Genomic DNA, 55741 nt, shown 5'->3' on the forward strand with positions numbered 1-55741 from the left:
GAAACGCATGCAGTTCGATCACCGGCTCGCGGCGATCGGCATCGACCCGGCCCAGGTCGCGCGGATGCGCTGCCCGATCGGTGTCGAAGGCATCGTCGACAAGGCGCCCGAAGTGATCGCGATCTCGGTGGCCGCGCAGTTGCTGCAGGCCGTCGAGGCGAATGCGGCCGCGCAAGCTTCCCCTACCTACTGACCGACCAAGAACGACGCCATGACCCCGACATTCAAGGACAAGATTGCCCGCGCGCCGAAAGCGGAGCTGCACATCCATATCGAAGGCTCGCTCGAGCCCGAACTGATCTTCGCCCTCGCGCAGCGCAACGGCGTGAAGCTCGCGTACGATTCGATCGATGCGCTGCGCGCCGCGTACGCGTTCACCGACCTGCAGTCGTTCCTCGACATCTACTACGCCGGCGCGAGCGTGCTGCTCACCGAGCAGGATTTCCACGACATGACGGCCGCGTACTGCGAGCGCGCGCTCGCCGACAACGTCGTCCATACCGAGCTGTTCTTCGACCCGCAGACACACACCGAGCGCGGCGTGCCGATCGAGACGGTCGTCGCGGGCATCGAGCGCGCACTCGCCGATGCCGAGCGACGCGGGCTGTCGAGCAAGCTGATCCTGTGCTTTCTGCGCCACCTGTCCGAAGCCGACGCGCTCGCGACGTTCGAATCCGCGCTGCCGCTGTTCGAGCGCTATCGCCATCGGCTGATCGGCGTCGGCCTCGATTCGTCCGAGCTCGGCCATCCGCCGGCGAAGTTCGCGCGCGTGTTCGACAAGGCGCGCGCGCTCGGGCTGAAGCTCGTCGCGCATGCGGGCGAGGAAGGTCCGCCCGCGTACATCTACGAAGCGCTCGACGTGCTGAAGGTCGACCGGATCGACCACGGCGTGCGCAGCATCGAGGATGCGGCGCTCGTCGAGCGTCTCGCGAAAACGCGCACGGCGCTCACCGTCTGCCCGCTGTCGAACCTGAAGCTGTGCGTGTTCGACGACATGACGAAGCACACGCTGAAGGCACTGCTCGACCGCGGCGTCGCGGTGACGATCAACTCCGACGATCCGGCCTATTTCGGCGGCTACGTCAACGAAAACTACTTCGCGACGGCCGAAGGGCTGCAACTGACGGATGCCGAAGTCCGTGCGGTGATCCGCAACGGCTTCGAGGCGTCGTTCATCGAACCGGCGCAGCGCGACGCACTGTACGCGCGCCTCGACGCGTACTGGCAGGCCGCGTGACGGCCCGCATCGAGGCCTGCTAGACAGATGAAACACGGCAACGGCATCCGCTTCGCGTTTCCCCGTTCGGCCTCGCGCCGGGCCGGCCGCCTGCGTGCTCGCGAAGCGACGGCGCGGCGCGTCGTCGCCCGCATGCGCGCTCCGTCGTGGCTTGCCGTACCGTTCGCCGCCGCACCGGTTGCGCGCGCAACGGCCGCGAGGTGCGCGGGCAACCACGCGCTGGCGGCTTCGGCCGCCACGTTCGCCCGCGCCATCGCCGCCGGTCGTGGCGCACGCAGCATGCTGCCGCTCGCGCAGCACCGCGCCGCCCCGTGTGGTGTCGACCGTTTTCTTCTGTTCGCCTTACCTTGATGCAGGACCCTTCGTCATGACGCAAACCGCTTTCCGTTCCCAACTGCTTACCTTCAACGGCGACCCGGCGCAATCGAGCCAGGCCGCGAACTACGAGACCGACGGGCTCCTGATCGTCGACGACGGCAAGGTCGTCGCGGCCGGCCCGTATGCGCCGCTCGCGGCGACGCTCGCGCGCGATGCGGCGGTCCACGACCTGCGCGACAAGCTGATCGTGCCCGGCTTCATCGACACGCACATCCACTATCCGCAGACGGACATGATCGCGTCGCCGGCCCCGGGCCTGTTGCCGTGGCTCGACAAGTACACGTTCCCGACCGAGCGCCGGTTCGGCGACCCCGAGCATGCGCGCGAAGTCGCCGACTTCTTCGTCGACGAACTGCTCGCGTGCGGCACCACGAGCGCGCTCGTCTACTGCTCGGTGCACAAGCAGTCGGCCGACGCACTGTTCGCGGCGAGCGACGCGCGCGACCTGCGGATGATCGCGGGGAAGGTGCTGATGGATCGCAACTGCCCCGAATTCCTGCGCGACACCGCGCAGTCGGGCTACGACGACAGCGCCGAGCTGATCGGCCGCTGGCATGGCAAGGGCCGCCAGATGTACGCGCTCACGCCGCGCTTCGCGCCGACGTCGACCGAGGCGCAGCTCGAGGCGTGCGGCGAACTCGCGCGCCGCCATCCGGACGTATTCGTGCAAAGCCACGTCGCGGAAAACGTCGACGAGGTGAAATGGGCGGCCGAGCTGTTCCCCGGCCACCGCAGCTATCTCGACATTTACGACCGCTACGGGCTGCTGCGTCCGCGCGCGGTGTACGGCCATTGCATCCACCTCGACGACGAGGATCGCCGCCGGATGGCCGAGACGCGCACCGTCGTCGCGCACTGCCCGACGTCGAACTTCTTCCTCGGCAGCGGCCTGTTCGATTTCGACAAGGCCGGCGAATACGACGTGCCCGTCACGCTCGCGACCGACGTCGGCGGCGGTACGTCGTTCTCGATGCTGCAGACGATGAACGAGGCGCACAAGGTCGCGCGGCTGTCGGGCCACCACCTGAGCGCCACGCGGATGTTCTGGCTCGCGACGGCCGGCGCCGCGCGGGCGCTCGACCTCGCCGACACGGTCGGCACGCTCGCGCCGCGCACCGAGGCCGACTTCGTCGTGCTCGATCCGCAGGCGACGCCGCTGCTCGCGCGCCGCACGAAGCGCGCGGATTCGCTCGAGGAGCTGCTGTTCGCGTTCGCGCTGCTCGGCGACGACCGCGCGGTGTACCGTACCTATGCGGCCGGCAAACTCGTGCACGAGCGCGGCGCCGCGCGCGGCCCGGCCGCCGCGTAGCGACCCGCGCCGCGCTCCGGCAGGCGCGGCCGCTTCGCCGCTTCGCCGTGTCGTCATGCCGGCAGTCGAATGCGGTGCGGCGCGCCGCACCGCGGCCCGGCCGCTCTCCGGCGCGCGATGCGCCGTGCTAGAATTCGCCGCTCATTGGGGAGTAGCCGCTCCGCTCGATGTCCCGCGCCCCCGGCGCGCATCGTGACGGAGGCGTCCGTCAACAGACTTGGCCGTTCGGCCATGGCGGGCGCAGCCACGTTGGCCTGGCGAGACCGATGGTTCACTGCGCGCCGCATCAGGGCCCGGCGCGCGGTGGATCGTCGCTCGCTTGCACAACATCGGCCCGTGGAACCCCATACGTGTCTCAAGCCTTCCTGATCTCCACCGGCGCCGTCGCCCTCGCTGAAATCGGCGACAAGACCCAACTGCTTTCCCTCGTTCTGGCCGCGCGCTATCGCAAGCCGGTGCCGATCATTCTCGGCGTACTCGTCGCGACGCTCGTCAACCACGGTTTCGCCGGTGCGTTCGGCGAATGGCTGGGCGTGCTCGTCACGCCGTCGATCATGCGCTGGGCGCTCGCGTTCTCGTTCATCGCGATGGGCTTGTGGATCCTGGTGCCGGACAAGCTCGACGAGGACGAAGCCCATGCGACCCGCTCGCGGCTCGGCGTGTTCGGCGCGACGCTGGTGGCGTTCTTCCTCGCGGAAATGGGCGACAAGACGCAGATCGCGACCGTCGCACTGGCCGCGCGCTTCCAGGATTACATCGGCGTCGTGGCCGGCACGACGTTCGGGATGATGCTCGCCAATGTGCCGGCGATCCTGCTCGGCGACCGCTTCGCGCACAGCCTGCCGACGAAGCTCGTGCACGGGATCGCGGCCGTGCTGTTCGTCGTGCTCGGCGCGCTGGCGCTGTTCGGCATCGGAATCTGAAAGGAATCGGGCCGGCGCGGCCGGGCGGCCGCGCCGACGCGGATGCCGCGCTACTTTGCGCCGGCCGCGCCCGAGGCCGGCGCCGCCGGCACCGCGCGCTCGTTGGCGGCCGGCGCCGCCGGCCCGCCACGCTTGTCGACCGGCAGCCGGACCGTGCGGACCGCACCGTTCGACAACGGGAAATCGGCGAGCGCGCTGCGCGCGAGGAACGGCATCGCGTACAGCAGCGTGCCGTTGTCCCCGGTCGTGCGCGCGGTCACGTTGTAGACCTCCTTGCCCGTCGCGCGCTCGGTGATACGGATGCCGAGCACGTAGTCGAAGACCTGGTACGTCTGCGCGACGTAGCCGGCCGGCATCGGCCCCCAGGGCCCCCACGGGCCCCAGGGGCTCCACGGGCCGCCTCGCCAGTACGGCCCCGGCCCCATGAACCACGGGTCATAGTAGACCGGCTGCGGCACCGTCACGAGATCGCTGCCGACCGAATAGGTCAGCCCGACGAGATAGCGTGCCTGCGACTGCGGCACCTGCCGGAACGCATACGCGGACAACTCGTTCGCGACGATCGGCTCGTAGGTCGACCGCTCGATGCTGTTCTTCTGCGCGTCCGTGCGCGTGAACGCATAGGTGCGGGTCGCGTCGCTGCCGCTCCAGTCGGAGAAGGCCGTGACCCGGGTGGTCACGTAGCTGGTGCAGCCGGTCAGCAGCGCAACGCACAGCACCGCCGCCCAGCCCGCACCGCGAAAAATCCATTCGCGTTTCATGTTGATCCTCGTCGATCCGTCACCCGTTCGTCGCACCGCGCGAACGACAACGGGATGTCGATAATACGCGGACTGCCGGAAGCGGTAAAAAGTTCGCCCGACACGCCGCCGCAAGCCTTTGTACAATGACCCGGTTCGCCTGGCCCGCGCGACGGGCCCGTCCCCCACTCCACCGATCTCGACGACCATGTCCGACAACGCCTCCTCCACCGTGATCCGCCGCGCCGACTACACGCCGCCGGCCTTCCTCATCGATTCCGTCGCACTCGAATTCGATCTCGCCCCGGCCCGCACGATCGTCAGGAATACGATGCGCGTGCGCCGCAATCCGGATGCCGCGCCCGCGCCGCACCTGGAGCTGATGGGCGAGGCGCTCGAATTCCTCGGCGCGCGGCTGGATGGCGCGCCGCACGGCGCGGTGCGCGCGCACGAACACGGGCTGACGGTCGAGAACGTGCCCGACGCCTTCGAGCTGACGCTCGAAAGCGCGTGCGCGCCCGACCAGAATACGACGCTGTCCGGCCTCTACGTGTCGAGCGGCAACTTCTTCACGCAGTGCGAAGCCGAGGGCTTTCGCCGCATCACCTACTTCCTCGACCGCCCCGACGTGATGGCGTCGTACACCGTCACGGTGCGCGCCGACAAGGCCGCATACCCGGTGCTGCTGTCGAACGGCAACCTCGTCGATTCGGGCGACCTGCCCGACGGCCGCCACTTCGCGAAGTGGGAAGACCCGTTCCGTAAGCCGAGCTACCTGTTCGCGCTCGTCGCCGGCAAGCTCGTCGCGATCGAGGAGAAGATCACGACCGGCTCCGGCAAGGAAAAGCTGCTCCAGGTGTGGGTCGAGCCGGCCGACCTCGACAAGACGCGTCACGCGATGGATTCGCTGATCCACTCGATCCGCTGGGACGAGAAGCGCTTCGGCCTCGAGCTCGATCTCGACCGCTTCATGATCGTCGCGGTCGGCGACTTCAACATGGGCGCGATGGAGAACAAGGGGCTCAACATCTTCAACACGAAGTACGTGCTCGCGAACCCCGAGACCGCCACCGACACCGATTTCGCGAACATCGAGTCGGTGGTCGGCCACGAGTACTTCCACAACTGGACCGGCAACCGCGTGACCTGCCGCGACTGGTTCCAGTTGAGCCTGAAGGAAGGGCTGACGGTGTTCCGCGACCAGGAATTCTCGGCCGACATGGCGGCCGGCGACGACGTCGAATCGGCGGCTCGCGCGGTCAAGCGCATCGAGGACGTGCGCGTGCTGCGCCAGTTGCAGTTCGCCGAGGACGCGGGCCCGATGGCGCACCCGGTGCGCCCGGAGAGCTACGTCGAGATCAACAACTTCTACACGATGACCGTCTACGAGAAGGGCTCGGAAGTCGTGCGGATGTACCAGACGCTGTTCGGCCGCGACGGCTTCCGCAAGGGGATGGATCTCTACTTCAAGCGCCACGACGGCCACGCGGTGACCTGCGACGACTTCCGCCACGCGATGGCCGACGCGAACGGGCGCGACCTCGCGCAGTTCGAGCGCTGGTACAGCCAGGCCGGCACGCCGCGCGTGTCGGTGCGCACCGCGTACGACGCGGCCGCGCGCCGCTATACGGTCACCCTCGCGCAAGGCTACGGCGACGCGTCGCCGGCCGCGCGCGAAACGCAGCAGGGGCCGCTGCTGATCCCGTTCGCGATCGGCCTGATCGGCCGCGACGGCCGCGACCTGCCGCTGCGTCTGGACGGCGAGGCCGCCGCATCGGGCACGACGCGCGTGCTCGAGTTCACCGACACCGAGCAGACCTTCACGTTCGTCGACGTGCCGGAAGCGCCGCTGCCGTCGCTGCTGCGCAACTTCTCCGCGCCGGTGATCGTCGAGTACGACTACAGCGACGACGATCTCGCGTTCCTGCTCGCGCACGACAGCGATCCGTTCAACCGCTGGGAAGCCGGCCAGCGCCTCGCGACACGCGCGCTGCTCACGCTCGCCGCGCGTGCCGCGGCCGACGCGCCGCTCGCGCTCGGCGAGAACTTCGTCGCCGCGTTCCGCCGCGTGCTGACCGACGAAAGCCTGTCGCCGGCGTTCCGCGAACTCGCGCTCACGCTGCCGTCGGAAACCTACCTCGCCGACCAGATGGCCGAGGCCGACCCGGCCGCCGTGCATCGCGCGCGCCAGTTCGTGCGCCGCCAGCTCGCAACCGCGCTGCGCGCCGACTGGCTCGCCGCATACGAGCAGCACCAGACGCCGGGCGCCTATGAGCCGACGCCGGAAGCGTCGGGCCGCCGCGCGCTGAAGAACCTCGCGCTCGCGTATCTCGCCGAGCTCGACGATCCGGCCGATGCCGTACGCCTCGCCACGGCCCAGTACGACGCGGCGAACAACATGACCGATCGCGCGGCCGCGCTCGGCGCGCTGCTGTCGGCGTCCGCCGCAGGGGCGAACGGGCCGGCCGAGCATGCGCTCGACGACTTCTACCGTCGCTTCGAAAAGGAAGCGCTCGTGATCGACAAGTGGTTCGCGATGCAGGCGGCCCAACGCGGTACGCCCGCGCAGCCGACGCTCGCGAAGGTGCGCAAGCTGCTCGCGCACCCCGCGTTCAACCTGAAGAACCCGAACCGCGCGCGCTCGCTGATCTTCAGCTTCTGCGCGGCGAACCCCGCGCAATTCCACGCGGCCGACGGGTCGGGCTACGCGTTCTGGGCGGAACAGGTGCTCGCGCTCGACGCGATCAACCCGCAGGTCGCGGCGCGCCTCGCGCGCTCGCTCGAACTGTGGCGCCGCTTCACGCCGGCGCTGCGCGACCGGATGCGCGAAGCGCTCGAGCAGGTCGCCGCCGGCGCGAAATCGCGCGACGTGCGCGAGATCGTCGAGAAGGCGCTCGCGTAAGTCACGCGATCGCCCGCTGTCGCGTCCGCGCGATCGGGCCGGTGCCGCCTCACGCGGCACCGGCTTTTTCATTGCGCGGGCGCGGCTGAAACCGCTCGCGATCGCGGGGTCGGACCGCCCGACCGGCCGCGGCTGCGATGAACGCCCCCGCCCGCCGGCGTCGTCCGATACCGGGCCGATTCGGCGGCCCGCCCATGTAACCGGACGAAAAAAGCCGGCGGCACCGCAGGCGCGACGGGTAAAATTGCGGCCATTCAAGGATTCTTTCGCCTTTCGGAGTCTGTCATGTCCATTGCCCGCCGCACCACGCTGTCGAAGTTCCTGATCGAACAGCAACGTGAGACCAACAACCTCCCCGCCGACCTGCGCCTGTTGATCGAAGTCGTCGCCCGCGCGTGCAAGGCGATCAGCTACAACGTGTCGAAGGGCGCGCTCGGCGAAGCACTCGGCACCGCCGGCAGCGAGAACGTCCAGGGCGAGGTGCAGAAAAAGCTCGACATCCTGTCGAACGAAATCCTGCTCGACGCGAACGAATGGGGCGGCAACCTCGCCGCGATGGCGTCGGAGGAAATGGAAACGTTCTTCCCGATCCCGGCGAACTACCCGCGCGGCGAATACCTGCTCGTGTTCGACCCGCTCGACGGTTCGTCGAACATCGACGTGAACGTGTCGATCGGCACGATCTTCTCGGTGCTGCGCTGCCCGGACGGCAAGCAGGCGACCGAGGAATCGTTCCTGCAGCCCGGCACGCAGCAGGTCGCGGCCGGCTATGCCGTGTACGGCCCGCAGACGGTGTTCGTGCTGACGACCGGCAACGGCGTGAACTGCTTCACGCTCGACCGCGAAGTCGGCTCGTGGGTGCTCACGCAGAGCAACATGCAGATCCCGGCCGACACGCGCGAATACGCGATCAACGCATCGAACGCCCGCCACTGGTACGACCCGGTCAAGCGTTACGTCGACGAGCTGAACGCCGGCAAGGACGGCCCGCGCGGCGACAACTTCAACATGCGCTGGATCGCGTCGATGGTCGCCGACGTGCACCGGATCCTGAACCGCGGCGGCATCTTCATGTACCCGGCCGACAAGCGCACGCCCGATCGTCCGGGCAAGCTGCGCCTGATGTACGAAGCGAACCCGATGGCGTTCATCGTCGAACAGGCGGGCGGCGCCGCGACGACCGGCACGCAGCGCATCATGGAAGTGCAGCCGACCGGCCTGCACCAGCGCGTGCCCGTATTCCTCGGCTCGAAGAACGAAGTCGAGCGCGTGACCGGCTATCACGACGAAGCAAAATAATTGCACTGCAGCACTGGACGGAGGCGCGAGACATCAGTACAATCGCGCCTTCGCGATGTGGCCCTAACGGGTCGCATCGCGGTGAAGTGAAAGCGGAAAGTCCGCCGGATCGAGGGTTTCGCGAAGCAGTAGCAGCAAGCTGAAAAAATCTCGCAAAACCTATTGCCAAGATCGCGGATTTGACCATATAATTTCATTTCTCTGCTGCCGGTGTAGCTCAGTTGGTAGAGCAGCGCATTCGTAATGCGAAGGTCGTAGGTTCGACTCCTATCTCCGGCACCAAGACATAAAGGTCTGACAAGCATCGCTTGTCAGACCTTTTCTCTTTTCCGGCGCCGAAATCGTGAGGCCGGTCGACGACGCCCTGCCGATCGCGCAGCGCGCGATCCTCGCGGCGGCCGTTATCTGCGCCACCTCGCCGACACCTCCCGCACGACTTCCCCACACTCGGCGGCAGCCGGCCGATCGTATCGATCACCCATCGCGGTGCGCAGCGGCTCGGCCCGCGGCGGCCATGGCTCCGACGGCCGGCTGTCCGACCTGTACGGCGCAAGCAACAGCATCGTCCATCACGTGCCCGGCCGCCGGCACGCCTCGCACATTGACGCCATGGCCGCCGCGCTCGATCGCGCTCCATCCACCTACTTCGACCAATGCCAGTCAGTCAGGATACCGAATGATGACGGACGCCGAATGCGACGCCCTCTACGCCGCCGCGCGGGCCACACGATGCCCCGGATCGGTGAAGCCGATACGTCGCTCTTGCTCGCCCTTGCTAGTCCGTTTCGCACTGGCGATCGAGGCGATCGGCGATGCCGCCACCGTTGCGCGGCTGACAGCCGACACTGCCGACGGACGGCCCGAGGCACCCATGCACGCCACGATGCGCCCGATCGACGAATTTTCGGCCGTGCCTCATTCCTGCAGACCGGCTTGGCCGTGCGCCATGCGCGGTGCGCGCACGAATCGAGCCGTACGCAGACAAATCGCCCTGGAAAATCTCCTTAAGGGTGCATAACATTACTTAACGATTCCGACCCGCCTATCGCGTTACATTGCGTGGGCGGTGCGGCGGCCGCAGCCGCTTTCAACCAGCTTGCGGCGCGCGACCGCCCGTGCCCGGTCATTTCGACTCAACCCAAGGAGAGCACCACCATGACTCATGGCTTGATTATGTGGCTCATCATCGGCGCGATCGCCGGCTGGCTGGCCGGCTTGCTCGTGAAGGGCGGCGGCTTCGGGCTGATCGTCGACATCATCGTCGGGATCGTCGGCGCGGTGATCGGCGGCTGGCTTGCCGGACTGCTCGGCATCAGCATCGGCAGCGGCTTCATCGGCTCGGTGATCGTCGCGGTCATCGGCGCGGTGATCCTGCTGTTCGTGATCCGCCTATTCAGGCGAGCGGCCTGACGTTTTCTCTCCACGCGCCTTCGGGCGCGTTTTCGCATCGGGCCGGCGCGCGGCGCGTTCGCCGCGCGCCACCGGCTCCGTCAACGCTTCGCGTGCCGCAAGCCGCCGTCGAGCACGTCGGCCGTCAGCAATCCGCTGCAAGCTTCACGCACACCATAGCACCCGATCCACAGGGTGCGCAGCATCTCCCCTCTCCATTGCGCATCGAGCGCCACCCGCAGCCGCTGGGGTATCGGCTCCGCGTTCGCATACTGCACGCCCTGCGAATCGGCGGCTTTCGGTCCTCCGGACGCCTCGTGCGCGCCGGCGGACGACGGCGTCGCGAGCCGCGGCGCGCAGCCTGCCGCGAACGGTTTCACAGCGACCACTTCAGTTCTCCATAGAACGTGCGGCCCGGATACGGGTGGAACACGTAGTAGCGGCGGTCCGTCAGGTTGTCGATGCCCGCCGACGCGCTCCAGTGACGATCGAAGCGGTAGCGCGCCTTCAGATCGACGACCGTAAACGAGCTCGTGCCGCCGTAGACGTCCGGATTCACGTCGCTGTTGTCGAGCGTGTTGAACTGACGGCCCGAGTAGCGCACGCCGACGCTCGCCAGCCAGTGCTCGTCGAAGCGATACGACGCGAGCAGGTTCGCGCGCATGCGCGGAATCCGCGGAAAGCGCGAACCGACGTAGGCCGAGTTCGCGGCATCGGCGAGAATCTGCGCGTTGCTCGCCGATACGTTCGCGTCGATGTTCAGCCCGCGCAGCCCGACGTTCTCGCCGCTGAACGCGAGTTCGACGCCGCGTACGCGCACGCGGTCGACGTTCGACACGTTGGTGACGGTGGTCGCACCCGCCACCGTCGTCTGGCTGTAGATCGAATCGCGCAGGTCGCTCTGGAACACGCTGGCGCGCACGACGCCGACACCCACGTCGCGTTCGGCCGTGAAATCCCAGTCGATCGCCTTTTCCGGCCGCAGGTTCGGGTTGTTGTTGACGATCGCGTTATTCGAAATCGTGCCCTGGAACAGCTCGCCGACCGTCGGAAACCGCGTGCCGGTCGCGAACGACAGCCGGAAGCGCCAGACATCCGTCGCGTCCCATTGCAGCGCGACTTTCGGCGACAGCGCGTTCGCGCTCCGGTCCGCATAGCCGAGCGTGCCGTTCGCATTGCCGAGCGCGCCGCCATACGCGTCCCAGCGCTCGTAGCGCAGCCCGAGCGTCGCGAGCCAGCCCGGCGCGAAGCGCCACGCGTCCTGCCCGAACAGCGCCTGCGTGCGCGTATCGCCGCGATAGACGCTCGCGAGCGACGTGGTCGGCCCGGCCAGCCAGTCGGCCGTGTTGTACGTGGCGTTGCGCAGGAAGTAGTTGTCGTAGTGATAGCCGAACGTGAACGTATGGCCTTTCACTTCCGGCGCCTCGGCCTTCAGGTCGAGCGTGCGCCAGCCGGTGCCGTCGCCCTCGAACAGCGTACCCGCCCCGCCCTGCACGGTCGAGGCCGCGCGCAGCACGTCGCGCGAGACGTCGTACGCGGACACGACGCCCGACAGCCGCCAGCCGGAATCGAGCCGGCCGTTCAACCCGAGCGCGTACAGCCAGTTCTCCTGGTCGCCGCGCTGCGGCGCGAACGCGTTCGGCGCGACAGTCATGTTCTGGCCGCCGATCGACACGTTGCCGCCGTAGACCGGCTTGCCCGTCGCGTCGCGCAGGAAGGTCTCGCCGTGCTGCCGGTAATGGTTCTCCCAATGCCCGAGCGTCAACGTCGCATCGACGTGATCGGAAAACGCATAGCCCATCCGCACCGTCTCGTTGAGCTGCTCGGTCCGCTCGATCGTCTGCGCGCCGACGAGGGTCCGCCGCTTGCCGTTGGGTCCGATGTCGGTCGCCGCGCCCGCCACCGGGACGGCGGCGCCCAGCTTCGGGTTGTAGGCGGAATTGGGGCTCGCATACTGCATCGGCTGGCCGTCGTTTTCCAGCCGGTCGAGCGACAGCGCGAACCAGAATCGGCCGACGCGGTTCGCGATCCGCGCGGTCTGGTGGTTGCCGCCGAAGCTGTCCGCGAATCCGTAGCCGTCGTGGTAACGCTGCGTGAAGAACTGCGTCGACACCGACGCCTCGAGCTGTTCCGGGCGGCGCGTGGTGAGCAGCACGGTCGAGCCGATCGAGTTGCCCGGATACAGCGCGGAAAACGGGCCATAGAGCACGTCGACGCGCGCGATGTCGTCGGGCGGAATCAGCGACCAGCGCGGCGGGTACGCATAGCTCGAACCGAGCAGGTTCGACAGCAGCACGCCGTCGGCATAGACGAGCCCGCGCGCGCTCTGCAGTTCATTGAAGTCGCGGCCCGCGAATACGCTATTGCGGTCGCCGATGTAGCGCTTGCGAACCATCAGGTTCGGCGCGTACTTCAGCGCGTCCTCGGTGGTGACGTTGGTGTGCGCATCGATCTGCTCGCGGGTGATCGACGTGACGACGGCCGGCGTATCCGGATCGACGGGTTGCCGCTGCGCGGTCACGCTGACGGCGGACAGCGTCTCGCCGGCCGGCGTAGCCGATGCGGCGACACCGGCGGAGGCCGGCGCGGTGGCGGCAGGACGATCGGCGTGACCGCCGCGGGCGGCCTCGGCACGGACATCGTCGGCTGAAGCCGCGTAAGCGGCCGGCCATGCGAAAGCGGCCGCGCATGCGAGCGCGAGCTGGCCGCGCGACGGCCGCGCGGCAAGGGGAGACGACATGAGTGAGTTCCTGAAAACGTGATCGGACGCCGCCGGACACCGGGGCGCGAACCGCGCACGAACGACGCGACGCGCGGGCCGGGGCCGCGGGCGGCTCGCACGCCACCAGGGCGCGCGGACGACATCAGTCAGACCGGAACGTTTTCAGGCGGGGCGCGCGGCTGCGCGAGACGGATGCCCTTGCAGCGCACGTCGGGAACGAGCGGCGCAGCCACCCGATACGCGAACGTGCGCACGAAACCCGGCATCGCGGGCAGGCTCGCGCCCAGCGCGACGTTCGCCGCGAAGCCGGGGCAGTACACGCAATGCGGGACGCCGGCGTGGTCGAACGACGACGTGTCGCGGTCGTCGCCCGCTTGCGCGAGCACGACCTGACGGGCGCCCGCTGCACTGCACAACTCGAGCGTGAGCGTGCCGGAGCCGTTCGACGCAAGACGCGCGTAGCCGACGACGGGCGACAGTACGTTCAGTACCAGCGCCAGCCATACGAGGCCGATCCATCGCGTCGTTCGTCTCATCGCGGTCCAGGAAAAAGTGCGCGCAAGTATAGCAAGCGGCCCCACCGTTGCCGATCGCGCGGTTGCCATACCGGGCATCGCACCGCGCGTCGGAGCGCATGTGCCGTTAATACAACAGAGACAAAATCTAACGATTCGACGCTGGCATAAATCCGAGCGCGAGGTTGATAATCATTGAACCTGCTGGAGAAACGATCATGGACGAAAGACCAACTCGCATGCCACCGCCCGAGCAAGTGATGAGCCCGGATCCGGAACCCGTCGGCGTGGAATTCCTCGCCGAGTTGCCCGAGCACGTTCGGGCATTCTTCGACGAGCAGCACAAGCTGTACTCGCCGAAGTGAACGTCAGTTCGGTTCTGTAACCGCCACGTGTCGATCATCGCTATCGTGCGGTTCATCCGTGCGCCTCGCGCGCCATTCGCCTCGCACCCGGGCCGCAACAGCCTGACGGTGCCGGATCGGCTCGCCTGCTGATCCTGCTGTCGCGACGCTACGCCGCGCGACTGTCTTCGTCTATCCTTCTGGTTTTCCACGTCCGGCCCGCCCGGCTCTCCCGATCGTTCCGATGAAGCAAGCCATTCGTGCCAGCCTCGCTGTCGCCGCGCTCGGCGTCGCCCTCTTCTCCCCGCATACCGCCCGTGCAGACGGCGACGACACCGCCCTCACCAACATCGTCGCACTCGCGTCGCAGCGGCTCGCGCTCGCCGAACCGGTCGCGCGATGGAAATGGGCGAATCACAAGGACATCGAGGACCAGCCGCGCGAAGCGGCGCTGCTCACCGCGGTCGAAAAACGCGCCGTCCAGGCCGGCGTCGATCCCGCGTTTGCCCGAACCTTCTTCGAGGATCAGATCACGGCGAGCAAGGACGTGCAGAACGCACTGTTCGCGACGTGGCGCACGACGCGGCCGCCGGAAGGCACGCCGCCCGACCTCGCGACCAGCACGCGGCCGGCACTCGACCGGCTGACGCAGAAAATGCTCGCCGGTCTCGCGCAGGTCGCCCCGCTGCGCGAGGCGCCCGATTGCCAGGCGCGGCTCGCGCGCAGCATCGCGAACTGGAAGACGCTCACGCGTTACGATTCGAGGCAGACGCAGGCCCTCGATACCGCGCTGTCACACGTGTGCGCCGCCGGCGGGGCCAGCGCGATCGGCTGACGCAGGCGAGGCCACGGACCCGGGCCGCCGCGCTCAATCGACCGGCGTGAGCGCCACGAGCGGAATCATCTGCAGGCCGCGCGCGAGATGCGTCTGCAGCAGGCGATGGGTGAAGGGTTCGAACGCCCCGCCCGCCGCGTCGGCCACGAGCCGCGCGGCCGCATCGAGCGATTCCGCCGAACCGAGATAGCACCAGCCGTCGATCACGTGAAACAGGCGGCGCTCGCCGTTCGCCTCGAACGCGACGGCGCCGTCGAACGGCCAGGGCGCACCGCCCGCGCGAACGGCGTCGGCTGCGGGGCGCCGGTTGTACGACGGACGCAACCGCGCGATCCATTGCGCTTCGGCAAGCATCGCCCCGAGCTCGTTGCCGGTCTCGCGCCACTCGACGCGCCGCACCTGCTGCGCCAGCCGCATTTCCTTCGACGACCGGCGCTCGCCGGTCAGCAGCGCGCGCAGCCGCTGCCGCACGCGCACGCTGCGGCCGACATACAGCGCTTCGTCGCGCTCGCCGAACAGCGCATACGCGCCGCACCCTGCCGGCGCGGTATCCAGCCACGCCTCGGTCAGGTCGCCGCCCAGACGGAAGTGGCGCGTCGTCCGCGCGATCTGGTCGCGCAGCCGCTCGAGCGGCACGATGTCGTGCAGTTGGCGCCAGAACTGCCAGAGGAGGTCGGCATCGGCCAGCGCCCTGTGGCGCGCGGCCGGCACGAGCCCATGCCGCTCGATCAACGCATCGAGCCCGTGCCGCGATTCGCGCGGAAACAGCGCGCGCGACAGCCGTACGGTACAGAGCACATCGGGATTGAAGGCGAGCCCGGCTCGCTCGAATTCGGCGCGCAGGAAGCCGCGATCGAAGCTCGCGTTGTGCGCGACGAACAGCTTGCCGTCGAGCCGCTCGAACAGCGCCGGCGCGAGCGACGCGAACGTCGGCGCATCGCGCACCATCGCGTCCGAGATGCCCGTCAGTTGCTGGATGAACGGCGGAATCGCCTGCCCCGGATTGACGAGGCTCGTCCACGTCGACACGCCGAGCGGCCCGATTTCGACCACGCCGATTTCGGTGATGCGATGGTCGGCGGACGAGCCGCCGGTGGTTTCAAGGTCGACGAAGACTAGCGGCTGTTCGCTGGCGGGATCGGGCGGACGGGAATCGGACATGAAAAGACTGGGAAACGGTGCTTTCGTGAGTATGCACCGGCATGCGTACTCGCGGCCAGCCCGAGCCGGCATGCTCCGTCCCCGGAAAACAAAAAGCCCCCGCGATGCGGGGGCCGGACGTGATCGGCAATGCGAGGCGCGTCAGACCGCCTGGATATTCGCTGCCTGCTTGCCTTTCGGCCCGACTTTGACGTCGAACGAAACACGCTGGTTTTCCTTCAGCGTCTTGAAGCCGTCCATCCGGATTTCGGAAAAGTGCGCAAACAAATCTTCACCGCCATTGTCCGACGTAATAAACCCAAAACCTTTAGCATCGTTAAACCATTTCACGATACCGGTATCCATGTCTGCGTTCCCCACTCGATAAGATCAAAAAAGCTATTTTTATAGCCGTTACCCGAAATCCCGAAACATTGCGCCGGCATCCGCACCGGCACGCCGCCCGAGGACGGAGTGCTGACTTTATAAATTGGACAATCCGGGTGCGTCAAGAAAATTTTTGACGTGTGCTTTATCGAAAAGATGCTAATACCGCTGGAATCGGTACACCATCATCCTTGATTAATTGATTCGCATCAAAAACCTGTCAACATTACCGGGATCGGGTCCTCGATAATCATCGGGCGCGAAATTTCTACCGGGGACAAATCGACCCGGTAAAATCCTCGGGTTTTTTCCGGGTTGCGGAAATGCGGAGACATTGCGATCCTGAAGCAACGCCGAAAGGAAGGAGAGGGTCATGTGGCTGGACGGAATCAAGCGCTTCGCGAGCCGGCTCGGGCGCGTACGTCGCAAGTCCCGCGCCCTGGCCGAGTCCGCGCGCGAAGCGCCGTGCGACGCGGAATTCGATATGACGTGGCACGGCGATCACTGGCAGAACCTGCTCGCATCGCCTCTGGATGCCCGTCACTACGTGATGGAAGACTGGACCTACACGCCGCCGCCGATCGAAGCAGAAGACGCCGCGCCTGCGGGCAAGCGCAACCGCCGCTCGTACACGCGGTAGCGCGCCGGGCAGCGGGGCAAAAAAAAAGCGCGACTGGGAAGTCGCGCCGACAAAGGTTTGGAGATCTTTTCCGTCAACGAAAAAGTCTGCTTCGGAAAGCAGAGATCGCAGTATAGCGAGAGAACTACCTTTCATTATCCATGCTCCACACAAACCTCTATTGCCGATGTGTCAATAATCGCGCTATAGAAGCCCCCGCTCGCTGCTGACTGTCTGTCGCGGCCGCGCAACGCCCGTTACGTCGTTCCCATTGCTGCTTCCTTTCGCTGCACCGCCGCAGATCCTTGCGGGACAAGCGTTCGCGCGCACCCGGCGATTTTTGCGGATTCCAAAATACATTATTTCTTAAAGCGCCAGCCGCCCTCGCTCGACGCCCTTCATACACTGAAGGTGGCTTTCTGACGATCGCACGGCCGCGCCGCCGGAGCGACTACGGCGTCAGGCGAACACGGCCGGTCCGCCGCAGGTTCGATCGACATCCTGTTTGGAGACAGATCCATGAAAAAGACCTTGATCGTCGCCGCGTTGTCGGGTGTATTCGTCACCGCAGCTCATGCGCAAAGCAGCGTGACGCTGTACGGCCTGATCGACGCAGGCATCACCTACACGAACAATCAGCATGGCCACAGCGCCTGGCAGGAAACGAGCGGTTCGATCAACGGCAGCCGATGGGGCTTGCGCGGCACCGAGGATCTCGGCGGCGGCCTGAAAGCCATCTTCACGCTGGAAAACGGTTTCGGCATCAACAACGGCACGCTCAAGCAGAACGGCCGCGAATTCGGCCGGCAGGCGTTCGTGGGCCTCGCGCACACCACCTACGGCTCGCTGACGCTGGGCCGTCAATACGACAGCGTGGTGGACTATCTCGGGCCGCTATCGCTGACCGGTACCCAGTATGGCGGCACCCAGTTCGCCCACCCGTTCGACAACGACAACCTGAACAACTCGTTCCGGATCAACAACTCGGTCAAGTACCAGAGCGCCAACTACGGCGGCCTCAAGTTCGGTGCGTTGTACGGGTTCTCGAATTCGTCGGCGTTCGCGAACAACCGTGCGTATAGCGGCGGCGTGTCGTACAGCTACCTCGGCTTCAATTTCGCCGCGGCCTACCTGCAGTTGAACAGCGACGTCAACGCGCTCGCGCAGGCCGCCTCCGATCCGGGTGCGGTCACCGGCGACTGGACCTTCGCGTCGCGCGTGCAGCGTACCTGGGGCGCTGGCCTGAATTACGGGTTCGGCCCCGCGACGGTCGGCTTCGTGTTCACGCAGACGCGCCTTAGCGGCCTGCGCGCGATCAGCGCCGGCCAATCGGGCGTGACGGGCGGCATCACGGGCCTTGGCGACAGCGGCCGCTTCAGCAACTACGAAGTCAACGGCCGCTACGCGCTGACGCCGGCCCTGTCGCTCGCCGGCTCCTACACGTATACGCAGGGCCGCCTGTCCGGCGACAAGCCGACCTGGCACCAGTTCAACCTGCAAGCCGACTACGCGCTGTCGAAGCGCACCGACGTGTACCTGCAGGGCGAGTTCCAGAAGGTCAACAGCGACGGGCTCGACCTCGGCGCCAACATCAACGGGCTGGGCGCCGCATCGTCGACCAACAAGCAGATCGCGGTCACGGCCGGCTTGCGCCATCGCTTCTGAGCGACCGGCACATCCGCCGTACGCGGAAAGACGAAGCGCCCCGACGGGGCGCTTTTGCTTTGCCGCGTCGCGCCAGCCGACGCTCAGGCGTCGCCGCGCGCCGGATACCGGACGTCGAGTATGTCGATCGGCTGAGGGCCGGCCGGCGTCATCAGCGTGACGGTATCGCCGATCTTCGCCTTGATCAGCGCACGCGCGACCGGCGAAATCCAGCTGACGCAGCCGCGGTCGAGATCGACCTCGTCGATGCCGACGATCGTCACCGTGTGGTCCTCGCCGTCCGGCGTCTCGTAATCGACCGTCGCGCCGAAGAAAACCTGGTCGACGTTCTCCTGCCGGCTCGCGTCGACGACCTCGGCGAGGTCGAGCCGCTTCGTCAGGAAGCGGATGCGGCGATCGATCTCGCGAAGCCGCCGCTTGCCGTAGATGTAATCGCCGTTCTCCGACCGGTCGCCGTTCGAGGCCGCCCACGACACGAGCCGCACGACCTCGGGACGTTCGACGTCGATCAGGTTCAGCAGCTCGTCCCTCAGCCGCTTGTGGCCGGCCGGCGTGATGTAGTTCTTCGCGCCCGCCGGAATCGCGGGTTGAGCCGGGTCGAGATCGTCGTCGTCACCGTCCGACTCTTTGACAAACGCCTTGTTCATGATGCGGATTCAACGTGAATGACTGATCCTCCAAGGGTACACGAAGGGCGCCCGGCCAAGGCCATCGCACCAAATTCGCGAATAAGGCTTCCCTTTTTATACGACTCTGCTATACTTCCGCTTCTGCGTGCGGCTGTAGCTCAGTTGGATAGAGTACTTGGCTACGAACCAAGGGGTCGTGGGTTCGAATCCTGCCAGCCGCGCCACCTTTTCGAGGGCCTTCCGAACCGAAGGCCCTTTCAGTTCGAAGCAGTAGAAGTGTGTTGTTGCGTGCGGCTGTAGCTCAGTTGGATAGAGTACTTGGCTACGAACCAAGGGGTCGTGGGTTCGAATCCTGCCAGCCGCGCCACTTATTTGGGGGCCTTCCCATCGCAGAAGGTTCCGACAGTTGAAGCAGTACCGTTTTGCGTGCGGCTGTAGCTCAGTTGGATAGAGTACTTGGCTACGAACCAAGGGGTCGTGGGTTCGAATCCTGCCAGCCGCGCCACCTTAAAAGGGCTTTCCTCCGGGAAAGCCCTTTTTCTTTTTGCGCCCGCCTCCCCTCGTCCGCACCATCGCCTCGCACGCCTTCGGCAAACGTCGCGTGCAGTTTCGCCCGCCTCAACGAAAACGGCGGCCATTGGCCGCCGTCCGTGGATCACCGCACTGCCCCCCGCGAAGGGGCGCGTGAATGTCAGTAATCCTGCCGCTCGCGCTCGATGCGCATGCCGCCGTCGTGGCGCGCATGCGCCCCGTCGTCGGTCGAGCGCTCTCGCATGATCCGCATCACGTCCGGATTGGTTCTCACGCGCCGCATCACGTTCGCGAGATGCACGCGGTCGCTGACCTGGATCACGAAGCGCAGCACCGTCGATTCGTGGGTCAGATCCTCGTCCATCGCGATATGGACGATGTTCGCGTCGGCCGACGTGATGTCCGCCGCGACGCGCGCGAAGATGCCCTTCGTGTTCTTCACGAGCGCCTTCACCGCGACATCGAACAGGCGGCCCGGCTGCGGCGCCCATTCGACGTCGATCCAGCGGCCCGGATCGCGGCGATGGATGCGCTGCGCGACACGGCAATCCGTCGTATGAATCGCCATGCCCAGACCGATGCCGATGTAACCCATGATCGCGTCGCCCGGGATCGGCCGGCAGCATGCGGACAACTGCACGGACATCCCTTCGGTGCCGGTAATCACGACCGGCGGCGCATGGTGCGCGGGATGCCGCTCGGACTTCGGCAGATCGTCGTCCGCGTCGCGGCCGCTCATCAGCACCTCGATGCGCTTGGCCATCACCGCGGCGACGCGACGGCCGAGGCCGATGTCCGCGAAGATTTCCTGACGGCTCTTGTTGCCCGTCCACTGCACGAGCTTCTCCCACACTTCCGGCTCGACATCGGCCAGCGCGAGGCCATAGCCCTTCAGGCTCTGGTCGACGAGCCGCTCGCCCAGCTGCACGGACTCGTTCAGGCGCATCGTCTTCAGGTAGTGGCGGATCGCCGAGCGCGCCTTGCCGGTACGCACGAAGCCGAGCCACGCGGGATTCGGCTTCGAATACGGCGCGGTGATCACTTCGACGATGTCGCCGCTCTTCAGCTCGGTGCGCAGCGGCAGCAGCTCGTTGTTGATCTTCACGGCCACGCACTGGTTGCCGAGATCGCTGTGGATCGAATACGCGAAATCGAGCGCCGTCGCACCGCGCGGCAGCGCCATGATCTTCGACTTCGGCGTGAACACGTAGACCGCGTCGGGGAACAGGTCGATCTTCACGTGCTCGAGGAATTCGCTCGAATCGCCCGCTTCGCTCTGGATGTCGAGCAGCGACTTCAGCCACTGGTGCGCGCGCTTCTGCACGTCGCTGAGATCGGCGCTGCCGTTCTTGTACAGCCAGTGCGCGGCGACGCCCGCCTCGGCGATCTCGTGCATCTTGCGCGTGCGCACCTGGAACTCGATCGGCGCGCCGAACGGGCCGACGAGCGTCGTGTGCAGCGACTGATAGCCGTTGATCTTCGGGATCGCGATGTAATCCTTGAACTTGCCGGGCACGGGCTTGTACAACGCGTGCAGCGCGCCGATGCACGTGTAGCAGTCGAGCGGGCTGTCGACGACGACGCGAAAGCCGTACACGTCGAGCACCTGCGAGAACGACAGCTGCTTGTCGCGCATCTTGCGATAGACGCTGTAGATGGTCTTCTCGCGGCCGGTGATCTCGGCGTCGATCTTCGCGTCGGCCATCGCGCGCTGCGCGGCCTCGAGGATCTTGCTGATCACTTCGCGGCGATTGCCGCGCGCGGCCTTCACGGCCTTCTCGAGTGTCGCGTAGCGATGCGGGTTGAAGTTCGCGAAGCTCATGTCCTGCAGCTCGCGATACGTATTGTTCAACCCGAGCCGGTGCGCGATCGGCGCGTAGATGTCGAGCGTTTCGCGCGCGACGCGGCGGCGTTTTTCCATCGGCACCGCGCCGAGCGTGCGCATGTTGTGCAGGCGATCGGCGAGCTTCACGAGAATGACGCGCACGTCGCGCGCCATCGCGAGCAGCATCTTGCGGAAGTTTTCCGCCTGCGCTTCCTCGCGGCTGCGGAATTCCATCTTGTCGAGCTTCGACAGGCCGTCGACCAGTTCGGCGACCTTCGGGCCGAACCGCTCGGCCAGCTCGTTCTTGGTCACGCCCTGGTCTTCCATCACGTCGTGCAGCAACGCGGCCATCACGGCCTGCGCGTCGAGCTTCCAGCCGGCGCAGATTTCCGCGACGGCGACGGGATGGGTGATATAGGGTTCGCCGCTCTGGCGATATTGACCGAGGTGGGCTTCGTCGCTGAAGTGGAACGCCGCCTTGACCTCTTTGATTTCGTCCGGAGCGAGATACTCGGCAAGCGCGGCCGTCAGTTTCGCGATCGAAACGACGCCGTGCTTGCGCGGCTGCTCCGGGGTGGCGGTCGGCCCGAACAGATGCCGGAAGGACTGTTCGAGGACCGCGTCGATGTACTGGCGCGCAGGCGACTGGGCCGTGGCTTCGGTGGTCGGATCCGCGGAGGCGGACGATGGGGTGGTGCTCATATTCGCCTCCAGGTCGAGTCGTTGCGCGCGTGGACTACATGGCTGGAACGGGCCGGATGCGCGTTACACCGGCACCTTCTTCAGCATCTCGACGCCGACCTGGCCGGCAGCGATTTCGCGCAGCGCGACGACGGTCGGCTTGTCGCGGCTTTCGATTTTCGGCGTATGGCCTTGCGCGAGCTGCCGCGCGCGATAGGTGGCGGCGAGCGCCAGTTCGAAGCGATTCGGGATTTGCTTCAGGCAGTCTTCGACGGTAATGCGAGCCATGTTGGTGATTCCTTCTGAATATAGTCCTTATTCTACCTTATGTCCCTCGTGCCCCGCGTCATTCCGCGTGGGGCAGATGGATGCCGAGCTCGATGAACAGCTCCGTGTGTCGCGCGTACTGCGAAGCAAAACGCAGGCGCGTCGCCGCGACGATGCATTCGAGTTCCGCGAGCGCACGCTCGAAATTCTCGTTGATCACCACGTATTCCGCTTCCGACGCGTGCGCGATCTCGCTGCCGGCCGCCAGCAGGCGTCGCGTGATCACGTTCGGCTCGTCCTGGCCGCGCTTCTTCAGGCGCTCCTCGAGCGCGTCGAGCGACGGCGGCAGGATGAAGATGCCGACCGCGTTGCGGAACTGCTTCTTCACCTGCAACGCGCCTTGCCAGTCGATTTCGAGTAGCACGTCGTGGCCGTTCTGCATCTGCTCCTCGATCCAGACGCGCGACGTGCCGTAGTAGTTGCCGTGCACTTCCGCGCTCTCGAGGAATTCGTGCGCCGCGTGACGCGCGCGAAAATCCTCGACGGTCGTGAAGTGGTAGTGCTGGCCATCCTGCTCGCCGGGGCGCGGCTTGCGCGTCGTGTACGAGATCGACAGGCAGATGTCGCTGTCCTTCGACAGCAGCGCATTCACGAGCGTCGACTTGCCGGCGCCCGACGGCGCGACGACCATGAACAGGTTACCGGGATAGACGCCGCCGTGCAGCGAATGCGACGCGTGGCCGTCGCGATGGGAATCGGTCATGACAGCCTCCGCCGGGCCGCCCCCTCGGAGGGCAGCAAACATAGTGAGCGTGGGGGTCGTTTCATCTCTCTTACTCCAGGTTTTGCACTTGCTCGCGCATCTGCTCGATCAGCAGCTTCAGCGCCATCGACGCGTCGGCGAGCTCCTTCGCCGCCGCCTTCGAGCCGAGCGTGTTCGCTTCGCGATTCAGTTCCTGCATCATGAAGTCGAGACGCTTGCCGACGCGGCCGCCCTTCTCGATCACGTGACGCGTTTCGTTCAGGTGCGCGGTGAGCCGCGACAGCTCTTCCGCGATATCGATGCGGATCCCGTACATCGTCACTTCCTGACGGATGCGCTCCGCGGCTTCCTCGCGCGTGACGACCGTCGAGCCGCCTTCGGGCGCCGCGAGGCCGAGCGCTTCCTGCAGCCGCTCGACGATCTTCTGCTGGTGCTTCGCGATCAGCTCCGGCACGAGCGGCGTGATGCGCGCGACGATCGCCTCCATCTCGGTGACGTTCGACAGCAGCATCGCCGCCAGTTGCGCACCTTCGCGCGAACGCACGACGACGAGTTCGCCGATCGCTTCCTTGCCGCAGGCGAGCACCGCGTCGCGGATCGCCTCGGCCGACACGCCGCTCTCGGCGAGCACGCCGGGCCAGCGCAGGATCTCGCCCGCGCGCAGGCGGCCGACGCCCGGGAACGAATCGAGCACCGCGCGTTCGAGTTCGGCAAGCTGGCCGAGCGCCGACTGGTTCAGCGCGCCCGCGCCGATGCTCTGCTCGCCGCGCTGCAGGTTGATACGCACGTCGACCTTGCCGCGCGACAGCTTGTTCATCAGCATTTCGCGCAGCGCGGATTCGCACGCGCGCACGTCGTCCGGCATCCGGAAATTGAGATCGAGGAAGCGCGAGTTCACGGTGCGCAGTTCGACCGACACGCTGGTGCCGCCGTTGCCGGTGGCCGTCGCGAGTTCGCGCGTCGCGCTCGCGTAGCCCGTCATGCTGTAGATCATGGTTCGTCTCGCCGTCTGATGCCCTCGCGGGCGGGGGGGATATGTCGAGGCGCCCGGCGCATCGCAAAGCGCGGGGCGGCAAGCGCGCATTATCCCATTTTTGCGGGACACCCCTCCGGGCGCGCGCGGCGTTCGGCGCTAAAATCGGAGTTTCCTCTTCTTCCGCGATTTCCCCATGACGTCTTCCGTTTCCCGCCCGAGCGGCCGCCGCGCCGACGAACTGCGCAAGGTCGCCCTCACGCGCCACTACACGAAACACGCCGAAGGCTCCGTGCTGGTCGAATTCGGCGACACCAAGGTGCTGTGCACCGCAAGCGTCGCCGAGCGCGTGCCCGAATTCCTGCGCGAGCGCGGGCAAGGCTGGCTGACCGCCGAATACGGGATGCTGCCGCGCGCGACGCACACGCGCAGCGACCGTGAAGCCGCGCGCGGCAAGCAGACGGGCCGCACGCAGGAAATTCAGCGCCTGATCGGCCGCGCGCTGCGCGCGGTGTTCGATCTCGAGGCGCTCGGCCCGCGCACGATCCACATCGACTGCGACGTGATCCAGGCCGACGGCGGTACGCGCACGGCCAGCATCACCGGCGCGTTCGTCGCCGCGCACGACGCCGTGTCGACGCTGATCGCGGCCGGCAAGCTCGCGCGCTCGCCGATCACCGACCACGTCGCCGCGATCTCGGTCGGCGTGTACGAAGGCGCGCCGGTGCTCGACCTCGACTACGCGGAAGATTCGCGCTGCGACACCGACATGAACGTCGTGATGACGGGCGCGGGCGGCTTCGTCGAAGTCCAGGGCACGGCCGAAGGCGTGCCGTTCTCGCGCGCCGAGATGAATGCGCTGCTCGACCTCGCGCAAGGCGGGATCGCCGAGCTCGTGCAGTTGCAGAAAGCTGTCCTGGGCACGAACCATGCGTGACGACCGCACCCTCGCGCCGCTGTCGCGCATCGTGCTCGCGTCGAACAACGCCGGCAAGCTGCGCGAATTCACCGCGCTGTTTTCCACGGTCGGCATCGAGATCGTGCCGCAGGGCGACCTGGCCGTGCCCGAGGCGGAAGAGCCGTTCGGCACGTTCATCGAGAATGCGCTGACGAAGGCGCGCCACGCGTCGCGGCTCACCGGGCTGCCGGCGATCGCCGACGATTCCGGCCTGTGCGTGCGCGCGCTGCGCGGCGCACCAGGCGTCTATTCGGCGCGCTACGCGCAGCGCGCGGGCCGCGACAAGGGCGATGCGGCGAACAATGCGTACCTGGTCGAGCAACTGCGCGGCGTCGACGACCGGCGCGCATACTATTGCTGTGTGCTCGCGCTCGTGCGTCATGCGGACGATCCCGAGCCGCTGTTCGCCGAAGGCCGCTGGGCCGGCGAGATTGTCGATACGCCGCGCGGCGGACATGGATTCGGCTACGACCCGTATTTCTACCTGCCGTCGCTCGGCGCGACGGCAGCCGAACTCGAGCCGGCCGTCAAGAACACGCACAGCCATCGCGCGCTCGCGCTGAAGGCGCTGCTCGCGCGGCTCGCAGAGGAACCCGCATGATCGTCTTCATCACGCATCCGCAGCGGGAGGCCGCATGAGCCAGGCCGCGGAAACCGGCGCACGCGTCGTCGCGACCTTCACGTCGCCCGGCCAGGTACGCCTCACGTCGCTGCCGCCGCTCGCGCTGTATGTGCATTTCCCGTGGTGCGTGCGCAAGTGCCCGTACTGCGACTTCAACTCGCACGAATGGAAAGGCGAACGGTTTCCGGAAGCCGAGTATCTCGACGCGTTGCGCGCCGACCTCGAGCAGGCGCTGCCGCTCGTGTGGGGCCGGCAGGTGCATACCGTGTTCATCGGCGGCGGCACGCCGAGCCTGCTGTCGGCGGCCGCCCTCGACCGGATGCTGTCCGACGTGCGCGCGCTGCTGCCGCTCGACGCCGATGCCGAGATCACGCTGGAAGCGAATCCGGGCACGTTCGAAGCCGCGAAGTTCGCGCAGTTCCGCGCAAGCGGCGTGAACCGCCTGTCGGTCGGCATCCAGAGCTTCAACGAGGCGCACCTGAAGGCGCTCGGCCGGATTCACGACACCGCGCAGGCACGCGCGGCCGTCGAGATCGCCGCGAAGAACTTCGACAACTTCAACCTCGACCTGATGTTCGCGCTGCCGAACCAGACGCTCGACGAATGCCGCGCCGACATCGAGACGGCGCTGTCGTTCGCGCCGCCGCACCTGTCGCTGTATCACCTGACGCTCGAGCCGAATACGCTGTTCGCGAAATTCCCGCCCGTCGTGCCCGACGACGACGCGTCGGCCGACATGCAGGAATGGATCCATGCGCGCACGGCCGAAGCCGGCTACGGGCGCTACGAAGTATCCGCGTACGCGAAGCCGAATCATCAGTGCAAGCACAACCTGAACTACTGGCGCTTCGGCGACTATCTCGGGATCGGCGCGGGTGCCCACACGAAACTGTCGTTCCCGAACCGGATCCTGCGGCAGGCGCGCTACAAGCATCCGGCGACCTTCATCGAACAGGCGAAGGCCGGCACGGCCGTGCAGGAAGAGCGTGAGGTCGGCGCGCGCGACCTGCCGTTCGAGTTCATGCTGAACACGCTGCGGCTCGTCGAGGGTTTCCCCGTGCACAGCTTCGCGGAACGCACGGGCCTGCCGATGAGCACGATCGAGCCGGCATTGAAGGAAGCGGAACGGCGCGGACTGATCACGCGCGATTTCACGCAAATCGCGCCCACGCCGCTCGGCCAGCGTTTCCTCAACGACCTGCAGGAATTGTTCCTGCGCGACGACTGAACGCATGAACGGGGCGGCATTTCGGTTACAATGCCGCCTCGTGTGGAAGCGTGGCCGAGCGGTTTAAGGCACTGGTCTTGAAAACCAGCGACGGGAAACTGTCCGTGAGTTCGAATCTCACCGCTTCCGCCAGGAAATTCGCCGAACCCCGTCCATTCGCAGAATGACGGGGTTTTTTGTTTGTCCGCACGCATGCGCCCCGCACGGGCCGACGCGTCGCGCCGGATGCCGTTACAATCCCGCGCTCCGATTCGCGAAACGGGAACCCCACGTCATGAAGCCCTTCCTCGTCTCGTCGCTCGCCGCGCTGCTGGTTGCCGTCAGCACGCATGCGGCGGCCGACACCGCCTCCGGCGACGCGCAAGCATCGTGTGCGATCGCGTACGTGACCGGCGTCGGCGGTTCGCCGCGCGGCCTGAGCGAATACCTCGCGAGCCCGTCGCCATACAACTACCTGAAGGACAACGAGCTTCAATGCAAGGTGGGTGACGACGGACGCACGTCGAACTGCACCGGCGTGACCTATCTGCGCAACGAACAGGTCAGCGTATACGACGATTCCGATCCGGCGACGCTGACCGTCGTCGCGCGCGTGGAACTCGATCACGGCCAGAAGTATCCGGTGATCGTCGTCGTGCAGCGCAAGGACGCGCGCTGCAAGTAATGAAGTCGCGACGCGACACGTTCATCAGTCGAGACGGACGCGCATGCGCGCCGGGCAGCGGCACGCGGAGCAGCAGGACGACCGACACCGCGGCGCCCAACGCAAACGCAATCGCGCTCAGGAATCGGCACCGGATCGGCATGGTACGCGCGCCGGGGCGCATGCCGCCGCGCATCGCCGCACGCCTCCCCACCCCGCTCGCCATCACCTAGAATTCGTTCAACACGGCGACAAACGCCGCCGCGTATTCGATGCCGCACGCGCCACCCGTGCGCGCGGCACACGGAGATCGCCATGACCGACCTGTCGAGCGCGACGGACCACGTCGATTACGAAGGCTTCGAGATCCATGTCGTGCCGGCCGCGATGCCCGGCAGCGACACGCGCTATACCTACACCGGCTACGTGTGCCATCCGGGCGTGAATCCCGCGCTGCCCGGCCATGCGGTGCCGTTCCACGCGGACGGCGAGGAGAGCTTCGCGAGCCTCGACGAGGCGACCCGCGAAGGCGTGCACGTCGGCAAGAGCATCATCGACGGCACGCACCCCGACCTGTCGGTACTGTCGCTCGTGACGCACGGCTTCTGACGCGGCCGGAAAGCATCGCCGGCGATGGCGCGGAAGACCGGTCGAGGTCACCGCATCGGCTGGCCGCGCCGCGCGGCCGGACGATCGCAGCGTGCCGCGGCTTTCAACCTTGCAACATGCGCGTCCATCGCTGACGCTGTCACATGTCGCGTCACCTCGCGACGCACCGCGCGCGATGCACGTCGCTCGACGCAGCGCCCGGCCGTCATCATCAGCGATCGCGGCAACCGATCCCGCGCGCTATGCGTTTCCCCCCATATCGTCTCGCGTCGGTACGCCTATCATTTTTCTATCGTCCCTCCCGGCCATCCCGTCATGCGCCCCCTTCTCCGTCCGCGCGTCGTCCGGCTGCGTGTCGCTGCGCTAGCCGTCGTCGCCCTGCTTGCCGCGTGCACGATCACGCCGCCTTCGTCGCTACGCTCGGTCCTGACGATTCCGTCGGTCATACGCAGCGGCACGCTCGACCAGTATCGCGTCGAGGTCGCGCATCGCGTCGCCGAGCGCAATCCGTCCGGCATGCTGCACGGCACGCCGCAGGCCATGCTGCGCTCGCTCGTCGTCGTGGCCTTCACCGTCGATGGCAGCGGCCGCGTGATCAACGCGTCCGTCTATCGCAGCAACGGCGACAGCGAGGCGGAAGCGCTCGCGCTCGCGTCGCTGCGCCGCTCGGCGCCGCTGCCGGCGCCGCCGTCGCGGCTGCTCGACGGCAACGGCCGGCTCGAACTGATGGAAGGCTGGCTCTTCAACGACGACGGCCACTTCCAGCTGCAAAGCACCGCGTCCGCGCAGGCGCAGTCGATCGACTGACGCGCCGCCGCGGCCCGATTGCCGGTGCACGGCGCTGCTGGCTATAATTTTCCGCACTCGCGCGGCCATCACGCCGCGCGTGCGTTCGCGCGCCGCACCCGGCAAGCGAGCCGACCACGCCGGCACCGGGCGGCGGCGACGTACCCGTCTCCATCGTCGACCGGCGGGTGACGTCCGCGCCACGGCGCGCGTCCACGCCGCCATCGCGTCATCCGCATCGATCATTTGCCCGGCAGCGCCCGGCAGGCCGTCGCCCGCCGAACGCACGCTCAGCCGGCTGCCCCAACGACAAAACGGAGACATCCATGTCCGCATCCCCCCCGGCCGTTGCACACGCAACCGGTTCGGCCGGCGCCGTCAGCCACCGGCGCATCGTGTTCGCGAGCTTCATCGGCACCGCGATCGAGTTCTACGATTTCTACGTGTACGCAACGGCCGCCGCGCTCGTCATCGGCCCCGTGTTCTTTCCGCACGGCTCCGCAACGGCGCAGGCACTGTCCGCATTCGTCACGTTCGGCATCGCGTTCATCGCGCGCCCGATCGGCTCGTTCCTGTTCGGACACTTCGGCGACCGTATCGGCCGCAAGTCGACGCTCGTCGCCTCGCTGCTCGTGATGGGCGTGTCCACCACCGCAATCGGCTTCGTGCCCGGCTACGACGCGATCGGCACGCTCGCGCCGGTGCTGCTGTGCGTGCTGCGTTTCGGCCAGGGGATCGGCCTCGGCGGCGAATGGGGCGGCGCGGCGCTGCTCGCGACCGAGCATGCGCCGCAGGGCAAGCGCGGCTGGTTCGGGATGTTCCCGCAACTGGGGCCGTCGGTCGGGTTCCTGATGTCGAACGGGCTGTTCTTCGCGCTCGCGCTGTCGCTGTCCGACGAGCAGTTCCGCAGCTGGGGCTGGCGCATCCCGTTCCTCGTCAGCGCGGTGCTCGTCGCGCTCGGCCTGTACGTGCGGCTCAAGATCACCGAAACGCCCGCGTTCCAGGCGGCGCTCGACCGCAACGAGCGCGTGCGCGTGCCGGTCGCGACGCTCGTCACGCAGCACTGGCAGCCCACGCTGCTCGGCGCGCTCGCGATGGTCGTCTGCTACACGCTGTTCTATATCTCGACCGTGTTCTCGCTGTCGTACGGCGTGTCGGCGCTGCATATTCCGCGCCAGAGCTTCCTCGGCCTGCTGTGTTTCGCGGTCGTCTTCATGGGGCTCGCGACGCCGCTGTCCGCATGGGCGTCGGACCGCTTCGGCCGCAAGCCGGTGCTGGTCGCCGGCGCGCTCGCCGCGCTGCTGTCGGGGTTCGCGATGGCGCCGCTGCTCGGCAGCGGCTCGATGCCGCTCGTCGCGCTGTTCCTGACGATCGAACTGTTCCTGATGGGCGTAACGTTCGCGCCGATGGGCGCGCTGCTGCCGGAGTTGTTCCCGACCAACGTCCGCTATACGGGCGCGGGCGTCGCGTACAACCTCGGCGGGATCCTCGGCGCGTCGATCGCACCGTATATCGCGCAACTGCTGGCTGCGCGCGGCGGGCTGTCGTGGGTCGGCGGCTACGTGTCGGTCGCGGCGGCGATCAGCCTGATCGGCGTATTGCTGATGCGCGAAACGCGCGACGCATCGCTCGTCTGACCCTCCGGGGCGACCCGGGTTGTACGGCGGCAGGCGCGCTCTATACTCGATCCTGGGCGCGTCGTCGCGCGCCCGGATATCCCGCCCCGACAGGAGCCGCCGCCATGAATATCCGTCTCGCCAATGCCGATCTCGTCGTGATCCTCGCGCTCGCGCTGGGTGGCGCGCTGCTGCTCGCGCTACGGTTCCGGCCGAAGACCTGGCGCGGCCTCGTGTTCGAGGCGCTGCTGGCGAATCTGGCGGCCATCGCCGCCGTCGTCACGGTCGAGATGTTGCTGGCCTGACCACGGCCGCCGCGCCGCGTCAGGCGGACAGCCGCGCGCGCAACGCGCCGTAGGCCGGGCAGACCGTATCGATCGCGTCCAGCGCCTCGTCGACGGTCGGCATCGCGCCCGGCTCGCCGATCGACAGCGCATGCGGCGCGCCGCCGATCCCGCAATGGTGGCGCGACGTCGCGACGAAAATCATCACGGTCGGCCGCTGCAACGCGTGCGCCATGTGCACGAACCCCGTATCGACCCCCACCACGAGCGCGGCCCGGCCCAGCGCCGCGCCCAGTTCACGCACCGTCATCGCCGGCAACACGATCGCGCCCGGCGCACGAGCGGCGATATCCCGCGCATCGTCGTGCTCGGCCGCCGATCCCCACGGCAGCAGGACGCGCACGCCGCGCGCCATCATCTCCGTGGCAAGGGCGGCCCAGTGTTCGGCCGGCCACTTCTTGTCGGGGTTGGACGTCGCATGGAACAGCAGCATGAACGGCCCGCCGTCGGTCACGGCCGCGGGCAGGCTCGCGTCCTGCGGCGCGACGATGCCGTACGCGGCAGCCCCTTCGGGCACGTAGCCGAGCGCTTCGCCGGCACTCACGCGCATCCCGTGCCATGCGTCGCAGTCCGGCCGCGGGCCGAAACGGTGCGAATACGCGAAGCGCGCGCCCGTTTCGCCAAGATCCTGCGTCTGGTAGCCGACACGGCGCGCGGCACGCGCCAGCGACGAAATGATCGCGCTCTTGTAGACGCCGTGCAGATCGATGACCGCATCGTAACGATGCGCACGCAACGCACCGATCGATGCCGAGATCGCCTTCAGGTCGCCGACATTGCGCATTTTCTTGAAGCGGCGCAGCGGCGCGCACAGGACGGCGCTCACGCCCGGATGCCAGCGTACGACCTCCGCGCACGATTCGTCGACGGCCCAGTCGACCGTCACGCCGGGGAAGGCGCGATGCAGGTCGGCGACGACAGGCAGCGTCTGGACGACGTCGCCGAGCGACGTCACTTTCACGATGAGGATGCGTTTCACGATTGGCGGGGTTCTCGACGGGTTATCTCGGCATGCTAACGACGGTTGCTATGTACAGACATTACGCGAGCATTACATTTGCAACAAATTGCATCTCTTTTGTGGATTTTTGTCATTCCCTACCGGCTTCCGAGGTCCCGCTGGCATCCGGTTCTTTTTATAATTCCCTCTTTGCCCTCCGGCCCGAGCCAATGCCGCGCCCCGCCCTTCCCGCGCTGTTTCCCGCCCTCACCCGCCGCTCGCTGCGAATCTGGCGCCAATATGGTGTCTTCTGGCTCGGGGCGATCGTCGTCGGGCTCGCGGCCGTCCTGTACGCCCGATTGATCGACTGGGGCTACGAGTCTTTCCGCGCGATGCGCGATCACGCCGTGTGGCTGCCGCTGCTGCTGACGCCGGCGATCGCCGCGCTGTCGGCATGGATCACGCGCCGCTTCTTCCGCGGCGCCGAGGGCAGCGGCATCCCGCAGGTGATCGCGACACTGCATGCGCGGCCGAGCGCGTTCGGCGCCCGCTTGCTGACGCTGCGCATCCTGTTCGGCAAGGTACTGATCTCGTTCCTCGGCATCCTCGGCGGCTTCACGATCGGCCGCGAAGGGCCGACCGTGCAGGTCGGCGCGGCGCTGATGTTCAACCTGCGGCGCTTCTACCCGCGCTCGAACGCGCAGATCGAACGCCAGCTCGTATTGGCCGGCGCGGCGGCCGGGCTGTCGGCCGCGTTCAATACGCCGCTCGCCGGCATCGTGTTCGCGATCGAGGAACTGACCCGCAGCTTCTCCGCGCGCGCCAGCGGCGTACTGATCACCGCGATCATCCTCGCCGGCGTCGTCGCGCTCGGGCTGAACGGCAACTACACGTATTTCGGCACGATCAACGCCGGCCTCCATTTCCCGAAACTGCTGGCGGTGGCGGTGCTGGTCACCGCGATCGTGACGGGCATCGCGGGCGGCCTGTTCTGCTGGCTGCTGCTCAATACGGGGCGCTGGCTGCCCGCGCAACTGCTGGGCCTGTATCGCGAGCGGCCGATCAGGTTCGCCGCGCTGTGCGGCTTCGTGATCGCCGTCGTGGGGCTCGTATCCGGCGGCACGACGTTCGGTAGCGGCTACGCCGAGGCGCGCGGCCTGCTCGACGGCAGTCAGCAACTGTCGGTGTTCTATCCGTTCCTGAAGATGGTGTCGATGGTCGCGTCGTACCTGCCGGGCATCCCGGGCGGGATCTTCGCGCCGTCGCTGTCGATCGGTGCCGGCTTCGGCAACCTGCTGCACGCCGTGTTCAGCAACATGAGCCTGCCGATGCTGATCGCACTCGCGATGGTCGGCTATCTGGCGGCCGTCACGCAGTCGCCGATCACGTCGTTCGTGATCGTGATGGAAATGATCAACGGGCATGCGCTCGTGATTTCGCTGATGGCGACCGCGCTGGTATCGAGCCGGGTCTCGCGCTTTTTCGCGCCGCCGCTCTATGAAACACTTGCGCAGCGCTATCTCGCGCCTCCCGTCGCGGCCGCTGCAGCGACGGCAGCCACCGCGAGCAACGTTGCCGAACCCCAGGATGAAAACGCGGCGCCCGCCGACCCGCTCGATACGCTGCGCGACGAAGGCGGCGACGAGCCTGCCGCCGCCGCGGCGGCGACCGACCGCGCCGCGCCGACACCGGCGTCGGACGATACCGGGCCGCCGGCTGCGACCGGCGCAGACGCCCCGGCCCAACCCGGCCCGCGCGACACTCAATAGATCACGACGGGCGCCGGCCGGTAGTAGACCGGCCGCGCCGGCACGACGATGCACCCGGCCAGCGTGATCGCGACGAGCGCGATGGCGATTGCGGTTCTTTTCATCGCACGCCTGCCTCAAGCCCAGTGGCCACGCGTCCAGAACCAGTTCGGCCCGCGCTGATCCCAGTGGCCCGGCACCCAGTGCATGCCGACGCGTTCGGTTTCCCAGTGACCGCCGATCCACACGTAGCGGCCATGATCCCAGCGCCAGTGCCCGCGCTCCCACACGTAGCCCACGCGCGTGGCCGGTACGACCTCGTAGCGCACGGGCGGCGGCGCATTCGGCGCGACGACGACGACTTCCTCGGTACGCACGGCGACCGGCTCGGCGATGACCATGCGCCCCTGCGGCGCGATCACGGGCGTGCCGACGAGAATTTCGTCCGCATGCGCGGCAAACGGCGCGACGACGGCTGACAGGCCCGCGGCGAACAGCGCGAGCGAAACGAGACGACGTGAAACGGTAGAGACAGCCATCACAACCTCCTGGTTGAACAAGTTACGCGAGCGTATTCGTTCAATGCGCGACGGGGGATGACGGCCGACAGGCGCCGTGTTACGGCGTACCCGAAAGTGCAACAGGGCGTAAGACGCGCACGGCGGCGGGCGCCGCCGTGCGGAGGGACACGCGCAAGCGTCAGGCTTGCGGAATCTCGATCTTCACTTCGAGGACTTCGAGATCGTCCTGGCGCTCGAGGCTCACGCGAATGTCATCGTCCGAAATATGGACGTACTTCGAGATGACCGCGACGAGTTCCTTCTGCAGCGCCGGCAGGTAATCGGCCGGCGGCCGGCCGCCGACCCGCTCGTGCGCGATGATGAGCTGCAGGCGCTCCTTCGCGACCGATGCGGACTTCTTCTTCTCGCCGAGGAGAAACGAAAGGATGGACATGGGCGGCCTCCGTTACTTGCTGCCGAAGAGGCGCTGCAGCAGGCCCGGCTTCTGGTAATCGGTGAAGCGCAGCGGCTTGTCCTCGCCGAGAAAGCGGGCGACGACGTCCTTGTACGCTTCGGCGACGTCGGTACCGTCGATATGCACGGCCGGCAGACCCTGGTTCGATGCGTGCAGCACGGCTTCCGACTCGGGCACCACGCCGATCAGCTTGATGCGCAGGATCTCGCTGATGTCCTCGAGCGACAGCATCTCGCCTTCGCTCACGCGCTTCGGGCTGTAACGCGTGATCAGCAGGTGTTCCTTGATCGGCTCCTTGCCTTCGGTCGCGCGCTTCGTCTTCGACGACAGGATGCCGAGAATGCGATCCGAATCGCGCACCGACGACACTTCCGGGTTCGTGACGATCAGTGCTTCGTCCGCGAAGTACATCGCGTGCAGCGCGCCGGCTTCGATACCGGCCGGCGAATCGCAGACGATGTATTCGAAGTCCATCGCGACGAGGTCGTTCAGCACCTTCTCGACGCCGTCGCGCGTCAGCGCATCCTTGTCGCGCGTCTGCGACGCCGGCAGGATGAACAGGTTCTCGCACTTCTTGTCCTTGATCAGCGCCTGGTTCAGGTTCGCTTCGCCCTGGATCACGTTCACGAGGTCATACACGACGCGACGCTCGCAGCCCATGATGAGATCGAGGTTGCGCAGGCCGACGTCGAAGTCGATCACGGCCGTCTTGTGGCCGCGCAGCGCGAGACCCGACGCGAAGCTCGCGCTCGTCGTCGTCTTGCCCACGCCGCCCTTGCCCGAGGTCACCACGATGATTTTTGCCATTTACCCAATACCCTGTGTTCGTCAATGAGAGCCGATCGATCCGGAGCGCACCGCGTGAATTACGTCAGTCGCAGCGGTTCGATCATCAGTTTTTCCTCTTCGAGCCGGATCTGCACCGATTTGCCCAGTACGTCGGCGGGCAGCGGGTTCTCGGTGGTTCGATAGATACCCGCGATCGAAATCAGTTCCGGTTCGAGACACGTGCAGAAAATGCGCGCGTCGTGATTGCCGTGCACGCCGGCGAGTGCACGGCCGCGCAACGGCGCGTAGATATGAATATTGCCTTCCGCGATGATCTCCGCGCCGTGACTGACCGGCGCGAGCACCACGAGGTCCCCTTTCGCGTAAATCTGCTGCCCCGAACGCAACGGCCGGTCGATCACCAGCGTCTGCGCACCGGCTTGCCCGAGCGCCGGCGCGGGTTCCGGCGACTGTTCGGGCGCCGCTTCGGCTTCCCCAGCGGCGGCGGTGTCGACGGCTGGCACGGCCGCCGGTTCCGCTTCGTCGGCAGGTTTCGCGGCCGGCGCGCGGCGATCGCGCGCCTCCAGCAACGGCAGGCCGGCTTCCCCCGCCCAGCCCTGCGTGGCCAGCGCGACGACGCCCACCGGACGCATCCGCACGTCGTTCAGCATCTGGCGGATGTCCGCGAGCGCGACGCGTTCGCCGTCAGCCAGGCGGCGGACGTCGATCGCGACGACATCGTCGGCAAAAAACTCGGGAGTCGCTTCGAAGCGCTTGACCAGTTCGGCACGCAACGCATCGAGATCGGTCGTCTTCACGGTGAACAGCAACGTATCGACCGATCCGCTGCGCAGCTCGAAGAATGGCGATTTTTTAAGCGACATGGACACTCTGCAAAAATTTTTTGCGTATTTTACAGGCGTCCACGCGTGCGGCCATTATTTTTGGGACTCGGGGTTGCGGCGGCCCGGGCGGACGCGCAACCGGCAGGCGGGCAGGCCAGCGGCCGATCGCGCTGTCATCGCGCCGCCCGGCTGGCGTGTCGGGACAGCGTCAGTGCTTTACCTGCGACACGAACAGCGATTTCATCGCGCCGGGCATCCGCGCGATCGGCGCATGTTCGCCGGTGTTGCCGAAACCCGCACGCTCGTAGAAACGGATCGCGTTGCGGTTCGCATCGGCGATCCACGCGTAGACGTCGGTGGCGCCGCGCTCGGCGAGCCATGCAGTGGCCGTCTCCAGCAGCAGCACGCCACCGCGCAGATGACGCACCGCATGCGCGACCCACAGTTCGCTGACGAACGCGCGCCGATCGGGCGTGTTGTCGAAATACGCGCCGATCATGCCGGCCGGATGGCCTTCGGTGTACAGCAGGAAAGTCGTCGACTCGTCGGACACGGCGCGCTGCGCGGCGATCGCCGACGCTGCGTCCGTTTCGACGGTCAGCAATTCGGCCTCCGGCGCTTCGCCGGGCGCGTAGGGCTCACGCAGCGATGCAGCGCGGAGTTCGCGATACACGCCGCCCTGATCGGCAGCGATACGACGAACGGTCAAGGTCGAACTCATGCAGGCACAGCCCCCTTCGGACAGCAAGCTAGTAGCTTCAACCGAAAGCGGGGCATGAGTCAAATCGTAATTTTCAAACGGCGGCGCGGATCGAAAGGCGGCGGAGGTCATCGGCAACGGCCCGCGCTGATCGGTGTGCACGTGCAGCATCGATGCATCGGCGCAGATTGTTGGACGGTAAATGTGCTGTCGTGATCCCGCGTTTCGCCTCGTTCTCCTAGCGATCCGCGGCCCTCCGGATTCGAGCCGCGTTGCATTGCCTTGCCGCGGCCGTAATGCGACGTAATACAAGCAAACGAAACACGCGCTGCAGCAATACTTCGCTGGCCTTTTTATTGCGATGCAACATTTGTTGCCACCGCATCACATCGGCATGCGCGCATCACGCGCCGGGCCATTCATCTGACGAACGCGCCAACCCCACGGACCGATTCGCCCCTACCTGCATGTTTCAATCGGCGCGCCTCGCCGCTTCGATACGCGCGTGGCGCCATGCTCAGCCGTTTGGAGCGTCACGCCTAGCGCGGGGGTTTGGCAAGCGCGCACGCCGGTCGTATAACAGGCAGATCCGGGCGACGATCCGGGCCGCCGCCGCGCGCGGCGCGGACCACGAGGATTCGAACGATCTTGCATGCGGCCGCCTGCGGGCCGGCCGACTGGAGGGAGACAATGGCAACGACCGACGGATCGGCTTCGGGCTGGTCGGATGGCAAGCGTTACCTGTGGCTGCTCGGCGCGCTGACGATCACGCTGCCGATCCTCGCCGCGCAGCTCGCGCTGTCGACGGGCTTCCATGTGTTCTGGTGGTTCGGTCCGCTGTTCGCGTTCGGCGTGATCCCGATCCTCGACACGCTCATCGGCGACGATCGCGACAATCCGCCCGAAGCCGTCGTGCCGCATCTCGAACGCGAGCGCTATTACCGGTACATCGTCTATCTCGCGACTTTCGTCGAATACGTCGCGTTCTTCATGTGCGTGTGGATCGTCGGCACGCACGCGCTCGCTTGGTACGACTATGTCGGCTTCGCGCTGTCGCTCGGCGCCGCGACGGGCATCTCGATCAATACCGCGCACGAGCTCGGGCACAAGACCGACCGCTTCGAACGCTGGCTCGCGAAGATCACGCTCGCACCGGTCGCGTACGGCCACTTCTACGTCGAACACAACCGCGGCCATCACGTGCGCGTCGCGACCGCCGAAGACCCGGCCAGCGCGCGCTATGGCGAATCGTTCTGGGCGTTCCTGCCGCGCACGGTGACGGGCAGCATCCGCTCGGCATGGCGACTCGAAAAAACCCGCCTCGAGCGCCTCGGGCGTTCGCCGTGGACGTGGCGCAACGAAGTGCTGCACGCGTGGGCGATGACCGCGATCGTATGGGGCATCGCGATCGCGATGGCCGGCAAGATCGTGATCCCGTTCCTCGTGATCCAGGCCGTCTACGGCGCTTCGCTGCTCGAAGTGGTGAACTACGTCGAGCACTACGGGCTCGGCCGCCGCAAGCTGCCGAGCGGCCGCTACGAACGCTGCACGCCGCAGCATTCGTGGAACAGCAATCACGTCGTCACGAACCTGTTCCTGTACCAGTTGCAGCGACACGCCGACCATCACGCGAATCCGACGCGCTCGTACCAGGCGCTGCGCCACTTCGACGATGCACCGCAATTGCCGGCCGGCTACGCGACGATGATCCTGCTCGCGTACGTGCCGCCGCTCTGGTATCGCGTGATGAACCCGCGTGTCGTCGCGCACTATCGCGGCGACATGGCGCAATCGAACATCGAGCCGTCGATCCGCGACAAGGTGCTGGCGCAGTATCCGGCTGCGGCGTGACGGTTCGGCGAGGACGGTGTGGAAACCGGCGGGCACCGCTTGAAACGGTTCGGGCGCCGGCGTCCGGTTTCGCACGCGCGGTGCCGAAGCGAGCCCGTCATACCGTTTCCGGCAGCAGGAACATGACCCCGTGACGACGGGAGGCAGCAATGCAACAACCGTCAGGACTTCCGACAGTCGGGGCGGCACGAAGCGGTGGTAGTAGTCGTCATGCAGCGAGCCTGCATTGAAGATGCGGCACGATCGCGCTGCTATCGGCATCCGCACGATCCGATGCGCCGGTAGCCGGCCCGCTGTCACTGCATCGGCAATCGGCACATTGCACCGGCGACCCAAAACGAAAAACCCCTTGATCCTTCCGGATCAAGGGGCTTCGTATTTTGGCGGAGAGGGTGGGATTCGAACCCACGGTACGGGGAAACCGTACGCCTGATTTCGAGTCAGGTACATTCGACCACTCTGCCACCTCTCCTTCCTTACTGCATTTCGCGGCTGGTCGTTTCCGCGAGAAAAAGATTATAAGACGATCTCTTCGTGGCCGACAAGCCCTTTTTGCAAATTTTTTGCGAAGGCGCCGAACGGCCGCGTTAGGACGCCTGCGCCGGCGCGTCGATACGCTCCATGCCGCCCATGTACGGACGCAGCACTTCCGGCACCGTGACCGAGCCGTCCGCGTTCTGGTAGTTCTCCAGCACCGCGACGAGCGTCCGGCCGACCGCCAGACCCGAACCGTTCAGCGTGTGCACGAGTTCGGGCTTGCCCTGTGCGTTGCGGAACCGCGCCTGCATCCGGCGCGCCTGGAACGCCTCGGTGTTCGAGCAGCTCGAGATTTCGCGATAGGTGTTCTGCGCGGGCAGCCACACCTCGAGGTCGAACGTCTTCGCGGCCGAGAAGCCCATGTCGCCCGTGCAGAGCGTGATCACGCGGTACGGCAGGCCGAGCTTCTGCAGGATCGCTTCCGCGTGGCCGACCATCTCGTCGAGCGCCGCATACGACGTTTCGGGCGCGACGACCTGCACCATCTCGACCTTGTCGAACTGGTGCTGACGGATCATCCCGCGTGTGTCGCGGCCGTAGGACCCGGCTTCCGAGCGGAAGCACGGGGAATGCGCGGTGAGCTTGATCGGCAGCGCGGATGCGTCGACGATCGATTCGCGCACGGTGTTCGTCAGCGAAATCTCGGACGTGGAGATCAGGTATTGCGTGACCTTGTTCTCCTCGCCGCCCTTCTCGACGCGGAACATGTCGTCCGCGAACTTCGGCAGTTGGCCCGTGCCGTACAGGATCTCCGGGTTCACGATGTACGGCGTGTACGTTTCGGTATAGCCGTGCTGCTGCGTGTGCGTGTCGATCATGAACTGCGCGAGTGCGCGATGCAGGCGCGCGATCGGGCCGCGCAGCATCGTGAAGCGCGCGCCGGCGAGCTTCGCGCCCGTCTCGAAATCGAGGCCGAGCGGCGTGCCGACGTCGACGTGATCCTTCACCGCGAAGTCGAACTGGCGCGGCGTGCCCCAGCGGCGCACCTCGACGTTGTCGGCTTCGTCCTTGCCGACCGGCACGCTTTCGTGCGCGACGTTCGGCATGCCGAGCATCAGCTCGGACAGGCGCGCCTGGATGTCGCCGAGCCTGGCTTCCGACGCCTTCATTTCGTCGCCGATCCCGCCGACCTCGGCCATCACGGCCGACGTGTCCTCGCCCTTCCCCTTCATCGCGCCGATCTGCTTCGACAGGCTGTTGCGGCGCGCCTGGAGCTCTTCGGTGTGGGTCTGGATCGCGCGGCGTTCCGCTTCGAGTGCGGAGAACGCGGCGACGTCGAGGGTGTAGCCGCGATCGGCGAGGCGCTTGGCGACGCCGTCGAGGTCTTTGCGCAGCAACTGGATGTCGAGCATGGGAGGACTTGGAAAATCGTTGTGTAAGACGGGAATTCTAACGCACCCCGCGGCCGCCACGGCGTTGGCCGGACGGACAATGCCGCAAACGGCCGGCCATGGCAGTATCGCATTGCCGGACCGCCGCATCGGCGGACGGCGAATTGCCGCGCGCGTCGTCATGACGGATCGCAACATGTCCGCCCCGGCGGGCGGCAACCGTATCAGGCGGAGCGCCGGCTCCGCGTCACAGCACGCGAAGGAATCCGATGACCATCGAACTCGACAAGGACGTGCGCGACCGCGCGATCACGTCGCTGCAACGTTATTTCACGGAAAACATGGACGAGCCGATCGGCAACATCCAGGCCGGCGCGCTGCTCCATTTCTTCATTCAGGAGATCGCACCGGCGATCTACAACCTCGCGATCGCCGACGCGCAGGAACGCCTGCATGCGCGGGTCGCCGAACTCGATATCGAATGCCACGAAGAGCCGTTCGAATACTGGAAGAAACAGCAGCCGGGCCGCAAGCGCTGATGCGTCCACGGCTGCGCGGATCGAACCCGCCCGCGCGGCGCCATCAGTCCGATCAGTCCTTCTTGCCCGCCTCGCGATCGAGCTCGCGCAGCCACGCGAGCTTCTCGGCGATCTTCGATTCGAGCCCGCGCGGCACCGGCTGGTACCAGCGCGGCTCGCGCATTCCGTCCGGCAGATACGTCTCGCCGGCCGCGTACGCGTTCGGCTCGTCGTGCGCGTAACGATAGGCGTGGCCGTAGCCGAGTTCCTTCATCAGCTTGGTCGGCGCGTTGCGCAGATGCACGGGCACCTCGCGCGACTTGTCCTGCTTCACGAACGCCATCGCCTGGTTGAACGCGTTGTACCCGGCGTTGCTCTTCGCCGCGCACGCGAGATAGATGACGGCCTGCCCGAGCGCGAGCTCGCCTTCCGGCGAGCCGAGCCGCTCGTAGGTTTCGGCCGCGTCGTTCGCCACCTGCAACGCGCGCGGATCGGCCAGACCGATGTCTTCCCACGCCATCCGGACGATGCGCCGCGCGAGATACTTCGGATCCGCGCCGCCGTCGATCATCCGGCAGAACCAGTACAGCGCGCCGTCCGGGCTCGAGCCGCGCACCGACTTGTGCAGCGCCGAAATCTGGTCGTAGAAGTTGTCGCCGCCCTTGTCGAAGCGGCGCGCATTCAGCGTCATCGCGCTGCCGACGAAATCGGCATCGATCGTCGCGACGCCGGCCGACGTCGCCGCCGTCTGCGCCTGTTCGAGCAGGTTCAGGAAGCGGCGCGCGTCGCCGTCCGCATAGCCGATCAGCGTATCGACCGCCTTGTCGTCGAACGCGAGGCCGTCGAGCGCGATTTCCTGCGCACGCTTGAGCAACTGGCGCATCTCGTCGTCGTTCAGCGACTTCAGCACGTACACCTGCGCCCGCGACAGCAACGCCGAATTGACCTCGAAACTCGGGTTTTCGGTCGTCGCGCCGATGAAGGTCACGAGGCCCGATTCGACGAACGGCAGCAGCGCATCCTGCTGCCCCTTGTTGAAACGGTGGATCTCGTCGACGAACAGGATCGTGTGGCGGCCGGTGCGGTTGAGCGTGTCCTTCGCCTGCTCCATCGACTCGCGGATGTCCTTCACGCCGCCGAGCACCGCGGACAGCGCGATGAATTCGCAGTCGAACGCGAGCGCGGTGAGTCGCGCGAGCGTCGTCTTGCCGACGCCGGGCGGCCCCCACAGGATCATCGAATGCGGCTTGCCGGATTCGAACGCGAGCCGCAGCGGCTTGCCTTCGCCCAGCAAATGCGTCTGGCCGATCACCTCGGCGAGCGTTTTCGGCCGCAGCGCCTCGGCGAGCGGGCGGCGCGGCTCGACTTGAAACAGGTCGGACATGAACCCTCGCTCCACATCAAACGGTAGCGGCCGAACCGGCCGCCGGACCCGACATTATGACAGCCGAGCGAGCGCGCCGCCGGGGCTGGTACACGCGTCTGGTGCCCGCGCCGGTACTCGCGTCCGTTACACGCGCCCGTTACACGCGTCTGTTGCACGCGTCCCCAAACAACACGGGCCTGCCGTTGACGGCAGGCCCGCGTCGGGAAAACGGCGCAACGAACGTCAGCCGTTGATCACGTCCGCCCCCTTCGGCACCACGAACTTGAACGTATCGCCCTTCAGCGACGGGTTCGTCTGGATGTTCGTGAAGGTCAAGAGCGTGACGTTGCCGAACACGTCGTGCAACTCCATCGCGGCGAGCGTGCCGTTGCGGAAGCCGATGCCGATCCGCTGGAACTGCGTGTCCTGCGCCTTCGGCAGCATCTCGAGCCACTCGATGCCGCCCTTCTCGCCCGCATCGCGCAGCGTGTAGCTCTTGTCGAGATCGTTGCTGCCGAACAGGATCGCGGCCGGGCTCGCGCCCAGCGCGCCGTTCAGCTTGCGCTCGGTGACCTGGTTCAGGTCGCGGTCGTACACGTAGAGCTTGTCGCCGTCGGCCTGCAGCACCTGCTGGTACGGCTTCTGATACGTCCAGATGAACTTGCCCGGCCGCGCGAACACGAACGTGCCGCTCGAATTGTCGGTGGGCTTCGGCGCGGCCTGCGCGGCGCTCGCGCCCTTGGCGGGCGCCTTGACGATCTGCTGCGTGAAATCGCCCTTCGCCGAACGCACCTGCGACACGAAGGCCTTCAGTTGCTCGGTGCCGCCCGCGAACGCGTGCGTCGCCGCGAGCATCAGCGATGCGCCGGCAAGCGCCGCGCCGAGCCAGCGCCGCGTCGAACGAAGGGAAGGGACGAACGAAAGTTGCTGCATATTGCGGTTTTCTCCCTGGGTGGCCGGCGCTGCGGGCGCCGCGGACTCATTCCGCGTCGCGCGCCGGCACAAGAATTTCGCGGTTGCCGCTCGACGACATCGCCGACACGAGCCCCGATTGCTCCATCTGCTCAAGCAGCCGCGCCGCGCGGTTGTAGCCGATCCGCAGATGACGCTGCACGAGCGAGATCGACGCGCGGCGGTTCTTGATGACGATCTCGACCGCCTGGTCGTACAGCGGATCAGACTCGCCGCCGCCTTCGCCGGTTCCCGCACCGGCCGAGCCCTCGTCGCCGTCGGCGGTGCCGCCCTCGAGCAGGCCCTCGACGTAATTCGGCTCGCCCTGCTCCTTGAGCTTCTCGACGACGCGATGCACTTCGTCGTCGGCGACGAACGCGCCGTGCACGCGCACCGGCAACCCGCTACCCGGCGGCAGATAGAGCATGTCGCCCATGCCGAGCAGCGATTCGGCGCCCATCTGGTCGAGGATCGTGCGCGAGTCGATCTTCGACGACACCTGGAACGCGATCCGCGTCGGCACGTTCGCCTTGATCAGGCCCGTGATCACGTCGACCGACGGGCGCTGCGTCGCGAGGATCAGGTGGATGCCGGCCGCACGCGCCTTCTGCGCGATCCGCGCGATCAGTTCCTCGACCTTCTTGCCGACGACCATCATCAGGTCGGCCAGCTCGTCGATCACGACGACGATGTTCGGCAGGCGGCCGAGCGGCTCGGGATCGTCCGGCGTCAGGCTGAACGGGTTCGGAATCTTCTCCTCGCGCTTGGCCGCGTCGTCGATCTTGTTGTTGTAGCCCGCGAGGTTGCGCACGCCGAGCTTGCTCATCAGCTTGTAGCGGCGCTCCATCTCCGCGACCGTCCAGTTCAGCGCATGGCCGGCCTGGCGCATGTCGGTGACGACCGGGCACAGCAGGTGCGGAATGCCTTCGTAGACGCTCATTTCGAGCATCTTCGGATCGATCAGGATCAGGCGCACCTGCTCGGCGGTGGCCTTGTACAACAGCGACAGGATCATCGCGTTGATCCCGACCGACTTGCCCGAGCCGGTCGTGCCGGCCACGAGCAAGTGCGGCATCTTCGCGAGATCCGCGCACACCGGCTTGCCGCCGATGTCCTTGCCGAGGCTCAGCGTCAGCGCGGACGGCGCGGCCGCATACACCTCGGAGCCGATGATCTCGGACAGATGCACCGTCTGGCGGCGCTGGTTCGGCAGCTCGAGCGCCATGTAGTTCTTGCCGGGAATCGTCTCGACCACGCGGATCGACACGAGCGACAGCGAACGCGCGAGATCCTTCGCGAGGTTGACGATCTGGCTGCCCTTCACGCCGGTGGCCGGCTCGATTTCGTAGCGCGTGACGACCGGGCCCGGATACGCGGCGACGACGCTCGCCTCGACGCCGAAGTCCTTCAGCTTCTTCTCGATCAGGCGCGACGTGAATTCGAGCGTATCGGCGGAAATCGCTTCCTGCGTCTTCGGCGCCGGGTCGAGCAGCGACACCGGCGGCAGCGTCGAATCGCCGGGCAGGTCGGTAAAGAGCGGCACCTGGCGCTCGCGCTCGACGCGCTCGGACTTCGCCGGCGTGACGACCGGCGGCACGATCGTCACCGGCTCGTGATCCTCGATGCGCACGCGCTCCTCTTCGACCTTGCCTTCGCGGCGCACCGCCGCGGCCTCGCCGAGCTTGCGGTCGCGCTCGGCCTCGCGGCGCAGCTTCGCGACGTTGACGGCGGACAGGATCGCGCCGCCGACGCGCTCGGCGACCGACAGCCACGAGAAGCGGAAATACAGCGACAGGCCGATCGCGAGCGCGATCAGCAGCAGCAGCGTGCCGCCCGTGAAGCCGAACGCATGCGACATCGCGCCCGCGACGGCCTCGCCGACGACGCCGCCCGGCGCGCGCGGCAACTGCACCTTCAGCGACCACATGCGCAACGCCTCGATGCCGTCGCAGGCGAGCACGACCAGCACGAACGCAAAGATTTCGGTGAGCCAGCCGATCGGCCGCTCCGGTTCGTCGGGAATCGCCTCGTGACGCGTGATGCGGCGGTAGTTGACGGCGATGCGCCGCCCGAGCGGCACGATCAGCCAGTAGGCCGACAGGCCGAACAGCAGCAGGATGATGTCGGCCGTCCACGCGCCGACGCGGCCGGCCCAGTTCGAGATGTGATCGACCTGGGCGGCGTGCGTCCAGCTCGGATCGCGCCGGCTGTAGCTCAGCAGGGCCATCACCAGAAAGGCGCAGAGCGCGACCTGGAGAATCCAGCGGATCTCCGTGAGGAGCTTCGACATCCGGTGCGGCAACGCCTGTGCCTGGGCGGAATAAGGAGCTTTTGCCATGAATCCGTATAAAGAGGACGGGCCGCGCGCCCGCCTGTCGTTCGATCGCGCTTATTGTAAACGCTGCATCGCGCCGCCAAGTGTAAATGACGGTTACATGACGGAAACGGGGCGCCCAACCGGCGCGGCGGGCGGCTGCCAGCCGGCCGGATGCCCGCCCCTGCGACAACGCGCCGCCACATGGCAAACCGCCGCCCGCCCCGCCGCCCCCGGTACGGACGACAGGCCGCCAAACGCTATCGCCACGATTGAAACTCTCGTTCGGCAGCGCAGCAACGGGGCCTTTATAATGCGCGTCTGATACCCATCTATGACGGCATCCCGGTCAACCCGGATCGTACGGCGAGCCCTACCCCGCCCGCCGCGGCCGCCTTTTACGGATTCGCATATGTCCACGCCCAAACACGCCAAAGTCCTGATTCTCGGTTCCGGCCCCGCCGGCTACACGGCCGCCGTCTACGCGGCACGCGCCAATCTGTCCCCGGTGCTGATCACCGGCATCGCGCAGGGCGGCCAGCTGATGACCACGACCGATGTCGAAAACTGGCCGGCGGACGCGAAGGGCGTGCAAGGCCCGGAACTGATGGCGCGGTTCCAGGAGCACGCGGAGCGCTTCAACACCGAAATCGTCTTCGACCACATCCACACCGCGAAGCTGCACGAAAAGCCGATCCGGCTGATCGGCGACTCGGGCGAATACACGTGCGACTCGCTGATCATCGCGACCGGCGCATCCGCGCAGTATCTCGGCCTGCCGTCCGAGGAAGCGTTCATGGGCAAGGGCGTGTCCGCCTGCGCGACCTGCGACGGCTTCTTCTATCGCAACCAGGAAGTCGCGGTGATCGGCGGCGGCAACACGGCCGTCGAGGAAGCGCTGTACCTGACCGGCATCGCGAAGAAGGTCACCGTGATCCACCGCCGCGACAAGTTCCGCGCGGAGCCGATCCTGATCGACCGCCTGCTGGAGAAGCAGAAGGAAGGCGTCGTCGACATCAAGTGGGATCACGTGCTCGACGAAGTGACCGGCGAGGAATCGGGCGTCACGGGCCTGCGCATCAAGAACGTGAAGACCGGCGCGACGGAAGACCTGCACGTGCAGGGCGTGTTCGTCGCGATCGGCCACAAGCCGAACACCGACCTGTTCCAGGGCCAGCTCGAAATGAAGGACGGCTACATCCTGACGAAGAGCGGCCTGCAAGGCAACGCGACGTCGACGAGCGTGCCGGGCGTGTTCGCGGCAGGCGACGTGCAGGACAACGTGTATCGCCAGGCGATCACCAGCGCGGGCACGGGCTGCATGGCCGCGCTCGACGCGCAGCGCTACCTCGAGAGCCTGCACGACAAGAAGTGAGCCGGGAGCCTCGCCGCGGCGGGCGCTACAATGGCGTCCGCTGCCGCGAAGCGGGCTCGACCGGAAAGCCGCTGCCGCCGCGCAGCGGCTTTTTTTCTGCCCGCGCGCCCGAACGCGCCTGCCCCGTTACCGAATCATGGCGAAGAACCAGCCCCACCCGAGCGATCCCGCGAAGCGGAAGATCGCCGCCCGCCCCGTGACCCCGGCGCCCGAGGCGCCGCCGCCCGCGCCCGACGCGGCCGCGTTGCGCGGCCAGGGCCTCGCGGGCCTCGGCGCGTTGCGCAAGTCGCTGCAAGGCGAAGCCGATCGTCGCGAACGCGCGCGCATCGAAACCGAGAAGGCCGAGCGCAAGGCGGAAGCCGACGCGAATCTGTTCCGCAACGAGATCGGCGCGATCCGGCCGCTGAACGCGCCGCCGCGCGCGTCGTCGGGCCGCACGCCGCCCGACCCGGTGCCGAAGCAGACGCAGCGCGACGAGCAAGCCGTGCTGAACGCGACGCTGTCCGACGAGTTCGATCCCGAGACGCTGCTCGACAGTGACGATTCGCTGTATTACCACCGCCCCGGCATCAGCCGCGACGTCGTGCGCAGGCTGAGGAGCGGTGCGTGGATCGTGCAGGCACAGATCGATCTGCACGGCATGCGGCGCGACGAGGCGCGCGATGCGCTCGCCGAATTCATCCGCGAAGCCGGCAAGAAAGGGCTGCGCTGCCTGCGCGTGATCCACGGCAAGGGGCTCGGCTCGATCGGCAAGGAACCCGTGCTGAAGGGCAAGGTGCGCGCCTGGCTCGTGCAGAAGGAGGAAGTGATCGCATTCTGCGAGGCGCGCGGCCACGACGGCGGCGCGGGCGCGGTGCTCGTGCTGCTGCAGCCGCATGCGACGCCGGCCGACCGGGGGCCGCGTGCCGCATCCTAGGCTGACGCTCGCGATCGCGGTACTGGAGGCGATCGCCACGCTCGCATTCGCGATTTCGGGGTTCATCGAGGCACGCAAGAACCGCCTCGACTCGGTCGGCACGTTCGTCGTCGCGCTCGCGACCGCCTTCGGCGGCGGCACGCTGCGCGACATCCTGCTCGAGCGCCGGCCGTTCTACTGGGTCGTGCACGACGACTACGTGATCGCGATCTTCGTGCTCGCGCTGTTCGCGCCGTTCGTGCTGCGGATGCTGTCGCGGCTGTCGGCCGAACGGCTGCTGCTGATCGCCGACGCGATCGGGCTCGGCATCTTCAGCATCTCGGGCACGTCGATCGCGCTCGACGCCGAGATGCCGCGCTTCATCGCGGTGATGATGGGCGTGATTACCGGCGTGGTCGGCGGGATCGTCCGCGACGTGCTGTGCAACGACATCCCGCTGATCCTGCGCGATTCGCGGCCGTACGCGACCTGCGCGTTCGTCGGCTGCTGGTTCTACCTGCTGCTCGTGTGGCTGCAGTTCGACTCGGTGTACAGCGTGCTGCTCGCGACCGGCTTCATCCTCGCCGCGCGGCTCGCGACGTTCAAGTTCGACGTGCGGTTGCCGCATTGAATCCGGGCATCGTTTGAGTCATGAGGAGCCGTCGAAACCGGCTCTCGTCGCCGCACGCCGGTGATCCGAAAACGCCCGATCGATCGGACACAGTTTTTTACAATTCCCTTTCGCAATCGACAACCCCGTGCTACGTTTCGCCCGACAAACGCGAACGGGTGCGGCATGACTATTTTTTACGCGGTAGTTGAAGACGATCCGCTGGACAGCGGCGGCTACGTACTCGATGGCGGTAAGTGCGGAACGATCGTGGGTGACGACGGCAAGCGCCGGAAGATTACGTTCGTCGGACAACGTGCGTGGTGCAGCACATGCGAGAGCGTCGGGACAATTGAAGCGGCCCCCGGCGCGCCAAGCAAAAAGCGACTGCGCGATTTCACTTCCGCGGGACGAGTTCAAGCCCTGAGCAACGATTGGGTCCGATGTCGCTGTGAGCGCCCTCCCCGCATCATTTCCCGATACGGCCGTCAATGGAAAATAGACGCTTCGAATTGCGCCCTCCGGACGCAATCCGAACTCGTCACAACCGATACGGTCACGGCAGCGCCCCAACTCGTCTATAACGATTGCTTCGTTCTTCGGGACGCCGTGGGTGCCCCTCTGAGCGACGTCGCCTATGCATTGCAGCGAGACACCGGGGCGTTTGAATACGGACGAACGGACGCGCACGGACAAACGCACTTGCTCGCGTCCACTTCCTGTGCCGAAAACATCACGATCTATCTCGCGGAATAGTCATGCCCGAACGCGTCCATGTTTCTCCTGAAGGCAATCGATACAAACGGATCGCGGCACGTAAGACCACGCCGACAAACGACCCGTCGCCGAAACCCGTCACCGTCCGATTCAAGACATTCTGGAAAACGGTCCGCAGATGGACCGACGCCGACGTCGGCGAATACCAGCGCGCAATTCCGCAACTGGCACAACAGCTGCAAAAGGAAACGTACTGGGACCGCAACGGCAGTACGCGTGAGAATCGATTTACATGCGAGGACTTCGCGCTACGGTTACTCGTCCAGTTCGCGGCCCTGCGCGGGTTGCCGCTCAAGTTGGCCACCGGTGTGCGCAGTTATCGAAACATGGAAATCTACGGCGAATCGGAACACCAGCGATACGATTCGACGATGTACGGTTTCGCCGAGATGGTCGCGCTGACTTTCGGCGCACCGGACACACAACGCACCGGTTCGAATACCGTACGGCTTACGACGGCCGACTCGCTCCGCCCGGGAGACATGCTCGTACAGGCCAATGATCGCGCAGGCATCGGGCATCACGTTCAGTTGGTCACGCGCACCTCGCCCTCGTCCGTTTCGATCATGCAGGGCAATTCGAGCGGTGTGATCGTCCGTCCATTCACGACGATCATGAGGATATTCGGCCACAATCGTGCAGATCCGCAAAGCGCCAGTTATGCAGGTATGGGCGTCGAAAACGGGTACTACACCCCCGGCGAGGAAGGGTGGGACTACAGAAACGAGACCACAGGCGCCGAAGTGAAGGACTTTCTAAAGCAATTCCAGCTGTATCGCTGGAATTTCGCTGCATTCAATCAGTAATGCCGAGGCAAGGATGCGTGCGTTCTTTTCGGTAATCGCAGATAGCGACCTGTTCGGTACACTCGCTACCGTTTGTCTGGTCATCGCCGTGGCCGGCCTGTTCTCTACCGTCCGCCGCTCAAGATTTTATTTTCCGGCCGTCTTCGCGTGCCTTCTGTTCATGCCGCTCATGCATGCGATCGGTTCGTATCTCTTGTCATTGCCGAGTCCGTGATTGCCTCCATACAGCGTGCTGCTCGCGACCGGCTTCATCCTCGCCGCACGGCTCACGACGTTCAAGTTCGATGTGCGGCTGCCGCATTGACGCGGCACCGGCATGCACAGACGAAAGGGGCCGTTTCGAAACGGCCCCTTCTTCATTCAGCGCATCCAGTGCCTCACGCGATCCGTTCTTCCGACGCCGGATCGAACAGCACGGCCTTCGACACGTCGAACAGCAGCGACTGCGTCTGCCCCGGCTGCGGGTTCGCGGCCGGATGCACGCGGCTCACGATCCGCTTGCCGTTCACCTGCGCGAACACGTGCGTGTCCGGCCCGGTCGGCTCGGTCACGTCGACGCGCACGTCGATCGGCTGCAGCTTCGACGCCTCGCCGTGATGTGCGTTGCGCGCGTCGGTGATGCGCTCCGGGCGCAACCCGAGAATCACCTCGCGGCCCACGTGCGACTTCAGCTTCGCCGCGTCGAACGGCAGGTTCAGCGCGCTGCGCGCGAGGCCCGTGTCGATCTCGAGTGCGATGCCGCTGCCCTGCTCGACCAGGCGGCCGTTGATGAAGTTCATCGGCGGCGCGCCGATGAAGCCCGCGACGAACAGGTTCGACGGCGAATCGTAGATCTCCTGAGGCGCGCCGAACTGCTGGACCACGCCGTCCTTCATCACCGCGATCCGGTCGCCAAGCGTCATCGCCTCGATCTGGTCGTGCGTCACGTAGACGATCGTCGTGCCGAGACGCTGGTGCAGCAGCTTGATTTCCGCGCGCATCTCGATACGCAGCTTCGCGTCGAGGTTCGACAGCGGTTCGTCGAACAGGAACAGCGACGGATCGCGTGCGAGCGCGCGGCCCATCGCGACGCGCTGGCGCTGACCGCCCGACAGCTGGCCCGGCTTGCGGTCGAGCAGATGCTGGATCTGCAGCATCGCCGACACGCGATCGACGATCTGCTGCTGCTCGCTCTTCGGCACCTTGCGGATGTTCAGCCCGAACGAGATGTTCTCGCGCACCGTCATCGACGGATACAGCGCGTACGACTGGAACACCATCGCGATGTCGCGATCCTTCGGCGACAGGTCGTTGACGACCTTGCCGTCGATGCAGATCTCGCCGCTCGTGACCGTCTCGAGCCCGGCGATCATGTTGAGCAGCGTCGATTTCCCGCAGCCCGAGCCGCCGACCAGGATCAGGAACTGTCCGTCCTCGATCTCGATGTCGACACCCTTCAGGACCGGCACCCCGTTCGGGTAGGTCTTGTACACGTCACGGATGGAAAGGCTTGCCATGCTGTGAATCCTCTGTCTCGTCTCGCGCGGCGCACGCCGGCGCCGCGTCGGGTTCGTTTCGATGCGCCGCGCGGGGTGCGCGGCTGGTTCGTCGTATCGGAAAAGCCGCGCTTACCCCTTCACCGCGCCTGCCGTCAGCCCGCGCACGAAGTAGCGGCCGGCGACGATGTAGACGAGCAGCGTCGGCAGCGCCGCGATGATCGCGCCGGCCATGTCGACGTTGTATTCCTTCACGCCCGTCGACGTGTTGACGAGGTTGTTCAGCGCGACCGTGATCGGCATCGAATCGACGCCGGAGAACACGATCCCGAACAGGAAGTCGTTCCAGATCTGCGTGAACTGCCAGATCAGGCACACCATGAAGATCGGCAGCGACACCGGCAGCAGGATCTTCGTGAAGATCGTGAAGAAGCCCGCGCCGTCGATGCGCGCGGCCTTCACGAGTTCGGCCGGCACGCTCACGTAGAAATTGCGGAAGAACATCGTCGTGAACGCGATCCCGTACACCACGTGCACGAACACGAGGCCCGGAATCGTGTTCGCGAGGCCGAGCATCCCCTGCAGGCGCGCCATCGGCAGCAGGATCACCTGAAACGGAATGAAGCAGCCGACCAGCATCATCGTGAACAGCGCGTCCGCACCGCGAAAGCGCCAGTGGGTGAGCACGTAGCCGTTGAACGCGCCGATCAGCGACGAGATCAGCACGGCCGGAATCACCATCTGCAGCGAGTTCAGGAAGAACGGCTTCATCCCGTCGCAGCGCACGCCGGTACACGCCCCGCTCCATGCCTTCACCCACGGGTCGACGGTCCACGTGGTGGGCGGCGTCAGCAGGTTGCCGGTGCGCAACTGGTCGAGGTCCTTGAACGACGTCGACAGCATCACGTAGATCGGAAACAGGAAATACAGCGCGAACAGGATCAGTGCCGCATAGATCACTGCCCGGCTGATCGTCATCTTAGGCTGCATTGCGGGTGCTCCTCGATTCCATATACATCAGCGGCACCAGCACCGCGACCACGGTCGCGAGCATCATCACCGAGGACGCCGCGCCGAGCCCGAGCTGGCCGCGGTTGAACGAAAACGTGTACATGAACATGGCCGGCAGCGACGACGACGTGCCCGGGCCGCCCGCCGTCAGCGCGACGACGAGGTCGAAGGTCTTGATCGTGATGTGGCAGAGGATCAGCAGCACCGAGAAGAACACCGGGCGCATGCTCGGGATCACGATCTTGCGGTAGATGGTCGGCAGCGTCGCGCCGTCGACCTGCGCGGCCTTGAAGATCTCGCCGTCGACGCCGCGCAACCCCGCGAGGAAGAGCGCCATCACGAAGCCGGTCGACTGCCACACGGCCGCGATCACCACGCAGAAGATCGCCTTGTCCGGATCGTCGAGCCAGCCGAACGAGAAGCTCGTCCAGCCCCAGTCGTGCATCACCTTCTCGAGGCCGAGGCCCGGATTCAGGATCCACTGCCACGCGGTGCCCGTGACGATGAACGACAGCGCCATCGGGTACAGGAAGATCGCGCGCAGCGCGCCTTCGTTGCGGATCCGCTGGTCGAGCAGGATCGCGAGGAACAGCCCGAGCGCGACGCAGATCGCGATGAACGGGATCCCGAACCAGCCGAGGTTCGCGGCGGAGGTCCACCACACGTCGTTCTGGAACAGGTCCGTGTAACGGCCGAAACCGTCGAATTCGTAGTTGGGCAACAGCCGCGAGTTGGTCAGCGACAGATAGCCGGTAATCAGGATGAAGCCGTAGATGAACACGACGGCGATCGCGACGCTCGGCGCGAGCACGAGCTTCGGGATCCAGCGATCGGCGAAGGCCGACATCGGCGACGTACGCCGTGCGGCGGCAGCGCCGGATCCGTTTCCGCTAAGAGGGGCAGCCACTTGATTCGACTCCTGGAACGAGGGCGACGCAGGCCTGGCCGGCGCCGGGTACGGCACGGGCTCGCGGGCGAGCCCGTTTGCTGCACATGCAAAAACGCCCGGCCGATGAAGCGTGTCCGGCCGGGCGCCTGGCGCGCGTTACTTGACCTTCGCGGCCTTCGCGAGCGCGGCGACCGCGCTCTTCGAATCCTGCTGCGAGTTCATGAACTTCGTCACGACGTCCGTGATCGCGCCGGCGGTCGCGTCGCCTTGCGCCATGCCGTGCGCGAGCGACGGCACGAAACCGCCCGACTTGATCGCGGTCTGCTCGTCGGCATACGACTTCTTCGCGCAGTCGTCGAACTTGTCCATCTTCACGCCGAGACGCACCGGCACCGAGCCCTTCAGCAGGCTGAACTGCTCCTGGAAGTCCGGCGTCATGATCGTCTTCGCGAGCGCGAGCTGGCCCGGCGTCGCGTTCTTCTCGCCCTTCTGCTGGAAGAACACGAACGAATCGACGTTGAACGTGTATGCGTTCGCCGTGCCCGGCACCGGTGCGCAGATGTAGTCCTTGCCCGACTTCTTGCCCGCGTTCTCGAACTCGCCCTTCGCCCAGTCGCCCATGAACTGCATGCCGGCCTTGCCGTTGATGACCATCGCGGTCGCGAGGTTCCAGTCGCGGCCGTTACGGCCAGTATCGAAGTAGCCCTGGATCTTGCGCACCGTGTCGAATACCGACACCATCTGCGGCGACGTCAGCGTCGCCTGGTCGAGGTCGACCAGCGCCTTCTTGTAGAACGCCGGGCCCTGCGACAGCACGACGTCCTCCCACAGCGTCAGGTCCTGCCACGGCTGGCCGCCCATCGCGATCGGCTGGATGCCCGCGGCCTTCAGCTTGTCGGCCACCGCGAAGAATTCAGGCCAGGTGGTCGGCACCTTCGCGCCGACCTTGTCGAGCGCGGCCTTGTTGATGTACAGCCAGTTGACGCGGTGCACCGAGAACGGCGCGGCGACGGTATGGCCCTTGTACTTGATGATCTTGTCGATTTCCGGCGGCAGGTTCTGCTTCCAGTCGCCGGCAGCCGAATCGATGTTGACGAGCACGCCCTGGTCGGCCCAGTCCTGGATCAGCGGGCCCTTGATCTGCGCGGCCGACGGAGAATCGCCGCTGATCACCTTGGTCTTCAGCGCGGTCATCGCCGCGGCGCCGGCGCCGCCCGCGACCGCGAAATCCTTCCACACGTAGCCCTGCTTCTGCAGGTCGTCCTTCAGCACGCCGACGGCCTTCGACTCGCCGCCCGAGGTCCACCAGTGCAGCACGGTTACGTTCTCGGCTGCCTGCGCCGCCACGGCGCCAGCCATCAGGCCTGCGGCGCAGAGCGCGCCCATGATCGAGCGAACTTTCATTACTTATCTCCTCCAGACTGAATCAACTCGTGAGGTTCCCTGACCAGGAACCGGCTTCTTGATAACGACGGGGAAATCGAGCCGCGGGACGCATGCAGCGTACGGGGCCGATGACCGGCCGGGCTCTTACAGAAAGCGTGAATCGAGATTCAACGGCGTGTCTCCTCTTTGTGTTTCTGGCCCGCCGCGATGATGCGACGCGAGCCCGGGGGCCGACGGCGCGCCGACGATGCGCACCGCCAATGTCCGATAACATTCGGCACAAGGCGCTCCCGAAGGCGAAGCTCGCGCAGTTCATCGACCGCACTTCTTTTTTTCTTCGCCCAGGTGCTACCCCTTGCGGCGGATTGTAGTTAAACTACAATTCAGTGTCAAAAATATTTTTATCGCACTACGGATCGCTTCCGGGCACCCCAACACGGCGGAGACACATGCATACCGATTCCAGCTTTACCTTCGTACTTTTCGGCGGCACCGGCGATTTGTCGATGCGCAAGATCCTGCCCGCGCTGTTCGAAGCGCACCGCGCGAACATGCTGGCGGCGAGCGGCCGGATCGTCGCCGTGGCGCGACACGAATCGGATCGGGCAGCCTATCTCGAATGGGTCGACACGCACGTGAAGCCGCATGCGGCGAAGGCGGCTGGCAACGCGTTCGACGACGCCGCGTGGAAGTCCTTCCTCGATCGCATCGACTACGTGCACCTCGATCTCGGCCGCGCGGAAGACTACGGCGTGCTGCGCGACGCGGTGGCGTCGCTGCCCGGCATCCGCGTG

The 55741-nt window shown here is 66.4% G+C and carries 54 protein-coding genes, 6 tRNA genes, 1 pseudogene and 1 riboswitch (2 of these 62 cut by a window edge); of the genes and pseudogenes, 35 read left to right on the forward strand and 26 right to left on the reverse strand.

What is annotated here, in order from left to right; translation table 11 throughout:
• The 5 genes from xdhC to LGM42_RS15970 all read left to right on the forward strand — a co-directional run.
• Positions 1-193 carry the end of a xanthine dehydrogenase accessory protein XdhC gene (gene xdhC / locus LGM42_RS15950; RefSeq protein ID WP_226232645.1) on the forward strand. Its footprint begins 812 nt before the window's first position, so the window shows 193 of its 1005 coding nt (coding positions 813-1005); its start codon lies off the left edge, out of view; the stop codon is at positions 191-193.
• Positions 194-211: 18 nt separating this feature from the next.
• Positions 212-1237 carry an adenosine deaminase gene (locus tag LGM42_RS15955; RefSeq protein WP_060313105.1) on the forward strand — a complete coding sequence of 342 codons (1026 nt, stop codon included), beginning with the start codon at positions 212-214 and terminating at the stop codon, positions 1235-1237.
• A gap of 27 nt (positions 1238-1264) precedes the next feature.
• Complete coding sequence (locus LGM42_RS15960; protein WP_226232646.1) at positions 1265-1588, forward strand: hypothetical protein; 324 nt, start codon at positions 1265-1267, stop codon at positions 1586-1588.
• A 16-nt stretch (positions 1589-1604) separates the two neighbouring features.
• Complete coding sequence (guaD, locus tag LGM42_RS15965; protein WP_060313104.1) at positions 1605-2924, forward strand: guanine deaminase; 1320 nt, start codon at positions 1605-1607, stop codon at positions 2922-2924.
• A gap of 134 nt (positions 2925-3058) precedes the next feature.
• Positions 3059-3196, forward strand: a riboswitch (yybP-ykoY riboswitch).
• A gap of 78 nt (positions 3197-3274) precedes the next feature.
• Positions 3275-3847 (forward strand): TMEM165/GDT1 family protein, encoded by a 573-nt coding sequence (locus LGM42_RS15970; RefSeq protein ID WP_059574092.1) that lies wholly within the window; start codon positions 3275-3277, stop codon positions 3845-3847.
• 50 nt (positions 3848-3897) lie between these two features.
• Here LGM42_RS15970 and LGM42_RS15975 read toward each other — a convergent pair whose 3' ends face one another.
• On the reverse strand, positions 3898-4608 hold the full coding sequence (locus tag LGM42_RS15975; RefSeq protein WP_226232647.1) for a DUF4136 domain-containing protein: 711 nt from the start codon (positions 4606-4608) through the stop codon (positions 3898-3900).
• Between the two features lie 187 nt (positions 4609-4795).
• Here LGM42_RS15975 and pepN point away from each other — a divergent pair, with 187 nt between their 5' ends.
• From pepN to LGM42_RS15995, 4 genes are all read left to right on the forward strand, one after another.
• Positions 4796-7489, forward strand: a complete 2694-nt coding sequence (gene pepN / locus LGM42_RS15980) for an aminopeptidase N (protein WP_226232648.1) — start codon at positions 4796-4798, stop codon at positions 7487-7489.
• 285 nt (positions 7490-7774) lie between these two features.
• Entirely contained in the window at positions 7775-8788 is a 1014-nt protein-coding gene (locus LGM42_RS15985) for a class 1 fructose-bisphosphatase (protein ID WP_059574095.1), read from the forward strand.
• Positions 8789-8994: 206 nt separating this feature from the next.
• A tRNA-Thr gene (locus LGM42_RS15990) sits at positions 8995-9070 on the forward strand.
• Between the two features lie 873 nt (positions 9071-9943).
• Entirely contained in the window at positions 9944-10198 is a 255-nt protein-coding gene (locus LGM42_RS15995) for a GlsB/YeaQ/YmgE family stress response membrane protein (protein WP_006476609.1), read from the forward strand.
• 80 nt (positions 10199-10278) lie between these two features.
• On the opposite strand, the pseudogene LGM42_RS16000 reads toward LGM42_RS15995, so the two are convergent.
• The 3 genes and pseudogenes from LGM42_RS16000 to LGM42_RS16010 form a co-directional block, all read right to left on the reverse strand.
• Positions 10279-10461, reverse strand: a pseudogene (locus LGM42_RS16000) (TlpA family protein disulfide reductase); the annotation flags it as partial.
• Between the two features lie 92 nt (positions 10462-10553).
• Complete coding sequence (locus tag LGM42_RS16005; protein WP_226232649.1) at positions 10554-12917, reverse strand: TonB-dependent receptor; 2364 nt, start codon at positions 12915-12917, stop codon at positions 10554-10556.
• A gap of 128 nt (positions 12918-13045) precedes the next feature.
• On the reverse strand, positions 13046-13435 hold the full coding sequence (locus LGM42_RS16010) for a DUF2946 domain-containing protein (RefSeq protein ID WP_059574097.1): 390 nt from the start codon (positions 13433-13435) through the stop codon (positions 13046-13048).
• 239 nt (positions 13436-13674) lie between these two features.
• Here LGM42_RS16010 and LGM42_RS16015 point away from each other — a divergent pair, with 239 nt between their 5' ends.
• Both LGM42_RS16015 and LGM42_RS16020 read left to right on the forward strand, forming a co-directional pair.
• Positions 13675-13779 carry a chorismate mutase gene (locus LGM42_RS16015; protein WP_162484450.1) on the forward strand — a complete coding sequence of 35 codons (105 nt, stop codon included), beginning with the start codon at positions 13675-13677 and terminating at the stop codon, positions 13777-13779.
• A 223-nt stretch (positions 13780-14002) separates the two neighbouring features.
• Positions 14003-14593 (forward strand): chorismate mutase, encoded by a 591-nt coding sequence (locus tag LGM42_RS16020; RefSeq protein ID WP_060313091.1) that lies wholly within the window; start codon positions 14003-14005, stop codon positions 14591-14593.
• 33 nt (positions 14594-14626) lie between these two features.
• On the opposite strand, the gene LGM42_RS16025 is transcribed toward LGM42_RS16020, so the two are convergent.
• Both LGM42_RS16025 and LGM42_RS16030 read right to left on the reverse strand, forming a co-directional pair.
• Positions 14627-15754 (reverse strand): exonuclease domain-containing protein, encoded by a 1128-nt coding sequence (locus LGM42_RS16025; RefSeq protein WP_226232650.1) that lies wholly within the window; start codon positions 15752-15754, stop codon positions 14627-14629.
• Positions 15755-15895: 141 nt separating this feature from the next.
• Positions 15896-16099 (reverse strand): cold-shock protein, encoded by a 204-nt coding sequence (locus LGM42_RS16030; protein ID WP_006476615.1) that lies wholly within the window; start codon positions 16097-16099, stop codon positions 15896-15898.
• Positions 16100-16493: 394 nt separating this feature from the next.
• On the opposite strand from LGM42_RS16030, the gene LGM42_RS16035 reads away from it, so the two are divergent.
• Together LGM42_RS16035 and LGM42_RS16040 are read left to right on the forward strand one after the other, a co-directional pair.
• The gene (locus tag LGM42_RS16035) at positions 16494-16760 is read left to right on the forward strand and encodes a hypothetical protein (RefSeq protein ID WP_060313083.1); all 267 of its coding nucleotides are present in this window, start codon (positions 16494-16496) and stop codon (positions 16758-16760) included.
• 498 nt (positions 16761-17258) lie between these two features.
• Positions 17259-18404, forward strand: coding sequence for a porin (locus LGM42_RS16040; RefSeq protein WP_059638903.1), 1146 nt, complete (start codon positions 17259-17261; stop codon positions 18402-18404).
• An 83-nt stretch (positions 18405-18487) separates the two neighbouring features.
• Here the strand turns inward: LGM42_RS16040 and greB are convergent, their stop codons facing one another.
• A complete protein-coding gene (gene greB, locus LGM42_RS16045; protein WP_006486618.1) occupies positions 18488-19051 on the reverse strand; it encodes a transcription elongation factor GreB in 564 nt (187 codons plus the stop codon).
• Positions 19052-19180: 129 nt separating this feature from the next.
• Here greB and LGM42_RS16050 point away from each other — a divergent pair.
• The 3 genes from LGM42_RS16050 to LGM42_RS16060 all read left to right on the forward strand — a co-directional run bounded on the left by LGM42_RS16050 (position 19181) and on the right by LGM42_RS16060 (position 19538).
• Positions 19181-19257, forward strand: a tRNA-Arg gene (locus tag LGM42_RS16050).
• A 66-nt stretch (positions 19258-19323) separates the two neighbouring features.
• Positions 19324-19400: transfer RNA gene (locus LGM42_RS16055), tRNA-Arg, on the forward strand.
• 61 nt (positions 19401-19461) lie between these two features.
• Positions 19462-19538, forward strand: a tRNA-Arg gene (locus tag LGM42_RS16060).
• 186 nt (positions 19539-19724) lie between these two features.
• On the opposite strand, the gene LGM42_RS16065 is transcribed toward LGM42_RS16060, so the two are convergent.
• From LGM42_RS16065 to LGM42_RS16080, 4 genes are all read right to left on the reverse strand, one after another.
• A complete protein-coding gene (locus tag LGM42_RS16065) occupies positions 19725-22091 on the reverse strand; it encodes a RelA/SpoT family protein (protein ID WP_027783823.1) in 2367 nt (788 codons plus the stop codon).
• 63 nt (positions 22092-22154) lie between these two features.
• Positions 22155-22358, reverse strand: coding sequence for a DNA-directed RNA polymerase subunit omega (rpoZ, locus tag LGM42_RS16070; protein WP_006025620.1), 204 nt, complete (start codon positions 22356-22358; stop codon positions 22155-22157).
• Between the two features lie 58 nt (positions 22359-22416).
• Positions 22417-23100 carry a guanylate kinase gene (gene gmk / locus LGM42_RS16075; RefSeq protein WP_059574102.1) on the reverse strand — a complete coding sequence of 228 codons (684 nt, stop codon included), beginning with the start codon at positions 23098-23100 and terminating at the stop codon, positions 22417-22419.
• Positions 23101-23170: 70 nt separating this feature from the next.
• Positions 23171-24094, reverse strand: coding sequence for a YicC/YloC family endoribonuclease (locus LGM42_RS16080; RefSeq protein ID WP_089464611.1), 924 nt, complete (start codon positions 24092-24094; stop codon positions 23171-23173).
• Between the two features lie 175 nt (positions 24095-24269).
• Between LGM42_RS16080 and rph the strand changes: the two genes are divergently transcribed.
• From rph to LGM42_RS16125, 9 genes are all read left to right on the forward strand, one after another.
• Entirely contained in the window at positions 24270-25010 is a 741-nt protein-coding gene (gene rph, locus LGM42_RS16085; RefSeq protein ID WP_060965699.1) for a ribonuclease PH, read from the forward strand.
• On the forward strand, positions 25003-25632 hold the full coding sequence (gene rdgB / locus LGM42_RS16090) for an RdgB/HAM1 family non-canonical purine NTP pyrophosphatase (protein ID WP_059574105.1): 630 nt from the start codon (positions 25003-25005) through the stop codon (positions 25630-25632). The genes rph and rdgB overlap by 8 nt, the downstream gene beginning before the upstream one ends.
• Positions 25633-25666: 34 nt before the next feature.
• Positions 25667-26881, forward strand: a complete 1215-nt coding sequence (gene hemW, locus LGM42_RS16095; protein WP_226232651.1) for a radical SAM family heme chaperone HemW — start codon at positions 25667-25669, stop codon at positions 26879-26881.
• 44 nt (positions 26882-26925) lie between these two features.
• Positions 26926-27013: transfer RNA gene (locus LGM42_RS16100), tRNA-Ser, on the forward strand.
• A gap of 142 nt (positions 27014-27155) precedes the next feature.
• The gene (locus tag LGM42_RS16105; RefSeq protein WP_059638897.1) at positions 27156-27545 is read left to right on the forward strand and encodes a hypothetical protein; all 390 of its coding nucleotides are present in this window, start codon (positions 27156-27158) and stop codon (positions 27543-27545) included.
• A 294-nt stretch (positions 27546-27839) separates the two neighbouring features.
• Entirely contained in the window at positions 27840-28133 is a 294-nt protein-coding gene (locus tag LGM42_RS16110) for a hypothetical protein (protein ID WP_060313063.1), read from the forward strand.
• 315 nt (positions 28134-28448) lie between these two features.
• Positions 28449-28940: an energy transducer TonB gene (locus tag LGM42_RS16115; RefSeq protein WP_059574109.1), complete on the forward strand. Its 492-nt coding sequence runs from the start codon at positions 28449-28451 to the stop codon at positions 28938-28940.
• A gap of 305 nt (positions 28941-29245) precedes the next feature.
• The gene (locus LGM42_RS16120; protein ID WP_059574110.1) at positions 29246-30556 is read left to right on the forward strand and encodes an MFS transporter; all 1311 of its coding nucleotides are present in this window, start codon (positions 29246-29248) and stop codon (positions 30554-30556) included.
• Positions 30557-30660: 104 nt separating this feature from the next.
• A complete protein-coding gene (locus LGM42_RS16125) occupies positions 30661-30840 on the forward strand; it encodes a hypothetical protein (RefSeq protein ID WP_059574111.1) in 180 nt (59 codons plus the stop codon).
• A gap of 19 nt (positions 30841-30859) precedes the next feature.
• Here LGM42_RS16125 and waaC read toward each other — a convergent pair whose 3' ends face one another.
• Positions 30860-31858: a lipopolysaccharide heptosyltransferase I gene (gene waaC / locus LGM42_RS16130; protein WP_059574112.1), complete on the reverse strand. Its 999-nt coding sequence runs from the start codon at positions 31856-31858 to the stop codon at positions 30860-30862.
• Positions 31859-32049: 191 nt separating this feature from the next.
• Here waaC and LGM42_RS16135 point away from each other — a divergent pair, with 191 nt between their 5' ends.
• Entirely contained in the window at positions 32050-33588 is a 1539-nt protein-coding gene (locus tag LGM42_RS16135) for a chloride channel protein (protein WP_060313053.1), read from the forward strand.
• A gap of 116 nt (positions 33589-33704) precedes the next feature.
• On the opposite strand, the gene LGM42_RS16140 is transcribed toward LGM42_RS16135, so the two are convergent.
• From LGM42_RS16140 to LGM42_RS16160, 5 genes are all read right to left on the reverse strand, one after another.
• Positions 33705-34106 (reverse strand): YXWGXW repeat-containing protein, encoded by a 402-nt coding sequence (locus LGM42_RS16140; protein ID WP_059574114.1) that lies wholly within the window; start codon positions 34104-34106, stop codon positions 33705-33707.
• Positions 34107-34266: 160 nt separating this feature from the next.
• Positions 34267-34521 carry a cell division topological specificity factor MinE gene (gene minE / locus LGM42_RS16145; RefSeq protein WP_006476634.1) on the reverse strand — a complete coding sequence of 85 codons (255 nt, stop codon included), beginning with the start codon at positions 34519-34521 and terminating at the stop codon, positions 34267-34269.
• Positions 34522-34533: 12 nt separating this feature from the next.
• Positions 34534-35349: a septum site-determining protein MinD gene (minD, locus tag LGM42_RS16150; RefSeq protein ID WP_006476635.1), complete on the reverse strand. Its 816-nt coding sequence runs from the start codon at positions 35347-35349 to the stop codon at positions 34534-34536.
• Between the two features lie 59 nt (positions 35350-35408).
• Positions 35409-36194, reverse strand: coding sequence for a septum site-determining protein MinC (gene minC / locus LGM42_RS16155; protein ID WP_059574115.1), 786 nt, complete (start codon positions 36192-36194; stop codon positions 35409-35411).
• A gap of 169 nt (positions 36195-36363) precedes the next feature.
• Positions 36364-36987 carry a GNAT family N-acetyltransferase gene (locus tag LGM42_RS16160; RefSeq protein WP_226093718.1) on the reverse strand — a complete coding sequence of 208 codons (624 nt, stop codon included), beginning with the start codon at positions 36985-36987 and terminating at the stop codon, positions 36364-36366.
• A 558-nt stretch (positions 36988-37545) separates the two neighbouring features.
• Here LGM42_RS16160 and LGM42_RS16165 point away from each other — a divergent pair.
• Entirely contained in the window at positions 37546-38706 is a 1161-nt protein-coding gene (locus LGM42_RS16165) for an alkane 1-monooxygenase (RefSeq protein ID WP_226232652.1), read from the forward strand.
• A 381-nt stretch (positions 38707-39087) separates the two neighbouring features.
• Here the strand turns inward: LGM42_RS16165 and LGM42_RS16170 are convergent.
• Positions 39088-39178 (reverse strand) — tRNA-Ser (locus LGM42_RS16170).
• 115 nt (positions 39179-39293) lie between these two features.
• On the reverse strand, positions 39294-40595 hold the full coding sequence (serS, locus tag LGM42_RS16175) for a serine--tRNA ligase (RefSeq protein ID WP_099316164.1): 1302 nt from the start codon (positions 40593-40595) through the stop codon (positions 39294-39296).
• 248 nt (positions 40596-40843) lie between these two features.
• Here serS and LGM42_RS16180 point away from each other — a divergent pair, with 248 nt between their 5' ends.
• Positions 40844-41113 carry a DUF2164 domain-containing protein gene (locus LGM42_RS16180; RefSeq protein ID WP_059574118.1) on the forward strand — a complete coding sequence of 90 codons (270 nt, stop codon included), beginning with the start codon at positions 40844-40846 and terminating at the stop codon, positions 41111-41113.
• Between the two features lie 52 nt (positions 41114-41165).
• Here the strand turns inward: LGM42_RS16180 and LGM42_RS16185 are convergent, their stop codons facing one another.
• The 3 genes from LGM42_RS16185 to LGM42_RS16195 form a co-directional block, all read right to left on the reverse strand.
• Positions 41166-42476: a replication-associated recombination protein A gene (locus LGM42_RS16185; RefSeq protein WP_059574119.1), complete on the reverse strand. Its 1311-nt coding sequence runs from the start codon at positions 42474-42476 to the stop codon at positions 41166-41168.
• A gap of 225 nt (positions 42477-42701) precedes the next feature.
• Entirely contained in the window at positions 42702-43391 is a 690-nt protein-coding gene (gene lolA, locus LGM42_RS16190) for an outer membrane lipoprotein chaperone LolA (protein WP_059574120.1), read from the reverse strand.
• A 46-nt stretch (positions 43392-43437) separates the two neighbouring features.
• The gene (locus tag LGM42_RS16195) at positions 43438-45747 is read right to left on the reverse strand and encodes a DNA translocase FtsK (protein ID WP_059574121.1); all 2310 of its coding nucleotides are present in this window, start codon (positions 45745-45747) and stop codon (positions 43438-43440) included.
• 388 nt (positions 45748-46135) lie between these two features.
• On the opposite strand from LGM42_RS16195, the gene trxB reads away from it, so the two are divergent.
• From trxB to LGM42_RS16225, 6 genes are all read left to right on the forward strand, one after another.
• Complete coding sequence (gene trxB / locus LGM42_RS16200; protein WP_059574122.1) at positions 46136-47098, forward strand: thioredoxin-disulfide reductase; 963 nt, start codon at positions 46136-46138, stop codon at positions 47096-47098.
• 136 nt (positions 47099-47234) lie between these two features.
• Positions 47235-48014, forward strand: coding sequence for a Smr/MutS family protein (locus LGM42_RS16205; protein WP_124859567.1), 780 nt, complete (start codon positions 47235-47237; stop codon positions 48012-48014).
• Positions 47974-48624 (forward strand): trimeric intracellular cation channel family protein, encoded by a 651-nt coding sequence (locus LGM42_RS16210; protein ID WP_059574124.1) that lies wholly within the window; start codon positions 47974-47976, stop codon positions 48622-48624. Before LGM42_RS16205 ends, LGM42_RS16210 begins: the two co-directional genes overlap by 41 nt.
• Positions 48625-48789: 165 nt before the next feature.
• Positions 48790-49359, forward strand: coding sequence for a hypothetical protein (locus tag LGM42_RS16215; protein WP_155644546.1), 570 nt, complete (start codon positions 48790-48792; stop codon positions 49357-49359).
• Between the two features lie 2 nt (positions 49360-49361).
• On the forward strand, positions 49362-50186 hold the full coding sequence (locus LGM42_RS16220) for a hypothetical protein (protein WP_081083258.1): 825 nt from the start codon (positions 49362-49364) through the stop codon (positions 50184-50186).
• A 13-nt stretch (positions 50187-50199) separates the two neighbouring features.
• Complete coding sequence (locus LGM42_RS16225) at positions 50200-50400, forward strand: hypothetical protein (RefSeq protein WP_060313036.1); 201 nt, start codon at positions 50200-50202, stop codon at positions 50398-50400.
• Between the two features lie 163 nt (positions 50401-50563).
• Here the strand turns inward: LGM42_RS16225 and LGM42_RS16235 are convergent, their stop codons facing one another.
• From LGM42_RS16235 to LGM42_RS16250, 4 genes are all read right to left on the reverse strand, one after another.
• Positions 50564-51682, reverse strand: a complete 1119-nt coding sequence (locus tag LGM42_RS16235; protein WP_060313032.1) for an ABC transporter ATP-binding protein — start codon at positions 51680-51682, stop codon at positions 50564-50566.
• A 111-nt stretch (positions 51683-51793) separates the two neighbouring features.
• A complete protein-coding gene (locus LGM42_RS16240) occupies positions 51794-52651 on the reverse strand; it encodes a carbohydrate ABC transporter permease (protein WP_011544828.1) in 858 nt (285 codons plus the stop codon).
• Positions 52641-53579 (reverse strand): carbohydrate ABC transporter permease, encoded by a 939-nt coding sequence (locus tag LGM42_RS16245; protein WP_059499909.1) that lies wholly within the window; start codon positions 53577-53579, stop codon positions 52641-52643. The genes LGM42_RS16240 and LGM42_RS16245 overlap by 11 nt, the downstream gene beginning before the upstream one ends.
• A gap of 138 nt (positions 53580-53717) precedes the next feature.
• Positions 53718-54965, reverse strand: a complete 1248-nt coding sequence (locus tag LGM42_RS16250; RefSeq protein WP_059574129.1) for an ABC transporter substrate-binding protein — start codon at positions 54963-54965, stop codon at positions 53718-53720.
• A gap of 431 nt (positions 54966-55396) precedes the next feature.
• Here LGM42_RS16250 and zwf point away from each other — a divergent pair, with 431 nt between their 5' ends.
• Positions 55397-55741, forward strand: the 5' end (the start) of a protein-coding gene (gene zwf, locus LGM42_RS16255) for a glucose-6-phosphate dehydrogenase (protein WP_226232653.1). It continues 1125 nt past the right edge of the window; the window shows 345 of its 1470 coding nt (coding positions 1-345); its start codon is at positions 55397-55399; its stop codon lies off the right edge, out of view.

This window comes from Burkholderia sp. AU39826, assembly GCF_020419965.1.
In the GTDB taxonomy this organism is placed as follows: Bacteria; Pseudomonadota; Gammaproteobacteria; order Burkholderiales; family Burkholderiaceae; genus Burkholderia; species Burkholderia semiarida.

Excerpts from the sequence above, each read along its gene's own strand:
- LGM42_RS16205 (WP_124859567.1), top strand. The coding sequence starts at position 47,235 with ATGGCGAAGAACCAGCCCCACCCGAGCGATCCCGCGAAGCGGAAGATC.
- LGM42_RS16180 (WP_059574118.1), top strand. The coding sequence starts at position 40,844 with ATGACCATCGAACTCGACAAGGACGTGCGCGACCGCGCGATCACGTCG.
- LGM42_RS16250 (WP_059574129.1), bottom strand. The coding sequence starts at position 54,965 with ATGAAAGTTCGCTCGATCATGGGCGCGCTCTGCGCCGCAGGCCTGATG.
- greB (WP_006486618.1), bottom strand. The coding sequence starts at position 19,051 with ATGAACAAGGCGTTTGTCAAAGAGTCGGACGGTGACGACGACGATCTC.
- rdgB (WP_059574105.1), top strand. The coding sequence starts at position 25,003 with ATGCGTGACGACCGCACCCTCGCGCCGCTGTCGCGCATCGTGCTCGCG.
- LGM42_RS15955 (WP_060313105.1), top strand. The coding sequence starts at position 212 with ATGACCCCGACATTCAAGGACAAGATTGCCCGCGCGCCGAAAGCGGAG.
- LGM42_RS16225 (WP_060313036.1), top strand. The coding sequence starts at position 50,200 with ATGCGTGCGTTCTTTTCGGTAATCGCAGATAGCGACCTGTTCGGTACA.
- hemW (WP_226232651.1), top strand. The coding sequence starts at position 25,667 with ATGAGCCAGGCCGCGGAAACCGGCGCACGCGTCGTCGCGACCTTCACG.
- rpoZ (WP_006025620.1), bottom strand. The coding sequence starts at position 22,358 with ATGGCTCGCATTACCGTCGAAGACTGCCTGAAGCAAATCCCGAATCGC.
- LGM42_RS16035 (WP_060313083.1), top strand. The coding sequence starts at position 16,494 with ATGTGGCTGGACGGAATCAAGCGCTTCGCGAGCCGGCTCGGGCGCGTA.
- LGM42_RS16015 (WP_162484450.1), top strand. The coding sequence starts at position 13,675 with ATGAGCCCGGATCCGGAACCCGTCGGCGTGGAATTCCTCGCCGAGTTG.
- LGM42_RS15995 (WP_006476609.1), top strand. The coding sequence starts at position 9,944 with ATGACTCATGGCTTGATTATGTGGCTCATCATCGGCGCGATCGCCGGC.
- LGM42_RS15985 (WP_059574095.1), top strand. The coding sequence starts at position 7,775 with ATGTCCATTGCCCGCCGCACCACGCTGTCGAAGTTCCTGATCGAACAG.
- LGM42_RS16235 (WP_060313032.1), bottom strand. The coding sequence starts at position 51,682 with ATGGCAAGCCTTTCCATCCGTGACGTGTACAAGACCTACCCGAACGGG.
- LGM42_RS16160 (WP_226093718.1), bottom strand. The coding sequence starts at position 36,987 with ATGACCTCCGCCGCCTTTCGATCCGCGCCGCCGTTTGAAAATTACGAT.
- LGM42_RS16005 (WP_226232649.1), bottom strand. The coding sequence starts at position 12,917 with ATGTCGTCTCCCCTTGCCGCGCGGCCGTCGCGCGGCCAGCTCGCGCTC.
- LGM42_RS16140 (WP_059574114.1), bottom strand. The coding sequence starts at position 34,106 with ATGGCTGTCTCTACCGTTTCACGTCGTCTCGTTTCGCTCGCGCTGTTC.
- LGM42_RS16105 (WP_059638897.1), top strand. The coding sequence starts at position 27,156 with ATGAAGCCCTTCCTCGTCTCGTCGCTCGCCGCGCTGCTGGTTGCCGTC.
- LGM42_RS16030 (WP_006476615.1), bottom strand. The coding sequence starts at position 16,099 with ATGGATACCGGTATCGTGAAATGGTTTAACGATGCTAAAGGTTTTGGG.
- lolA (WP_059574120.1), bottom strand. The coding sequence starts at position 43,391 with ATGCAGCAACTTTCGTTCGTCCCTTCCCTTCGTTCGACGCGGCGCTGG.
- LGM42_RS16135 (WP_060313053.1), top strand. The coding sequence starts at position 32,050 with ATGCCGCGCCCCGCCCTTCCCGCGCTGTTTCCCGCCCTCACCCGCCGC.
- LGM42_RS16025 (WP_226232650.1), bottom strand. The coding sequence starts at position 15,754 with ATGTCCGATTCCCGTCCGCCCGATCCCGCCAGCGAACAGCCGCTAGTC.
- LGM42_RS16195 (WP_059574121.1), bottom strand. The coding sequence starts at position 45,747 with ATGGCAAAAGCTCCTTATTCCGCCCAGGCACAGGCGTTGCCGCACCGG.
- LGM42_RS16110 (WP_060313063.1), top strand. The coding sequence starts at position 27,840 with ATGACCGACCTGTCGAGCGCGACGGACCACGTCGATTACGAAGGCTTC.
- LGM42_RS16125 (WP_059574111.1), top strand. The coding sequence starts at position 30,661 with ATGAATATCCGTCTCGCCAATGCCGATCTCGTCGTGATCCTCGCGCTC.
- LGM42_RS15960 (WP_226232646.1), top strand. The coding sequence starts at position 1,265 with ATGAAACACGGCAACGGCATCCGCTTCGCGTTTCCCCGTTCGGCCTCG.
- guaD (WP_060313104.1), top strand. The coding sequence starts at position 1,605 with ATGACGCAAACCGCTTTCCGTTCCCAACTGCTTACCTTCAACGGCGAC.
- serS (WP_099316164.1), bottom strand. The coding sequence starts at position 40,595 with ATGCTCGACATCCAGTTGCTGCGCAAAGACCTCGACGGCGTCGCCAAG.
- minC (WP_059574115.1), bottom strand. The coding sequence starts at position 36,194 with ATGTCGCTTAAAAAATCGCCATTCTTCGAGCTGCGCAGCGGATCGGTC.
- LGM42_RS16165 (WP_226232652.1), top strand. The coding sequence starts at position 37,546 with ATGGCAACGACCGACGGATCGGCTTCGGGCTGGTCGGATGGCAAGCGT.
- minD (WP_006476635.1), bottom strand. The coding sequence starts at position 35,349 with ATGGCAAAAATCATCGTGGTGACCTCGGGCAAGGGCGGCGTGGGCAAG.
- LGM42_RS16065 (WP_027783823.1), bottom strand. The coding sequence starts at position 22,091 with ATGAGCACCACCCCATCGTCCGCCTCCGCGGATCCGACCACCGAAGCC.
- LGM42_RS16220 (WP_081083258.1), top strand. The coding sequence starts at position 49,362 with ATGCCCGAACGCGTCCATGTTTCTCCTGAAGGCAATCGATACAAACGG.
- LGM42_RS16080 (WP_089464611.1), bottom strand. The coding sequence starts at position 24,094 with ATGATCTACAGCATGACGGGCTACGCGAGCGCGACGCGCGAACTCGCG.
- minE (WP_006476634.1), bottom strand. The coding sequence starts at position 34,521 with ATGTCCATCCTTTCGTTTCTCCTCGGCGAGAAGAAGAAGTCCGCATCG.
- LGM42_RS16020 (WP_060313091.1), top strand. The coding sequence starts at position 14,003 with ATGAAGCAAGCCATTCGTGCCAGCCTCGCTGTCGCCGCGCTCGGCGTC.
- LGM42_RS15975 (WP_226232647.1), bottom strand. The coding sequence starts at position 4,608 with ATGAAACGCGAATGGATTTTTCGCGGTGCGGGCTGGGCGGCGGTGCTG.
- LGM42_RS16040 (WP_059638903.1), top strand. The coding sequence starts at position 17,259 with ATGAAAAAGACCTTGATCGTCGCCGCGTTGTCGGGTGTATTCGTCACC.
- LGM42_RS16115 (WP_059574109.1), top strand. The coding sequence starts at position 28,449 with ATGCGCCCCCTTCTCCGTCCGCGCGTCGTCCGGCTGCGTGTCGCTGCG.
- gmk (WP_059574102.1), bottom strand. The coding sequence starts at position 23,100 with ATGACCGATTCCCATCGCGACGGCCACGCGTCGCATTCGCTGCACGGC.
- LGM42_RS16185 (WP_059574119.1), bottom strand. The coding sequence starts at position 42,476 with ATGTCCGACCTGTTTCAAGTCGAGCCGCGCCGCCCGCTCGCCGAGGCG.
- pepN (WP_226232648.1), top strand. The coding sequence starts at position 4,796 with ATGTCCGACAACGCCTCCTCCACCGTGATCCGCCGCGCCGACTACACG.
- LGM42_RS16010 (WP_059574097.1), bottom strand. The coding sequence starts at position 13,435 with ATGAGACGAACGACGCGATGGATCGGCCTCGTATGGCTGGCGCTGGTA.
- LGM42_RS16215 (WP_155644546.1), top strand. The coding sequence starts at position 48,790 with ATGACTATTTTTTACGCGGTAGTTGAAGACGATCCGCTGGACAGCGGC.
- LGM42_RS16210 (WP_059574124.1), top strand. The coding sequence starts at position 47,974 with ATGCGACGCCGGCCGACCGGGGGCCGCGTGCCGCATCCTAGGCTGACG.
- trxB (WP_059574122.1), top strand. The coding sequence starts at position 46,136 with ATGTCCACGCCCAAACACGCCAAAGTCCTGATTCTCGGTTCCGGCCCC.
- LGM42_RS16120 (WP_059574110.1), top strand. The coding sequence starts at position 29,246 with ATGTCCGCATCCCCCCCGGCCGTTGCACACGCAACCGGTTCGGCCGGC.
- LGM42_RS16240 (WP_011544828.1), bottom strand. The coding sequence starts at position 52,651 with ATGCAGCCTAAGATGACGATCAGCCGGGCAGTGATCTATGCGGCACTG.
- rph (WP_060965699.1), top strand. The coding sequence starts at position 24,270 with ATGACGTCTTCCGTTTCCCGCCCGAGCGGCCGCCGCGCCGACGAACTG.